The sequence below is a fragment of the Paenibacillus sp. 2003 genome, from assembly GCF_031455635.1.
GTDB classification, from domain to species: domain Bacteria; phylum Bacillota; class Bacilli; order Paenibacillales; family Paenibacillaceae; genus Paenibacillus; species Paenibacillus amylolyticus_B.
Genome location: NZ_JAVDTB010000002.1, coordinates 1 through 57,671, shown reverse-complemented (window position 1 = coordinate 57,671; position 57,671 = coordinate 1). Strand labels below are relative to the sequence as shown.

Below are 57,671 nucleotides of genomic sequence, written 5' to 3'. Positions count from 1 at the left end.
AACACAAAGGCAATGAGAATTGACCCCTGACGGGAATCGAAATGTCGAGTTGAAGGAGGCTGGCAAGCATGAGTCAAGCACATGGTGAGATGCTGCAAACGGTTGTGTCTGAATCTAATCTGGGCGATTACACGGAGGCGAGAAGCCGGTTCGATTGGGAATCGGTGGAAAGGCACTTTACGTGGCACGCCAGCGGAAAAGTAAACATGGCGCATGAAGCGATTGATCGTCATGTACAGGAAGGAAGGGGCGGAAAAACCGCTTTATTGTATAGCGATGCTTCACGTGAAGAGTCCTATACTTTCGCTGATCTGAGTGAACAGTCGAGTCGGTTCGGGAACGTTCTCCGCAAATATGGCATAGCCAAAGGGGAACGGGTGTTTATTTTTATGCCTCGAAGTCCTGAGCTGTATTTTAGTCTCCTGGGTATATTGAAAGCTGGAGCCATCGCGGGCCCTTTGTTCGAAGCTTTTATGGAAACGGCTGTGAAGGATCGGCTGGAGGATAGCGGAGCAGTAGCACTCGTCACAACTCCAGAATTACTGAAACGGATCAAACGTTCCGAGTTGCCCGAACTCAAACATATATTTATTGTGGGTGGGGGCGCGCAAACTGAAGAAGGACTCATCGATTTTGATGCAGAGATGTCTGCCGCTTCGGATGAGATGGAAGTAGAGTGGCTGAATCGTGAGGATGGTTTGCTTATTCATTATACCTCAGGCTCTACGGGGAAACCCAAAGGGGTATACCATGTTCAAAATGCCATGATTCAGCACTATTATACAGGTAAGGTTGTTCTGGATTTACGTGAGGATGATGTGTACTGGTGCACTGCTGACCCTGGCTGGGTGACAGGCACTTCTTACGGTATCTTTGCTCCATGGCTCAACGGAGTAACCAATGTGATACGGGGTGGTCGTTTCAGTCCTCAAGATTGGTACAGCACCATCCAGAAGAACAAAGTCACGATCTGGTACAGTGCACCAACGGCCTTCCGTATGCTGATGGGAGCGGGAGAAGAGACCATCGCCCAGTTTGATCTGAGCAGTCTGCGTCATGTCATGTCTGTCGGTGAACCGCTCAATCCGGAGGTTGTTCGTTGGGGATGGAAAGCCTACGGTCAGCGAATTCATGATACATGGTGGATGACGGAAACAGGTGCACAGCTGATCTGTAACTACCCCGGAATGCCGATCAAGCCTGGCTCCATGGGACGTCCGTTGCCTGGAATCGAAGCAGCCATTATTGATGATCGCGGGCAGGAATTGCCACCGTACAGCATGGGTAATCTGGCCATACGGGCACCTTGGCCATCCATGATGGCGAAGATCTGGAATAACCCTGTGAAATACGAGGAGTACTTCAGGCTTACGGGCTGGTATGTATCCGGTGACTCCGCTTATATGGATGAAGAAGGATATTTCTGGTTCCAGGGACGGATTGATGATGTGATTAATTCGTCAGGCGAGCGTATCGGCCCCTTTGAGGTGGAGAGCAAGCTCGTGGAGCATCCTGCGGTAGCAGAGGCGGGTGTAATCGGTAAGCCGGATGTGACACGTGGGGAGATCATCAAGGCCTTTGTGGCACTTCGTGAAGGATATGAGGCGACACCGGAGCTGAAAGAAGAGATCTATCGTTTTGTCAAAGAGGGCCTGTCTGCCCACGCTGCTCCGCGTGAGATTGAGTTTAAGGATAAACTGCCCAAGACACGTTCCGGCAAGATCATGCGCCGTGTCCTGAAAGCCTGGGAGCTTGATCTGCCAACAGGAGATCTATCCACCATTGAAGACTAACGTGACAGTGCCAGGATCATCAATGTGTCGGTATCGATGGTAATACAAATGACTATGGGGAGAGTTGATACTTTACGAAGCCAAATACGGTGACTCTACCCATTAAAATGGATTGTAAAAGCCTGCTTTATGCCAATGGCATGAAAGCAGGCTTTTTGGCTGCTGTAAATACAAATAAAAAGCCGCACACTCAGATACAGTCTGAGGATGCGGCTTGTTTTGGAAAGCTATGTCTGAATCAGGGTTGAAAATGTATGGCTGCAGAAGGTTCGGATTCACCTGCACTATTGCTGGCAGATACCTTGAACCATCCACTGGTCGACGCGGGTACTCCATAATCCATCGTATTTCCCGCTGTTGTTCCAATTTTGGTGTAAGGAGCCGAGCCTGTTTCACTGTAATATACAGCATAACTATCTGCGTTTGGAGTTGACGCCCATTGAATGCGCAGTCCTTGAGAGAGGGCAGATACGCTGACTTGACCAGGTGTGCCTGGGGCTGTCGTTGTTGTATTATCGGTCTGCGTTTCTCCCGGCGTAATGACTGTGCCTGGAACTTCAATTGGCTCATTAATCTCTTCTTCCACAGGAGGAGCTACACCAGCACTATTTACTGTAGCGCTAGGAGCAGATTCTCTGCCGGCAACATCCACTGCGGTCACATAGAAGGCGAAGTTGCCGCCTTGTGCTGCATATGCAGAGAATGATCTCGATTCACCAGTCAGGACAACTTGACCCTGGTTCTGGAATCCTCCACCGTTTACAGAACGATACAGACGATAACCCACGACATCATTTTCAGGTGTGGCATTAAATGTAATGACAGCTCTGTCACCCGAGGTTGAGATGCGTACGTTGCCTGGTGCATCAGGTGCTTTACCGTTATCTGTTCTTGGATCAATCTGTGTTGGCATGTCTGCATCAGCATCTTCAGGAAGGTAATACGCAAGTGACTCATGTCGACTCATACGTGAGAATGCATTTTGCAATTCTTTGATGAGATCCGAGATTGGTTTTTTACGTTTGATTACTGTTTTTTCCTTCAACATGTCCGAAGGTGTTCCGTCACGCGGAATATAGTTTACACCATTGTAAGTAATGTACCTGGCTTTGGCTACACCGTCATCGCTATCCTTCGGAACAAACTTGCTGTTGAAAATATCCGTAACAAATTTGTCAGTCATGGATGTTGGCAACTTGCCACTGTATGCAGACACCGTGCGCGTTTCGATGCCAGATGGTTTTTTGAACGAATCTGTGACGAACAGATCTTTTTGCGTATCGATCACTTCGTTCAGTATTTTCGACCACAGTTGCTGCGCACGTTTTCTCTGTGATTTACTTTCCAGCGTATTCACCGGCTGTTTGTATCCAACCCACACGCCAAGTGTGACATCTGGTGTATAACCTTCAAACCAGACATCTGCGTAGTTTTGAGTGGAACCCGTTTTACCTACGATTGGCACACTCTTGGAATATTTGTAATTTTCACGTACTTTATCTGCCGTTCCCTCTGTAATAACGGTCCGCAGCATATCGGTCATCAGGTATGCTGTCTGCTCCGAGAAGGCTTGGACAGGTTCAGTATCGTGTTTATAAACGATGTTGCCTTTGGAATCTACAATTTTGCTAATCATGTAAGAATCGTTATATACGCCCTTATTGGCGATAGCGCCATAGGCACTGGTTAATTCTTCAACGGTTACACCGTATTGGAGACCTCCGAGAACACCTGTCTGAGCCTGATAGTCTTCCTTCTGAATGGTGGTAATCCCCAGTTTCTTGGCGAAGGTCCAAGCTTTCTCGATCCCTACTTCTTCATTAAACAACTTCAGAGCCGGTATATTTAGAGAATAATTCAGTGCTCTGCGGGCAGTGACCAGTCCCTGATACCGATTGTTGGCATTCTTGGCAATGTGGTAGCCGCTCGGACCATTTTTGAGAATGATCGGTGAGTCATCAATAATAGAAGCAGGCTGGACAAGACCCTCATCCAGAGCTGGCAGATAAGCTGCAATAGGTTTCATCGTTGAACCTGGCTGACGTATCATCTGCGTTGCATAGTTCATCTGTTCATCCTGGAAATCCCGACCCTCGATCATGCCCAGAATAGCACCGGTTTTGTGATTAATCAGCATGGCAGCAGTTTGTTCTTTTCCTTTGACAGGATCATCTGCTGAGAAATTGCTGTCATCTTCCGCAATGGTACGCATCGTTTTGTAGATACTTTTGTTGATGGTCGTGTATATACGATATCCACCTGTCCGCAGTTGCGTCTGAGCTTCCTCTAATAATGCACTGCTTTCCTTCTGAGGTGTGGCTGCATCCGCAGCTTTGTCTGTAGATTCAGCTGTGTCGGAATTCAACTGTTTCATCAAAATCTGTGCAGCTTGTCGTTCCGTTTCCATCATAAGATATGGATAAGTGTTGTAAGCCTTGATGGTCTTCGGAGCGAGTGAACTTTTGATATCAAAAGCAAGAGCTTTGTCATACTCGGACTGATTGATTTTGCCCAGTTCAAGCATACGGCGCAGTACCAGATGCTGACGGTTGATTGCGCGGTCAAAATTCTCCTCTACAAAATCACCTTTACCGTTAAAAGCGGAGTAAGAGGAGGGGAGTTGTGGCAATCCAGCAAGATAAGCAGCTTGAGCGATGTTGATTTTTTCTAGATCGTTAATATTGAACAATCCTTTGGCGGCCGCTTTGATTCCGTAAACGTTGTATCCGCTGGAACCATTACCAAAAGGAACTTTGTTCAGATAGGCTGTCATGATCTCGTCTTTGGTCAGGAAACGTTCGAGTCGGAGTGAGAGCAAAATTTCTTTCACTTTCCGATCTTCCGTGCGATCCAGATTCAAAAACACACGACGCGCCAATTGCTGAGTCAGTGTACTACCGCCGGTTTGTACTGATTCTTTCAGCACTTTTTGTTTCACGGCACGTAGTGTTCCGCTCATGTCTACACCTTTATGTTCGTAAAAATGATTGTCTTCAATCGAAATGACAGCATCAATAACCTTTTGTGGGATCTGGTCTGTAGTGACCGGACGCCTGTCTTCTTCCGTACGTAATTGACCGATCGGACTGCCGTCGGCAAAGTAAGCAAAGCCTGTAATGGAGTTTTCGCTGACTTTTTGTTCAATCAGGGCCCTTGAACGGACAGGCTCGTCTTTCACAATGGAACTGACGTATCCCATCAAAGCACCGCCTACAAATAGTGCCCCCATAAATCCAAGGACAACCATCCATTTGACGAAACTTCCCAGTCTGCGGGCAAAACTGCGTTTGCGTACAGGCTGTTCATCGGGCTTTTTCTTATTAACATCAACCATTCAGTGTCTTCCTCCTTTTAACAGCACTTATTATAGCATAAAAAGGCGGGTTTGCATGCCTGAGAAATACAAGTAATGGTCGAAATTTGCCATTCTGCCATGCATTATGCTATATATCATGCGATATTGAAGCACATTTCATGAGTTGTAAGCCAAAATAAGCAGGCCACCTCCATGCTGAGGTGCATAGGGTGACCTGAATGATTTGTCGTATTGGAGGTCTTCTACATTAGGTTTTGAAGCGTTGAATCAGTTCTAATAATTCCTGAGTAAGATTCGCTAGTGAGGCAGATGCCGCCGTAATCTCTTCCATGGATGCGAGTTGTTCTTCAGAGGCAGAGGCAACACGAGTTGCGTGATCTGCTGTCTCATGACCAATGGTTTTGAGTTGCACTAACGTGGCATCAACCTGCTGTGATCCAGCTGACATCTGCTGCGCAATGGCTGAGACATGTTCAATCTGCTCATTAACATCTGAAATCTGTGATGAAATGGAGAGGAATAGTTCACCACTCTCATTAATCACTTCCGCTATGTGGCTTACCTCGGCATTCCCCTGTTCCATATTTTCAACGAGAGAAAGGACCTCTTGCTGAACGCTATGAATCAACGCTGCAATCTGCGCTGCTGATATTCTGGATTGTTCAGCCAGATTACGAATCTCGGAAGCAACAACACCAAAGCCGCGCCCGTGTTCACCTGCTCGTGATGCTTCAATGGAAGCATTAAGGGCAAGAAGATTAGTTTGACGGCTAACTTCCGTGATCATGCCTGTAATATGGCCAATCTCTTCAGAACGTTGACGGAAATTCTCCAGTGCGGTCATGGATGTCTGCACAGAAGAGGTGGCACTATCGACCATACGCATGGCGGACTGAATCTTATCGGTTCCGACAGTTGTTCGCTCAGCCACAGCTCGCGATGAATCCGATACATCGGAGGCGGCCTTTGCAATTCTTCCGATCCCTGCAGATATTTCATTCATGGAACGGGAGGACTCTTGCAGCTCCTGCACCTGTTTACCTGCTTTATCTGCAACTTCGACTCCTGTTAATGCAATCAGTTCGGCTGCTTTACCTGTTTCTTCGGCACCTGCGGTCAATTGTTGAGAAGTGGAGCCGACAGATAAAGCATGTTCGGATATAACCGATATGGTATGTCGCAGTGTATCCATCATCTGATTCATATGACCCGCCATGACGCCAAATTCATCTTTGGATCGTACAGGTAACTTTTGTGTCAAATCCCCGCCAGCGAGCTGTCCAGCGACAATATTGACTTGACTCAACTGCCTTACAATGGAGACGATAGTGTAGGTAACCACACCTGCAAGCAGAAGTACTGCCAGTGCCGCAATCAGTATGGACCAGTTCAAGCTGTCATAGAAAGGTTGAAGGATATGGCTCTTTGGCAGCGCCGACACAAGGTACCAGTTTGAATCCGTTCCTTGTAACCTGGCGGGCTCGGCAATAAACAGTTCTTCCCCTACTTCAGGGTCTGTAGCGTAAAACTGGGACTCGCCAGATTGTATACGCTGAATGACTGTCTTCATTTCAGATGGAATTACGGCTCCTTCATTAGCCAGTTCCGGTTTGGAGCCATGTGCAGCAATCTGTCCTTCGCTAGTAATAAGCATGGCATACCCTTGATCCGGATTAAGTGATGCTATATTTTGCTGAAAACGATCAATGGTAAAGTCGGCCCCCACAATGCCCAGAAAATTTTTGTTTTCATCTAATAGAGGGAGGACAATCGAAACGAGCAGTGTTTCTTTACCACCAACCGTATAGGTAACAGGCTCGGACCAATAGATGGATTTGGTTTTCTTTGGCTGCTGATAGTAAGTACTGGTTTCACCGCTTCCCTCATAAGTAGGCATAGGCTCAAAATGCATGGAGTTGCCATCACGTATAACGTATGGAACGAATCGCCCCGTAGCATCATCATATTCTTTTTTGTTGATGTGCTCCGTATCGTTTCCATCAAAGGCATTTGGTTCCCAGCCCGTGTAAAAGCCAAAAACTTTCTCGTCCTTTTTCAGATATTGTTCAAGGAGTCTGACGATTTCTTCACGGTTGAGTGATCCGTTCTGAGCGGCATCCAATAAGGTGGTACTCATGGTGTCCAACGTGTTTTTAACCTGATTAATGTCAGTCATAAACTCATTCGTAGCCCGGTTTGCTGCCTGTCCAGCAACGGTTTCGCCGTACTGCAGGCTTTTGTCGTAAATGGATTTGGTATTAAATGCAATCAGGGCTCCAATACAACAGAGTAATACGATCCCGAGTAAAAGTCCAAGCTTAACAGCGAGCTTGCGATTGCGAAAAAAATGCATGTTTAATCCCCCTCGATGTCATTCTTGTGATGTATATATGGATGTGTGCTTCTCCTGAAGGGAGTCTATATTTTATATCGTTATTTACGTTCCTATAATGAAGATAATTAAAAAAAAGCATAGAAAAACAGCTGCCGAGAAAATCTCGACAGCTGTTTGGATTGAAACTTTAATGTGATTGCAACGATTAACGGTTGTAGAACTCGACGATTTGTTTTTCATCGATGTCTTGGGACAATTCAGCACGCTCAGGCAAGCGGATGAATTTACCTTCTACAGCTGCTTCGTTGTATTCAACGTATGCTGGAAGATGCGAACGGCCTTCCAAAGCTTCTTTAACGGAAGAAAGAGCGCGGCTCTTCTCACGCAAGCCGATTACATCACCAGTGCTTACTTGGTAAGAAGCGATATCGACTTTTTTGCCGTTTACAGTTACGTGACCGTGTGCTACCAACTGACGCGCTCCAGCGCGGGAGTTAGCAAACCCAAGGCGGTAAACGAGGTTGTCAAGGCGGCACTCAAGCAAGAACATGAAGTTCTCACCGGCAATACCTTGCATTTTTTGAGCTTTAGAGAACAGTGTGCGGAATTGCTTCTCGCCCAAACCGTACATGTGGCGCAATTTTTGTTTTTCTTGCAATTGCATACCGTAGTTGCTCATTTTTCTGCGTTGGTTAGCTCCGTGCTGACCTGGAGGGAAAGGGCGTTTCAATTCTTTGCCTGTTCCGCTAAGGGAAATGCCGAGGCGACGGCTCAATTTAAATTTAGGACCAGTGTAACGTGCCATGTTTAAAGTAGCTCCTTTTTAGTTAAAGTTCATATTAGGGCTCTGTTTGCGCTCCAATTTGTTGATGCGGGCTTGGCCTCGCATAGAACGATCAGGAAAGTTCAGCCGCTGTCCTGAAAGCAACAAAAAGAATGAGGGTGACACAACCGGTAATGCCCAAATTTAAAGACCCATTAGTAGTCTTCATCAACAATTTATATTACAGTTTAAGAGAAACAAAGTCAAGCGTAGAATAAAAGCAAAAAAACGTCTAAATTTGTCGATAGGTCATTGGGCCTAAAATAATGGGACAATTTTCTGAAATATGGATGCAAAAAAGCTTTAAACAGAGTAAAATAGATTGTATCTTAACTTTAAATCATCTTTATGTAATAAGGTTATCGCAACGAATTTGCAGGTTTGCGATAACGTCTGCAGATTAATGCATCCTGGTGGATGCAAAAACGGTGCAAAGGAGCGCCTGACATGTTAGAACATCTAAGAAGTTTACCTGCCAGCTTGAATTCACGAAGTTCGGGCGATTCCGCATCTTTTGCCGCTCCTCATTCTCATGAAGAGCATGTGTTGTGGATGCAAAAAATGGATATCACACCTTTTGATTTTTCATATTTGGGCAGCTTGCTAGAGCAGGCATACAGTGACTGGAACTCCAGAGTGGGTTCAAGGCTGGCCAGAACATCAACCTTTTACAGCGTGTGGAACACCGAAGGCGATTGCATAGGATACGATAGCGATCATGAAGCTGATCCGGGCGTAAATGCACGCAGGCTGGTATTGGAATGTTTGGATAAGAGGCAGGTCCTGTCCCTTAAAGGGACAAGCGAACACGGAGAATATCTTATAATAACACATCCCTTATTCTCTAGAACAAACAAGGATATGTTTGCCGTATTCACTGCTGTGATCTATGAATCCAATGGATATGAAACGTCTGAAGCTGTGGTTCAATCTGAGGCATTGCATTATCGCACCTGCTTTTACCGAAGATTTGAATACATATTTATGACGGACCTGTTACATGCTCATGAACAAACAGCCCGTGAGGAACACCGGAGGTCCATCCTCTTTCAGATTGTTCAGCGAATGCATGACAAAATGGATGTCGAGGCTATATTGGATGAGGTATTTGACAGTATGGACTACTTGTACCCGGCGACTTATATCAAATTGTATATGTCTCAGGATCAGAGCAACTCTGATCCACGGATTAAACCGTTGCTTGTCCACGAGCGAGGAGAAGATATTTGTGTGCGTTCATTTATGGAAGGTAAGCTGATTGTTGCTCGCTCACATGATGCAGAGAACCGCATTGTAGATGTAGGGATTCCGCTGAAAGGCAAACAAGGCATATACGGTGTTTTCCATATCGAAATGAATGAAGAGATTATGGAAGAATCGGACTTGCAATTGATTACGATGATGGTAGACACTGCAGGAACGGCCTTTGAGAACGCCAAGTTGCATGAACAATCCAATATGTTAATTCAGGAACTTCGTTTAATTAATGATCTTACACAGCGGTTGAACAAGAGTCTGCATCTTTCGGAGATTTATCAACTATCCGAGCAAGAGTTAAAGGAAATATTCCAGGCTGAAACGTGTTGCATTCTTCAACTCAATGACAGTACAAATGACTTCGAAGTTATGTCATCTAACGTGAAAGATGTTTTTCACCAATCCTTTTCTGTAGACTACGGTATCGCAGGCTTGATCTATCGAACAGAGGAACCGCTTATTATAGTCAATTATGCGCAATATGATAAAGTGTCCTCCTTTTTCATGGAAGATACGGGATCCATGTCACTTATTGCATCACCGATCAGAGTTAATGGTGAAGTGAAGGGTGCCATTTTGTTGGGACATAGTAGAGAGCATTACTTTTCATATGATAACTATCGGCTCTTGCAGATGTTATCCATTCATATCGGGCTTGCCCTGTCAAATGCCACGCTGCATGCCGAGGTTCGGCGCTTGGCTAATCTGGATATGTTGACAGGTCTGTATGTGAGGCATTATCTGGATAGTGTGATTCACGAGCGACAGGCTCATGAATTCTGTGGCTCCCTCATAGTGGTGGATATTGATCAGTTCAAACAGGTGAATGACACATTCGGACACCAGACGGGGGATCAAGTATTGAAGCAAGTGAGTGAGATCGTCACCAGCTCTGTTCGCTCGGAGGATGTATGTGCCAGATGGGGTGGAGAAGAACTGGCGATTTATATGCCACAGGTGAGTGTAAGGCAGGCGTTAGATTATGCGGAAGTGATTCGAAAGAGAGTCGCAGAAGAGACCAGACCGCCCGTTACGGTATCCAGTGGCATCGCAGAGTGGAATTGGATGGATGAAAAGGTCAGTGTAGAGTCCTTGTTTTATCGGGCTGATATGGCTTTGTACAGCGCCAAGAATGGTGGTCGGAACAGAATCGTTGTAGAGGAACAGGATGTAACACGTTAAGAGAGAACAATTCCAATTGCGGAGTCGTTCTCTTTTTTTTGTGCATTGCAGATCAAGTTGTGTATAGAAGGAAGTATAAGCGTATACGGGCGGGGCAATCTATGGAGAAAGTTCACGGAAGGGTGAAGATAGACATGTTTAACCGCCATTCGTTACGTACATTATGGTTATTTGTGAGCATCGTGATTATTGGTGTTCCGGGTTGTGGATTAATCCAGCGAGATCAAACGCCTGAAGAGGTTTTTTCCTTGGCTTTATCGGGGATAGCGGGAAAAGAAACGTTGAGTTTTGAAGGAGAGGCAGGACTTCGACGGGAGAACAGTGGGCTGTTCGAGAATCAGTTCAAGTTTGAAGGCAAGCTGGAGAATCATGATCGTCTGACCCTTCAGACCCGATTACCTGGAGAAGTAACTGCTGTGGGCACAGGCATTCAAACAACTGCCGTAAAAAATAATGGACAGCCCAGTGGGTTTAGCGCCTCTTTCGAGCGGAAACAAGGGCAATGGATGGCATTGTCAGCGCAGCATGAGCCGCTGCGTGGGTCTCTTTCTCGTTTTAACCCAATTGCCCAATTGGAGAAGATCGATGGGATGCACAAAACCATTCAATCGGAGTATGGCGCTGGTCGTCGAACCAGAACATTACGGATTGAACTTGCACCGGAAGACGCCAAATCATGGGCTGTAACCCAGCTAAACGACGAGATGAACGCCATTCGGGAAGAATATATGCATAAGGCAGCTTCGGTGAAAGGGGCGCGTAAGGAGAAGCTTGAGAAGGATCTGGAGAAAGTTTGGAAACAGGGTGAAACAACGATGCAACAGATGATGAAACAAGCGAGCGTGCAGACGGTATATCATCTCACGGTAGATCGGAAGAGCAGTCTGCCTCTTCGTTTATCCTCTGAAAGTCAGATGAGTTACACGGACAACAACCGTAAAAGTAACAAAGAAGCCCTTGTCACCGATGTAAACTTCAAGTCATATCAATAAACGAAGTGAGGGACTGCCTGCTGACGGGATGACTGTTCGCGTGCTACAATAGTATCGTAATTTACCGTTGTTCAATTTAAGTATGGCAGATGACAGGAGGATTTTACCAAGATGAAGGACCCAAGAATTCAAAAGCTTGCAGCAAACCTGGTGGGCTATTCAGTAGATGTACAGCCTGGTGAAAATGTATTGGTTGAGATGATTGGATCGGAACGTGATCTGATTAACGCCATTATTGAAGAAGTAGGCAAAAAAGGTGGTAACGTCTTTGTACAGTTGACTGATAAAACCGTACAGCGTGCGATGCTGAAAAATGCCACAGAAGAAATGATGAAAACGTGGGCAGAGATTGATCTGAACCGGATGAAACAGATGGATTGTTATATCGGTATTCGTGCTGGAGAAAATGTGAATGATCTGTCCGATGTGCCGGAAGAAAAAATGAAAATGTACAATTCATTGTACTCCCACCCGGTACATAGTGAACAACGTGTCAAACATACGAAATGGGTTGTACTTCGTTACCCTAACGCAAGTATGGCGCAACTCGCCAATACAAGTACAGAAGCGTTCGAAGATTTCTACTTCGACGTATGTAACCTGGATTACGCCAAAATGGACAAAGCGCAGGACTCGCTTGCTAACCTGATGAAGCGGACGGACAAAGTTCGTATCACCGGACCAGGAACAGAACTGAGCTTCTCCATTAAAGATATCGGTGCAGAGAAATGTTCTGGCCAAAAAAATATTCCGGATGGCGAAGTGTACAGTGCCCCTGTGCGTAATTCCGTGAACGGAACAATTAGTTATAACACGCCAACGCTGTATAACGGAGTGACATTTGAAAATATCAAGTTCACGTTCGAGAATGGAAAAATCATTGAAGCGACAAGCAACGATACAGAGCGTTTGAATGAAATCCTGAATTCGGATGAGGGTGCTCGTCATATCGGTGAATTCGCGATTGGATTTAACCCGCATATTCTGCATCCGATGAAAGATATCCTGTTCGATGAAAAAATCGCAGGCAGCTTGCACTTTACACCGGGTCAGGCATACGAAGAAACGGACAATGGCAACCGCTCGTCCATCCACTGGGATCTGGTGTTGATCCAGCGTCCGGATTATGGCGGCGGGGAGATTTATTTTGATGATGTGCTGATTCGTAAAGACGGTATTTTTGTTATTCCTGAGCTGGAATGCCTGAATCCGGACCGTTTGAAATAGGAACAGGATTTTGCTGTTGCTAGGAAAGCGGATTCACGGTATCATGTAGTGGTAATTAATAGATGATACCAATAGTAAAAAGACGGAGGGATTCCTATGTCGAGTAATAACGCGGCTGTAGTGGAAATTGCTCAAACAGCAGGCAAGTTTACTTCTTCAATCGTGCTTCATTCGGAGAACAAGTATATCGATGTGAAAAGTATTCTCGGATTGTTTACAACGCTGATCAGCACGCACAGCTATGAACTGCATGTTCATGGTCCGGATGCAGTTGAAGCAAAAGCAGCCATGTCAGAAGTATTTGCCAAGCATGGACTGAATGTAAGCATCGCATCTGAGTAATAGCTCTCAAGAAGCACCTCTGCCTTTTTAGGCAGGGGTGTTTTTTGGCATGGAATGATCTGAATACTCGTCTGGACGTGACTTGAACAGGTGGATTATGCTTCAACAGAAGGCTTAACTTTGCGGGCTTATTTTGGTCAGGTTCTTGTATTAGCTCTTCATTTCGTCTAATATTAGAGGTAGAACGTCTTTACGCGATTTTTGGGACATAGGGGGGAAAAATGCATGACTTCATCTGATCTGCAGGACCAGCTGAATTTGAAAGCGATCAGTCTTCTTCAAGAAGATGCAGATAAAATACAGAAGCTTATTGAAGTACAGATGGAGAATCTGGCTACCCGCTACTGCCCTCTCTATGAGGAAGTATTGGATACACAGATGTATGGGTTCTCCAAGGAAGTTGATTTTGCTGTTCGTGCAGGGCTCCTTCCAGAAGGTGCAGGTAAGCAGCTGGTTAGCGCGCTTGAGCGGAATTTGGCAATTCTATATGAAGCCTTGAACAAGAAGAATGAGCAATAGCCTGCATATGCGCGGGTCAGAATAGAAGGCATGCAGGCGTTTATGCATGCTTTTTTTGTGCGTCTGAACGGGATTGGGATGCAAGCCAGCCGGGAGGCGTATACAAGCAAAGAGACAGCACCGAATGTAAATTCGGGCTGCCTCTTGTGGCTTGTTTATATGCTACCTGAGGGAAGGGTTATACCAGGAAGAAGGATACACCGAGTATGATATATACCACGAGCAAGAGTAAACCTTCGTACCAATTCGTTGAACCATCTTGGGTAATGGACTTCGCAATAAATACGGATACGCCGATGGCGACCAGTTCAATCGTTGTAAATACGATATCCATGGTTCTGCCTGTGAAGTAGCTGACAAAAATCAGTACAGGAGCGACGAAGAGCGCGATCTGCAAGCTGCTGCCAACCGCAATCTCGACGGCTGCTCCGATTTTATTTTTCATGGCAAGCATGATGGCTGCACTGTGTTCGGCCGCATTACCGATGATGGCCACAAGGAATGCACCGACAAACAGTTCGCTAAGTCCAAATTCCGAAGTGAAGACTTCGAGCGTGCCCACCAGCCATTCACTGACAAAGGCAACCATGACTGTTGCGAGCACCAGATAGAGAATTGATTTTTTCTTGGACCATGCCGGAGCATGCTCATGCGGTAGCTCTTCATCGCGATCCTCAGTAACGTCTGCAAGGTAGTTCTTATGCGTTACCATGGAGAATAGCAACCACGCAATATACGCGAGAATGAGCAATCCGGCCACGATGAGACTAAGTGTATTGGTGTCTTTCTGTGTAATGGAATGTGTATTGAGAAAGACTGCCGGAATAAACAGGGCAATGATGGCAACAATCATCAGGGAACCATTCAGACCTGCGAGTGAAACATTATAATTCTGAATTTTGAACTTGAGTCCTCCGGCAAAAATACTTAACCCGAGCACTAACAACAGATTTCCGATGATGGAGCCTGTCAGACTTGCTTTGACCATGTCGAACAGTCCCTCTTTAACGAGGAAAATGGCGATGATCAATTCGGCAGCATTGCCGAACGTGGCATTCAAGAATCCACCCAGCCGCTGTCCGGCGTAGTGAGCCACATTTTCGGTGGCTTTGCCTAAAAAACCGGCCACAAAAATAACCGAAATGGCTGATATCACGAACTGTAGAATCGAATCCCATTTCAAGTAGTGGGCGATGGCACTGAGTGCAAAGAACGCAATCAGCAAAATGGATGAAATCCGGTTTCTCACAACAAACACCTCGGTTATAAATTATTTTGTTTTGAATTGCATTGTAAATCGCTTATGAGATTATTTTCATATTTCAATATAACCAAATGGTGGTAGGTTGTAAACGCATCTTTTTGAGTTTAATTTGCTTTTTGGGGTGGAAAGGATTTAAAATACGAGTAACGAAGTGAAGGAGGATGTGGCATGGCAGAACAACTTCAACTGGAGAGCGGAAACATCCGGATTGCCGATGACGTGGTTGCAAAAATTGCCGGAATGGCTGCAATGGAAACACCCGGAATTGCCGCAATGTCTGGAGGATTGTCAGAGGGCTGGGCGAAGCGACTCAGCGGTAAAAACGTACAGAAAGGCGTGAGCGTTGAGGTCGGCCAGCTGGAAGCAGCCATTGACCTGCGCATCATCGTCCTGTACGAAACCCCGATTCATGAAGTTTCCCGTATGCTCCAGCAGAATGTAAGAGAAGCGGTAGAGACCATGACCGGATTACGCGTGGTTGAAGTCAATGTAAAGGTAGAAGGCGTATCTTTCAAAGGCGACGATCTGTAGAAATCGCAATCCGCAATGGAGAACAGAGCCATATTGACCTGTTCTTCATCTTGATAGACAGAATTGTACCGAGTACACAGAAAAAGGCTGCGCATCCATTAGGTGCACAGCCTTTTTTGTGTTGTTTTTTATCGAATCCGACGGATGGACTCCCGTGAACGAAGAGCAGGTGAGGTACGAGTCTGTGTCTGTACAGTCACGGACTTCGTTTTCTCTTCCTTGATCACGTCCAGATTGTTGGTGCGTGAGATACTAAGCAGAATGCCCATGGCAACCATCATCACAAAGAGTGAGGTACCTCCATAACTGATAAACGGAAGTGTGACACCCGTTACCGGAATGGTCTGAGTTACACCACCGATGTTGATAAATGCCTGAATCGCGATTAGTCCCATGATACCTATGCCGACCAATGTTCCGAATGGATCCGGACAGCGGAGAGAGACAATAATTCCTCGCCAGATGAAGTACAGGTAAACAAGCAAGAATAATGCACTTCCGATGAATCCGAGTTCTTCCCCAATTACGGAGAAAATAAAGTCATTATACGCATTTGGCAAATAGTGCAGCTTCATTGTACCTTGTCCAATCCCGGAACCTGTCATGCCGCCATCACCAATGGCAACAAGCGAACGGTAGAGGTTAAGACTTCCGCCATTAATATCGGATAATGGATCAAGAAAAGCCTGAATCCGTCCGATCTTGTAGTTCTGCTCCGCAGTGACTGCTGTTGTAGCAGTCGTTGTGTCGGAAGGAGACATGGAAGAAAACAGAGAATTCGCTCCAAACGCCAGTGCCCCACCGAGTACAACCAAGAGAATCGAACCCAGGATATGTTTCATACTGGCTCCACCGGCATAGATCAAGAGACCACAGGTGGACACCAGAATGAAGGTGGTGCCGAAGTCTGGTTGCAGCATAATCAGCCCTGCGATGAATCCAACGATGAACAAGACGGGAAAATACCCTGTCTTGAAAACCCTGAATTTCTCACCTTTTTTGGTAATAAGAGCAGAGAGATAGAGAATGATAGCAATTTTAGCGAATTCCGCAGGCTGAAGACTGAAACCAAAAATGTGAATCCAGCTTCGTGCACCGTTCAATACCGCGCCTGTGACCAACACAATTACTAGCATTACCGTAGTAAGCAGGAAAAAGGGTGCATAAAGCTTTTTGTACTTGTTGAAGCGGATATTCATGGCAAAAAACATGCCAAATAGACCGATAATCGCCCACATAAGTTGTTTTTTCGTGAAGTAAAGGGCATCATTGTTAAATCTTTCGCTTGCGATTGCAATGCTGGAACTGGAGCTGAATACCATCACCAGTCCAAAGCCCACCAACAATAAAGTGAGGATTAGCAGTTGAAAATCCGGCGTGCCTCTCTTCGTTTTCGTTTGGGCCGTTTGTTGTTTCATCGTTTGGCCCAGCCTATGCTTCCAGCAGTTCTTTAAGCTGCTGTAATTTTTCGGCTGCCAGCTTCACGACTGGTTGCGGAACGGAAGAGTCATAATCCAGGCCGTGAGGGAAAGTGGCTTTGCCAAGGTATACTGCTTCAACAGCAAGAACGGTATCCGGTTTTTCCAATTTGCCTTCCACAGCGCGGGTATTAATGCGTACAAAGTATTCTGAGTTGGTTTGTTCATCTTCAATTTTGTAGTCATATGTAGCACGGTAATATTCCCATTGCCACCGGACAAATCCGACTTTCTCGGCGCTCTCATCCAGGTATGCCAAGTCGCTCTTCAAGCCATCCAAGCCTGTATTCTCAAAAATCATAAGCGTTTGATCCTCCTCATAAGCTTCCGAGTATAATTTCTCGAGTATTTCTCTAGTTCATGATAGTATGTTTCCCCTTCCCGTGCAAGCTTTCCAAGGGTGTTTCGTATCGGTTTTCTTCCAATTCTGCTACAATATACAGCAATAGGTTTGAAGAGGAAGGTTCGGGCTTGATTCAAGTCCCGTTCAAGATTGAAAGGGTGGAGAGACATGACTAATAATATATGGTGGGAAGATCTGCAGATCCACATGGTGGAATGGCGGCGTCACCTTCATCGCAATCCTGAGATTTCCTTTCATGAGGAGAAGACATCCTCTTTTGTAGCGGATATGTTGGAGAGCTATGGCGTTGAAGTGAGGCGTCATGTTGGCGGCCACGGGGTCATCGGTACAATTCGTGGGGACAAGCCGGGGCCTGTCGTCATGCTGCGAGCTGATATGGACGCACTTCCAATTCAGGATGAAAAGAATGTCGAGTATGCATCACAACAAGCAGGAGCGATGCATGCATGCGGCCACGATGGTCATATCTCCATCTTGCTCGGTACGGCATTGTATTTCAGCCGTCACAAGCAGGAGATCCAAGGAGAGATTCGTTTTTTGTTCCAGCCAGCAGAAGAACTGCTTCCGGGCGGCGCAGTTCAGGTCATTGCGGATGGTGCGCTTGAAGGTGTCGATGTCATATATGGCATTCATCTTTGGACCCCGCTGCCTGTAGGTGTTGTTGCCAGTAAAGCAGGACCGATGATGGCGGCGGCGGACGATTTTTACATTGAGATCAAAGGCAAAGGTGGACATGGCGGGATGCCACAATCCACGATAGATAGTCTTATCGCGGGTTCTGCGCTTGTGATGCAGCTTCAGACCGTTGTCAGTCGTTCGGTGGATCCATTGCAACCCGCGGTGCTGACCATTGGTACAATGCAGGCGGGCTCGGCTCAGAATGTAATTGCAGAGCAATGCAAAATGAGCGGTACGGTAAGAACGTTTGATGAAGAGACCCGAAACGGGATGAAAGAGCGTGTGCTTACCATGGTAGCCCAGACAGGGGCAGCTTATGGGGCAGAGACGCAAGTGAAATATATTATGGGATATCCGCCTGTGGTTAATGATGAACAGGAGACAGCACGTTTCTTCAGAGAAGCTACAGAATTATTTGGGGCAGAACGAGTGAAAGCTTCCCCAATGCTGATGCCAGCGGAAGATTTTGCTTATTATCTGCAGAAGGTTCCAGGGTGCTTTATGTTTGTTGGAGCAGGTAACCCGGATAAAAATGCGATCTATCCGCATCACCATCCGATGTTTGATTTTGATGAAGACGCGATGCAGACGGCCGTGAGATTATTTATTGCCATGGCTAAGGGTTACACAGCCGAATGACTTTAGATGCAGTTGGGCATCCTGTTCATACCAAGGTATGGGCAGGATGTTTTTTTTGTGGATTTTTAGAGGTTGTTCAAAAAGTCCATTTTTCGGTACTGAAAATTTGACTTTTTGAACTCGAAATTATAGAGGTTCATTTTCGGAAGCTGCCGGAACTGGACTTTTTTTGTGAGGAGGAAGGCTCCACATGGAAGGAACAGAACATATGTTAAGGACAGATGCTTGTATTGTTCAGCGAGATTTTACAGTTTTGCTGGAAGTTGGTCACCCCGGATTCGAAAGAGCAAGAGAGCAACTTGGGATGTATTCAGAACTGGTTAAGACACCGGCAGCGTTTCATACCTACCGAATCACTCCGTTATCGCTCTGGAATGCTGCTGCGCTGGGATGGAATGCAGAACAAGTCATCGCAAGTCTGGAGCTGGTATCCCGCTGGAACGTGCCTGCTGCACTCATACAGGATGTTCGGAGAATCATGGATCAGTATGGCAAATTAAAGCTGCATTCCGAAGCAGATCACACCAGAATGTGCCTTTACAGTGAGGATGAGCGGTTGCTGGATGAATTAAGTGGATTGAAAACGATAGCTGCCTTTCGTATGGAACGCAAGGACGCTCATGAACTTTTGCTCCCAGGAGAACAGCGAGGGTTATTAAAAAGGGAATTAACACGATTGGGTTACCCCGTACTTGATTACGTGGGGTATCGGGAGGGAACCAAGCTTTCATTCCAATGGCGAACCAATGATACAGGGGACCACTCTGAGCGATTTGCGCTGCGTTCTTACCAGAGAGAGGCTGTGGATGCATTCGAAGGAAGTGAGGGCATGGGAGGAAGTGGTTTACTCGTACTTCCTTGCGGGGCAGGCAAAACGGTCATTGGCATGGCCGTGCTGGAGCGGCTTCAATGTGAATGCCTTATTTTGACGTCCAATACAACGTCTGTGCGACAGTGGATTCAAGAAATTCAAGACAAAACCACAATTACCAGCGAACAGATTGGTGAGTATTCAGGTCAGAAAAAACAGGTGAAACCTGTGACTGTAGCTACATATCAGATTCTTACACACCGGAAATCAAAGGATGCTGATTTTACCCACATCAAACTGCTCAGTGAGCGGCAATGGGGGCTGATCATATATGATGAAGTACATTTGCTCCCAGCACCAGTGTTTCGTGCAACTGCGGATATTCAAGCTACCCGAAGACTGGGATTAACGGCTACATTGGTTCGAGAGGATGGCTGTGAACAGGATGTGTTTTCGTTGATTGGTCCGAAGCTCTATGATATGCCATGGAAACAATTGGAGCAGCAAGGGTGGATTGCCGATGTACAATGTCAGGAGATACGCATCCCGTTCTCCCCGGAACTAAGATCAAATTATCTGCAAGCTGAGGTTAAGCATCAATTTCGATTGGCTGCCGAGAATCCGGCGAAGGTACGTGTAGTCAAGCGGTTGCTGGAACGTCATCGGGATTTGCCTGCACTTGTGATTGGTCAATATCTGGATCAACTTGAGTTGATTGCCCGGGAAATTGAAGCACCTCTAATCTCGGGAACCATGTCACAGCAAGAGCGAATCAAATGGTTTGCCGCTTTTCGACGTGGAGAGATTAAAACGATTGTGGTATCCAAGGTTGCCAATTTTGCTGTGGATCTGCCCGATGCTGCTGTTGCGCTTGAGATATCCGGGAGTTTCGGGTCAAGGCAGGAAGAGGCACAGCGTTTGGGGAGAATTCTGAGACCGAAAGCGGGAGAAAACAAAGCCTATTTCTATGCGCTGGTATCAGAGGATAGTAAGGAACAGGAGTTTGCATTAAACCGTCAGATGTTCTTGGTGGAGCAGGGATATGAATATGCCATCGTTCATGAGAACGAATAGTCCATTTATACTCGCGAAAAGAGGAGGGATTGGGATATGTCTTCATTTGAACCAATAGATGAGCCTGTGGTACTGAACCTTGATTCTTGGTCAAAGCTTGCTTTGGTGGAACAAAAAGTACTTGGTGCAATTTTTCACAAACATGCGGGTCAGCCTTTTTCCTCCCTCCTGCGTCGAGAACAGTGGGCCATCGAAGGACTAAGTGTCGCAGAAGCCAAATCTTCATTTGCCAACCTTCGGCAGCAAAAATGGATCGAATCTGTGCATAAGAGTTGGGGGGAGCGATTATTCTATATTCCTGCTTCGCTGATGGAGACATTGACGATTGCTTACGCACAAAGAGTGGGTATAACCGTTAAGCAGATGGCACAGCATGCTCATGTATTACAGGAAGGAAAGCCGGATATTGCTGCGGAGCTGCTTCATCTGATCGCGTGGATCAAAAGAGAAGGACTTCCTTTGACAGGTAAGGGCACTATACATAAGAAAAGTGTTCAAAAATTAAGTGTGATCACGGTATTATCTTCGACAGACTTTGATGGTCTGAGCATCCGATATGAGCATTCGGATTTGTATCCGACCCACGTAGCTATCCTTCTCGATCTACTGCTCAGTCTGAATCTGGTTCAGAAGTCAGATGATCGAATTCAGATTGTAGATCATCGATTACAAAAATGGTTGAAGCTCTCGTGGAGACAGATGCATCGGGAAATATATCAAGCGTGTATGGAAAGATACGGAGAAGCTGAACCCGCGTTGCAGCATTTCTGTTATCAATTGGCAGTGCTTGCTCCCGAAAAGAACATATGGTGCCATATAGAGAATTCGGAATTGAAACCACGAGTCAGGGGCTGGCTCTGCGCACTGGCTGGCTGGGGTTATGGTGAAGTAGGAGAAGATCAGTCGGGAGAGCTGGCATTCCGCTGGTTGATCGAACCACAGAGCCTGTTAAATCGGGAACAAAAGATGATAAATGAGACGGAGCCGTGTGGATTTTACATGCAGCCTGATTTCGAAATGTTGGTGCCGCCGGAAGCAGGGCCTGACGTGATCTGGATGCTGGAGCAATGCGCAGAACGGGTGACGCGTGATCGAATGTCGATCTACCGCATGACAAGAGAACGATTCATTTCGGTCATAGCCAGAGGGTATGAATTACCTGAAGTGATAGAGTTTCTGGATCAATATGCTCTGACAGGTATACCGGAGAATGTACGTGTTGCGTTAGAAGATTGGGCAAAGGAGACGGATGCTGCACCGTTAACTTTAGATCAGCACATGGAGGTAATGGATGTAAGTACAGGCTCCGCAGATGATTCGAAGTTATTAGAAAAAGATGTGTTGAGCGGTGTATATTCTTCTTTCTACACACCGGATAATCAAGGTCTGGTTGATGTCCCTGCTTCTCTGCATGGGTTGGAGCGTGATCATTCTGTCATTGAGAAGAAGTTCTCTCTGTTGGGGTTTGAGGAGATACCGGAGACCTGGTACAAGGAGTGGCGTCGATATCATAGTTCAACCGCCCGACAGATTGCTGCCAAAGCCATTGAATGGCAGACCAAGCTGGGGATACAACAGGAAAATCGTACGCAATACCTCATTCCACATCAGGTAGAGGGTCATGAACAATGGACTTTAAGCGGTTGGTGCATGCTGGATTCAAGTGAAAATACATCAGAGACGGAATGGCGTACATTCTCCCCGTCGGAGTGGGATACAATGCGTCTTATCCTGCCAGATGATGTCATAACCTGACTATATCACGTGAATATCAGGTTGAAAGGCGAATTTTCGAGTTCCCCCTATTTCTAATTGCAGGAAAAACTCTTCTTAACTATTCATGGATATGCTATGATGAGGTAGTCTACGTTAAGTAGAACTTTATATATAGATAGGATGAATATTTCATGAGCGTAGCGGAAATGAACACGGTCGATATGGCCCAAGTGTTAACGGGCGCATATGAACTGGGCGACATGATTAACCAATCTGCCGAAGTATCGGATTATTTATATTGGAAGCAGCAAGTCGAGACTACCCCTGAGATTCAGATGGGGATTCGGAAGCTGAATGCCAAGAAGGAATTGTTTGAAGAAACACAGCGTTTCGGTCATTTTCACCCGGATTATCATGCAGCAAAAGACCAGGTGAAGGCTCTGGAACAGGAGTTGGAAAATTTCGAGGCGGTAATCCGCTTCAAACAGGCAGAGAAGTCCCTGGATGATATGTTATTCCAGATGTCAGAGACCATTGCATTCGCAGTGTCAACAACCATTAAAGTACCGAGCAATGACCCGAATCCGAAGGGCGGCTGCGGTAGTGGCGGCAAGTGTGGTTGCAGTTAAGTAATCATTATAGAAGGGCGGGGAACGATGATGTTTGCGGAAAGGACAGGATTCATTATTTGGGTCAGTGATTTGAAGGCTGCCCGTAATCTCGAAAAATATGGCACCGTGCATTATATCTCCCGCCGTATGCATTATGTGGTCATGTATGTTAATGCAGAACGGGCAGAAGATACGATGAAAAATGTGAAGCGACTTTCCTATGTGCGCAAGATCGAACGCTCGTATCGTAATGAGATCAAAACCGAGTATGCCAGCAAAACGATGGACAAAACGAGCTTTTACGGAATATAGACGAGAAACTGGAGGGACCCTTTGGGGTCGCTCTTTTCTTGAATTATACACAAATTGGCTATTGTGAAAAAAAGTTAAACTTACGCCTTGAGGTTGCGGGACTAATGTTGTAATATATTTGGTAATAAATAGATAGAAAGTCCTATCTGGTGGAGAGTGATTCCCATGCGTGATAAGGTGATGCAACGTTGGAGCACCTACGAGCCGTTTTTCGTGGCTCTTGGAGACAAGAAAGTGGCCGACATCGTCATTACCCATCATGCCAAGATGCGGTATGCAGACCGTATTGAGCCTGCACGTAGTGATGATGACCATATTGCGGCGTGGTTATGGGAGTGTCTGAAGCAGGACCGTATAACACCATACTACCGTAATGAACAGGACGTCTACCTGATTGATGAGGATCTGGTGGTGGTCGCCGAATTTTCCGAACTTGAAGGAGAATATGATATTGCGGGCAACCCGCTGCACAAAATGATTGTAGTTACGTTTCTGGGACGTATGTCGGAGACCATTGAGTTGAGGGACCTGAAATCATATTATTCATGGTTAAGACATTCAAGAAGAATGACGTTGGTCAAAAATAGCCGCAAGCATAAGTAAGCCTGAGTAGATTCAATATGTTGAAATCATAGATTCAAGTATTATCGCATGCAGACAAGCTGCATGCTTTTTTTGTTGCCAAGCGGGAAATCGGCTACAATGTAGAGAGTGTAATCGAAGAGGGGCGAAGATATGAATTTTCACCAATTGCATATTTTTTATACGGTAGCAGAGAAGGGGAGTTTCTCGGCTGCTGCACAAGCATTACATATGACTCAACCGGCAGTAACGATGCAGATTCAATCATTGGAGGACTATTTTGGCACCAAGTTACTGCATCGTTCCACCAAAAAAATAGAATTATCCGAGGCTGGCCGGACTTTATTACCTCATGCGAAACGGAGTGTAGAGCTGGTCAGACAGACGGACGAAGCGATGTCGGCGTTTACCCAGATGTTACAAGGCCGACTCCAGCTGGGAGCCAGTTTAACGATCGGGGAATATGTGCTTCCGCGCATGCTCGGACCATTTGCACTTCAATATCCGGATATTTCCATCGTCATGAAAGTGATGAATACAACGCAAATTATGGATGATATATTGAAGCACCAGCTTAATTTTGGTCTGATTGAAGCGCCAGTGCACCACCCGGACATGATTGTAGAGCCTGTCATGCAGGACGAGCTGAAACTGATTGTACCTGCCGGGCATGATTTGGCTAAGCGTAGCAAAGTTAATATTGAGGATGTAATGAATTATCCTTTTGTGCTGCGTGAGAAGGGCTCGGGTACTCGTCAGGTGATGGAAGACCAATTGCAAAAGAAAAAGATTGATCCACAGGATATGAATGTTGTAATGGAACTTGGCAGTACAGGAGCGGTAAAATCGGCCGTGGAGGCAGGGGTAGGCATTACGATGTTATCTCCTTCTTCGGTGCAGCATGAACTGGCTCTGGGACTTGTTCATATTGTGGATATCCGCGGACTCGAATTCAAAAGGCAGTTCTATGCCATCCATCTAAAATCGTCCTTGTTGCCCCTGTCAGCAGTCGCTTTCCTGAATTATCTGCGTCAGCAGGAGCAGCCTGAGTCGGTACATAAGACGGGGAAGGCATAATAGTTGGCAACATCAATGATAGATAAGATTGAATCATAATCAATTTTACACAAAGGAGCTGTTGTTCATGAATCAGCGCCAAGGACGCTGTGATCTTCATACGCATAGTCAGGCATCCGATGGAATGCAGCCACCTGCTGATAATGTGAAGCTTGCCAAACAAAAAGGGCTATCTGCGGTTGCCCTAACGGACCATGATACAGTAGCTGGTGTAGCGGAAGCACAACAAGCGGGAAAAGAGTACGATATTGATGTTGTTGCCGGAGTGGAGATCAGCACTCGGGCTGGTGGGAAAGATATTCATGTGCTCGGGTATTATGTGAATACAGAGGATGAGCAGTTCCTGCAACGGTTGCGCGGATTACGAGAAGCGCGAGATGAGCGGAATCATCTGATTATCGCCAAGCTCCAAGAACTCGGGCTTGATATAAGCTGGCAGGAGGTACTGGATGAGCTGGGACGACCGTTAGAGCCGGATGAGAGTATTGGCAGACCTCATATGGCTGATGTGCTGGTGAAGAAGGGATACGCTGTTGACATGCGGGATGCATTCGATCGGTATCTTGCTGAAGGCAAGCCAGGCTTTGTATCTGTACCCCGCGTTGCACCAGAGGATGCGTGCGAGTGGATCAGAGCCGCAGATGGAGCCGCTGTGATTGCCCATCCGGGTCTCTATAATGATGATGAATTGGTGCGACGTATCATCGAAGACTCTCATCCAGATGGCATTGAGGTGTTTCATTCGGACCATGGCCCGGAAGAGGAACGCAGGTATGGTGAGCTGGCCAAGGAATACGCCCTCATTGAAACAGGTGGATCTGATTATCATGGCAAACGGCAAGGTGTTGTTTTCCACGGGGATCTTGGTAGCAAGACGGTGACGGTTGATGTGTTGGAAAGGCTGAAGGCAGCTGCTTCACAGCAAAAGGGAGAGTAAGCGAGACGTTGCAACGCTCTCTCTGGCTATGAGGGTGTTTTTGCTTATTGAGTACATTTTAGGATCAAAGGAGTATAGGACATGGAAACATGGTAGGCTCGACCTTCATGTATTCATGTCCCTTTTTTGTGTTAAAAATAGTCTATGTAATGGAATAGTTTACCCAAGCGCCACGTGTAGCCCCGAGACGTTCGAATAATTGCTGTGCTCGCTCATTGGTCACTGCTGTGATCCAAGACATATATGCGCATCCATGGTCACGCGTATATTGCTGACAGTGTGCAAATAATTTGGCTTCTGCTTCGCCCTCTCTGAATGTTCCCGTAACAAACAGGTCATTCATGATGGCGACACGCTCTGCTTTCATCGTGCTATAAGTAAAGAACAGGGTGGAAAATCCGATAAGCTTCCCGTTCTCTTCTGCCACGAATTGAGCACCGATCTGCTGATTAAGCAGGTTGTTGATCAAAAGCTGGATGGATTGATCACCAGGCCAGGGGTTGTTGTAGAATCCCACCACATAGTCATGCATTAATGCCATCAGGGGTTTCAGATCATCAGGTTGAGTTTCTCTGATATGTAGGGTCATGGTACACTTCCTTAAAAGTAATTTTTATTTCTTAGAATTGAATTATTATACATATAGATGAATTAATATTCAATAAGAATGCTAAATAAGCTGAGCTTCACATATCATTCAAACAAGTAATGCAACCACAAAAATCCCCTGAACCGTTAATGGTCAGGGGATTTTGTTTCTGTCTTTGTTACTGTTACATCTATATAAGTGGAACTAATCATTTACACGATAACGGAGAGGACAGAAAAAACCTGAAAAAGCGAAGCGTTCGCCTTTATCCCCGGATTTTCCCCTTTGGAAAAAGGGAATCGAAAAATCTGGGGATAACAGCGATTGGAAGGTTGTTCTGTCATCGCAGTGTCAGTGTAAATAATCTTTAGTTCAACTTATATAGCCTTATCCATTTTTAATCGTGGACGGCAGACTTTTGATCAATTCATCATTTGGCGTGACAAACAATGTCTTCTGATGATCATAGATCACAAAACCTGGCTTCGCACCACTTGGTTTGCGCACATGACGGATAAACGTGTAATCCACAGGCACACTGCTGGACTCCTTGGCTTGGCTGAAATAGGCAGCAAGCTGTGCTGCTTCTTCCAATGTAGCTTCACCAAAGTCCGTACTGCGAATAACGACATGTGAACCTGGAATGTCTTTGGTATGCAACCAGGTGTCGTTGGAAGAAGCGAGACGGTTGGTCACGTACTCATTCTGCAGGTTGTTTTTGCCCACAAGAATATCAATCCCCTCGGAGGAGGTGAACTGGTGTACGGTTGGACGGTCACTTTTCTTCTTCTTTTTACCTTTTTTATTGCGGTCACGAAGGTATCCTTGTTGCACAAGCTCGTCCCGTATTTCCTCAATATCGTTCATGGATGCAATGGATAGCTGCTGTAACAGGTTATCGAGATAGTCAATCTCGTCTTTGGTTTTGCCAAGCTGCTCATGAATCACAGCCAGACTGTTCTTGTATTTGTTATAACGCTTGAAATAACGTTGTGCGTTGTCAGACGGTGTGAGCAGTGGATCAAGCTGAATGGTAATGTTGGCTTGGTCTTCATCGTAGAAGTTCACAAGCTCCACGCTCTTGTCCCCTTTGTGGACCTGATGCAGGGAGGCAAACAGCAACTCGCCCCATAGTCTGAACTTGTCCGCATCGTCTGCTTCCAGCAGGTCTTTGTTCAGGTTGTCCAGCTTTTTGATGTTTTTACTTCGCTCATTCTGCAGAAAACGGAGCAGATCACTTACTCTCTGTTTTACCGTGTCCCGTTCAGCCTTGTCACCGTAGTAATCCTCCATGCACTTGCTCATCGTGTCATAGGTTTTCTCCAACTCCTGAATGCTCTGAAGATGAACGGCCGAGAAAATCATTTTGCCTTTGGCGTTTGTTCCGGTTACAGGCGTGTAGATATGATCTCTGACAGGCCCCATCACGGCTTCAAAAGCGTTCCAGAGTGCACCAGCCTCAACTCGGCTTTCACCCTCAACCACAGCCTGAGTGCTCAATGTGCCTTCAGAAGCAATCCCGCGGTCAGCAATCTCTCCCGCAATTAACGGGCTAAGACCGCTAAAGGAGTTCACAAGCCAGCGTGATGCCTCTTCCTCAGCGGAATGATAGCTGTCCTCGAATGCTGTACGACTCACTTCGAGCGGATTACTTTTATGTTGCTCGGGTGGGGCAGTATATGAGAATCCAGGCATGATTACCCGGTAGCTGCTAATGGAAGGAGTCACATGATGAATGCCATCCAGAATCGTTCCAGTAACGGGATCAAGCAAAATAATGTTACTGTGACGCCCCATCAATTCAATGATGATCCGTTTAACCGAAACATCCCCCAATTCGTCACGCTGGCGCACATTAATGTGGATGATACGTTCCATGCCAATCTGACGGATCTCCTCGATGATTGCACCTTCACAGTGCTTGCGGAGCAGCATGCAGAACATGGGTGCTTCCGTAGGGTTAAGGAATGTCTTTTCCGTAAAATGCACACGGGGATAGGTTGGGCTTGCCGAAACAAGCAATTTACTATTACCGCGCTGAGCACGCAGGGTGAGAACTACGTCATGACCATTCGGCTGATGGATTTTGCTAATACGTCCACCAATGCAGCCTTGCAGTTCATGAACAATGGCCCGTGTTACAATGCCGTCCAATGCCATTTTTTCCACTTCCTCTCTCTATCAGCACCTGCATTTATCATGCCAAATGCTTCATCTATATAACTGAAACGTGCAACCAGATATGTAAAAAAACAAGGACTGGATGCAGATTCTTCGTTGCTTACCTGTTGAACACTGAACATGGTACTGCGCAGAACATCGCAGACTTTTATTTTAGCCTATTCTGTCCATCAGGGAAAGGATTCACCTTCCGGGTGCTAATCACAGACCTGTCCGAATACATATAGAGCAGGTAGTTTGTCCGGCATAGTGTACAGCCTGTCGACCAGCACGCCGGTGAAGCATGTGAGCTTATTTAGCAGATGAAATACAGACTGGGAGGGAAACTTGAAGCATGGAACATACCAAGTGGCATCAACTTAGTGATGAAGAGCTTCGTAACACTCTTGGCGTCAGCCCGCAGGAAGGATTGACGGATGAAGCTGTAGCAGAGAAGAGGAAAGTGGTCGGTTCGAATGAGCTGAGCGAGGGAAAACGCATTTCTCCAATTACATTGCTCTTGAATCAGTTCAAGGATTTTATGGTGCTGGTGTTGATGGGAGCAACGTTGGTATCCGGATTGCTGGGTGAGTATCTGGATGCGGTAACGATTGTGGCTATTATCGTACTGAATGCGATTCTGGGGTTTGTACAGGAATTCCGGGCTGAACGATCACTTCGTGCATTAAAACAGTTGTCTGCACCTCTTGCCAAAGTGCTTCGTTCAGGCCAGGAAGTACACCTTGCCGCCAAACAACTTGTACCCGGAGATATTGTCATGGTGGAGAGTGGGGACCGCATACCCGCTGATGTGCGCTGGTTGCAAACAAACAGTCTGGATGTCGAGGAGTCGGGCCTTACCGGGGAATCGGTTCCTGTAAGCAAACATTGCCTTCCGATTGCCGATGAGGATGTTCCGCTGGGTGATCAGAAGAATATTGGTTTTATGGGTACCATGGTCACTCGTGGTACAGCCAAAGGTGTGGTTATCCGTACGGGGATGGAGACGGAGATGGGCAAAATCGCCGATCTGATCCAGAATACGGAGGAGCAAGAAACACCGCTACAGCACAGGCTGGAACAACTGGGCAAAATTCTGATTTTTGTAGCGTTGGGACTAACTGTCATGGTGGTCGTCGCAGGGATATTGCACGGACAACCAGCCGTTGGCATGTTTCTGGCAGGGGTCAGCCTCGCGGTGGCTGCCATACCGGAGGGTCTGCCGGCTATTGTAACCATTGCACTTGCACTAGGCGTGCAGCGTATGATCAAACGTAAAGCCATTGTACGCAAACTGCCTTCCGTCGAAACTCTGGGCTGTGCATCCGTAATCTGTTCGGATAAGACAGGCACGCTCACTCAGAACAAGATGACGGTAACGGATGTGTGGCTGGAGGGACGTAACATCAAGGTTACCGGGGATGGTTATGCACCTGAAGGACAGATGCTGGAGAACGGTCGAACGGTAGAACTGAAGAGTGACCAGTCGCTACGCAGAATGCTCCAGATCAGCGCGCTTTGCAACAATGCCAGTATTGTCGAGAGTGTTGCAAGCGAGGTGGGGAGCAAGAAAAAGGGCAAGGATACCAAAAAGGACGGCAAGAAAAACACAAAAAAAGGTGATCTCCAAGAAGAAACCGTTCAACGAGACAATGTATTCTGGGAGCTGAAAGGTGATCCGACGGAAGGGGCACTGGTCACACTGGCCTCCAAAATGGGGCTTACTCCTGCCGGACTCAAAGAGTTGTATGCCCGCCAGCAGGAATTCCCGTTTGATTCGGAGCGAAAACGCATGTCGGTTCTGGTTCATCATCAGGGGGGCCGAATGATCTACACCAAAGGTGCACCGGATGTGTTAATCGGACACTGTAGTTATATTTTGTGGGAAGGTAAGGTCGTGCCTTTCACTGGAACACTGCGACAGAAAGTGATGGCAGCTAACGAGAGCATGGCTGGAGCAGCACTGCGTGTCCTCGGAATGGCCTATCGTGAAGTTCGGCCGGAAGAAAAAGTGGCTGACGAACACGCCGCCGAGAGTCAGCTTGTCTTCGTAGGACTTGCAGGTATGATTGATCCGCCGCGTCGTGAAGTGCGAGATGCGATTGCCACATGCCGCAAGGCGGGGATACGAACTGTCATGATCACAGGTGACCATGGAACAACGGCAGAAGCCATTGCTCATCAACTCGGGATTCTTCCACGTGGAGGTGCCTCCTTAAGTGGCCAACAACTGGCAGGCATGACAGACGAGCAACTTGATAAACAGGTAGAGGGCATATATGTGTTCTCAAGAGTGTCTCCTGAACACAAGCTTCGCATCGTGAAATCGTTACAGCGCAAAGGGCATGTCGTCGCGATGACGGGTGATGGAGTCAATGATGCTCCAGCCATTAAAGCAGCAGACATCGGGATCGCGATGGGCATTACGGGTACAGATGTCACGAAGGAAGCTTCGGCGCTGATTCTGAGTGATGATAACTTCTCAACGATTGTGGCTGCCATTGAAGAAGGCCGTAATATTTATGAGAACATTCGAAAGTTTATCCGTTATTTGCTGGCATCAAACGTGGGCGAAATATTGACAATGTTCTTTGCAATGATGATGGGCCTGCCGCTACCACTCGTACCTATTCAGATTCTGTGGGTTAACCTGGTAACAGATGGTTTGCCTGCAATGGCGCTCGGGGTAGATCAGCCTGAGAAAGATTTGATGGAACACAAACCCCGTGGAGCCAAGGAAAACATTTTTGCCCGCAGATTGGGTTGGAAAATCGTCAGCCGGGGTGTATTGATTGGATTATGTACACTCGGAGCGTTCTGGCTTACCCTTCAGGCTGCACCGGATAATCCGGGTCAACTGATCAAGGCACAGTCTGTGGCTTTTGCTACACTCGTTTTGGCGCAGCTTATTCATGTCTTTGATTGCCGTAGTTCGCGGTCCATCTTCCACCGGAATCCTTTACAGAACAAATATCTGGTTCTTGCCGTGATTTCATCGGTTGTACTGATGCTGGTTGTGATGTACGTTGAACCGCTGCAGCCGATCTTTAAAACCGTACCACTTGGCTTGCGTGAATGGGCGATCTGTATCGTTGCTGCGGGCATTCCAACGTTCCTTATGGGCGCAGGCAGCGTGTGGGGTGGTCGTCGTAACCGCCGCCGTATGGGTGGTTCTGGCCGCTTCGTACCGAAAAGTACAAAGTTTTCGGCATAAAATCAATACCTTTTCCTGACCTATTTCGTTATGCTATCCTCAAAATGATTCGAAGCGGAAGCTTTGGCATTTTGCAGGATAGCTTTTTTGTGTAAATGTTGAATATGAATTTCTATGGTAATCCTGTAGAAGAGCAAGAATATAGCTTTGGCAGCAGACTGCCAAAAGGAGTGGGCAAGATTATGGAATTTACGAAAATGCATGGACTTGGTAACGATTTTATCGTTGTATTTGGTGAAAAGGAGCTTCCGGCAGATGCAGCAGAATTGGCTGTGAAATGGTGCAACCGTTTCTTTGGCATCGGTGCGGACGGCCTGGTTTATATACTGCCTTCGGAGAAGGCGGACTTTCAGATGCGCATCATGAATTCGGACGGTTCGGAAGCAGAGCAGTGCGGTAATGCCATCCGCTGTGTATCCAAATATGTATACGATCATGGTCACGTGAACCAGGAGCAGATCACCATTGAAACGATTGGTGCAGGGGTACAACCTGTGAGTCTCAACATTCGTGATGGTAAAGTGGAAACGGTTCGTGTCGATATGGGTGAGCCGATCCTGAACGGTCTTCAAGTGCCTACAACGGTGGATGCCAACCCAGTGGTTGATCACTACATTGAAGCAAATGGACATGCGTTCAAATTCACTGCCGTATCCATGGGTAACCCACATGCAGTTATCTATGTTGATGATGCTGTTAATTTTGATCTCACAACTTGGGGCCCACTTCTTGAAGTACATCCCATGTTCCCAAAAAAAATCAATGTGGAATTCGCCACAGTTCGTGACCGTGGATATGTGGACATGCGTGTATGGGAACGCGGAGCGGGCCCAACACTTGCTTGTGGAACCGGAGCTTGTGCAACACTGGTATCCTCTGTCCTGAATGGACATACAGATCGTACAGCAGTCATCAGCCTCAAGGGTGGGGATCTCCACATTGAGTGGAATGAAGCTGACAATCATGTGTACATGACTGGACCGGCTGAAGTTGTTTTTAAGGGAATTACATCATAATAAGAGAACGGTGTAACCCAAGAGGCCTGCGGGCCTCTTTTTTTGTTTAAGGACAGTGCGTGTCTCCTGTACAGAGACATATTGGGTGTTATGTGGAAAGAAAGTCCTTATGAGCTGGATACTCATCAAAAACCTGTGTTTTTCTTCGTTTTTTAGCGTTTTTTGTGTTACATTAGTATGTAAATGATCACAGCTAGGCGGGGGGAAATGGGATGAAGGCGGATTTGCGCAAAGTTATGCAGGAACGGGTTCTCGTTGGAGATGGGGCCATGGGAACATTTCTGTACCAAATGGGGTTCCCGGTGGGGATTTCATATGAAGAATTAAACTTGATTTCACCTGAAGTGGTGGCGGATGTACATCGCCGTTATCGGGATGCAGGTACAGAAATATTTGAAACAAATACGTATTCTGCCAATTACGACAAGTTGTCCAAGTTCGGTCTGGAGTCCAAGGTGGAGGACGTGAACCGTGCCGGCGTACGCATTGCCAAAGAGGTAGCTGGAGATACCGGTTATGTGCTTGGTGCAGTTGGTTCCATTCGAGGTGGCAAGCGGACGAACGTGTCAACGAGTGAACTGAAACGCTTTTATCAACAACAGATCTCTGCACTACTTGATGAAGGCGTGGATGGCATTTTGCTTGAGACCTTCTATGATATAGAAGAGATGGATATTGCCCTTTTGCAAGCGCGCAAGCTGAGTGATTTGCCTGTAATTGGACAGTTCGCTGTAGAGGATGTAGGACATACACTGGACGGATATACGATGCCTGAAGCCTTCCGGATTATGCGGGAGCAGGGCGCGGACGTCATTGGTTTTAACTGTCGCTCAGGTCCAAACGGGATTATGCGTGCCATGGAAACCGTCTCCGGACGTATTGGTATTCCAATGTCTGTTTATCCAAATGCGGGTGCAGCAGATTATGTAGATGGTCAGTTCCGTTATGGTGCAACTCCGGAGTACTTTGGTCAGACGGCAGTGCAATTTGCCGAACTGGGCGCTCGTATTATCGGCGGTTGCTGTGGTACGACACCTGATCATATTACCGCTATGAAAGAGGCGCTTGCTGACTATATACCTTCGCCTATTTTGGAGCCTGATCCGTCAGAATCCAAACCGCGTATTGTGCTGCATGAACATGTGGATGAGCGTTCCGGACGTGGAGGTCAGCCTACGATTGTCGATCTGGTCAAGCAGCGTCATACGGTCATTGTTGAACTTGACCCGCCGCGTGACTTGGACATTGCCAAGTTCATGAAAGGTGCCGAGACTCTGAAAGCAGCAGGAGCAGATGCCCTGACACTGGCCGATAATTCACTCGCGGTTACACGGATGAGCAACATGGCGCTGGGTCACCTCGTGCAGGATCGCACGGGTCTCCGTCCATTGGTGCATATTGCCTGCCGTGACCGGAATCTGATTGGAACGCAGTCACACATGATGGGGTTTGATGCTCTGGGGATTAATCATGTACTGGCTGTAACAGGTGATCCAGCAAGGTTTGGAGATCTGCCGGGTTCAAGCTCGGTGTACGATCTGACTTCTTTTGAAATCATCCGCATGATCAAACAGTTGAACGATGGTGTGGCTTTCTCAGGTAAACCGCTGAAGCAAAAAGCTGGCTTTGTCATTGGAGCAGCATTTAATCCTAATGTGAAATATTTGGAGAAAGCTGTACAACGTCTGGAGAAGAAAATTGCCTCTGGCGCTGATTACATCATGACACAACCGATCTATGATCCTGAGTTGATTGTAGCAATGCACGAAGCGACCAAACATCTGGATGTACCCATTTTTATAGGTGTAATGCCGCTGGCGAGTGGACGGAATGCAGAGTATCTGCACAACGAGGTTCCCGGAATTCAGCTTTCGGATGAAGTGCGTTCCCGTATGGCAGGTCTGGAAGGCGAAGAGGGCCGTGCGATGGGGGTAAAAATTGCCAAAGAATTGCTGGACGTAGCAACAGCGCATTTCAAAGGGATCTATCTTATGACACCGTTTATGTTCTACGGCATGACGGCCGAACTGACTCAATACGTATGGGAGAAGTCGGAGCATCAATGTCCTACTTGTTTCAACCCTAATAATCAATTACAATAGTAAAACGGATGTGATGCCGATGTCATTCAGTATGACCGGATACGGTCAATCCGCCTTTCATTTTGGCGGCTATAAGGTACAATTAGAGATCAAATCTGTTAATCATCGTTATTGCGAAGTGATGATGCGTCTGCCAAGAGAGTGGACGTATTATGAAGACGGTTTGAGGAAGATCGTACAGAGTCGTTTGAAACGTGGGCGGATTGATGTTTATGTAATGAAAGAAAAAGAGGAAGACCAGGCTCTTCCCGCTGTTCTGAATGAACAGACGGTCAGGGCCTATCTGCAGGCTGCAGAGCAACTGGAGACCCAATATGGAATGCAAGGCAAACCAAGTATTGTGGATATGCTTGGGCTGCCGGACGTCATGGTTCATTCGGATGGGACAAGTTCCATTTCCGAAGAGCAGAAGGACGAATGGGAGCGAGTTCTGCAGGAAGGATTGAAAGAGGCTCTGTCCAGCCTTGAACAGATGCGCGCTCGCGAGGGTCTTCATCTGGCCAGCGATCTGGAACGGAGGATTACCCGTCTGGAGTCACTGCATACCGAGATGCTTGATCTTGCACCGACTGTGGTAAGTGATTACCGCAACAAGCTAAGACAGAGGCTTACGGAAATGCAGGAAGAAGGCTCTTTCCCTTTTGATGAGCATAAATTGGGTATGGAAATTGCAATGTTTGCCGATCGTTCTAACATAGAAGAGGAGCTTACGCGTCTACAGAGTCACTTTGGACAGAGCAGGGAACTGCTGAAGAGTGATGAGCCCGTAGGTCGTAAGTTGGACTTTCTAATTCAAGAGATGAATCGGGAAGTCAATACGATTGGATCAAAAGCCAACCATTTGGCTCTGGTGAATCGTGTTGTCGAGATGAAGGCAGAGCTGGAGAAGATTCGTGAGCAAGCTGCGAATATCGAATGAACGGCCACATTTCGGCAAAAGAGTCGCATGTATAGGGGGAAGAACCTGATTATGGCAATCAAACTCATTAACATTGGATTCGGTAACATCGTATCGGCGAACCGGATTATATCCATCGTGAGTCCGGAATCGGCGCCGATCAAGAGAATTATACAAGAGGCAAGAGATCGTCACATGCTGATTGATGCAACGTACGGAAGACGTACTCGTGCCGTAATTATTACGGATAGCGATCATGTCATTTTGTCTGCAGTTCAGCCTGAGACGGTCGCCCATCGTCTTTCTTCGAAAGATGATGATAACGACGAATAAAATGGAGTGTAATATGTCTAAGGGATTACTGGTAGTGTTGTCCGGCCCATCTGGGGTCGGGAAGGGTACTGTATGCAGCGCTTTGCGCAAACGGGTGCCGGAATTGATCTATTCCGTATCGGCGACAACCCGTCAGCCTCGTCTTGGTGAAGAACATGGTGTGAACTATTTCTTCAGAAGTCATGAAGAGTTCCAGAACATGATTGCTGAAGATCAATTGTTGGAACATGCGGAGTATGTTGGTAATTATTATGGAACACCGCGTGATTTTGTAGAGAAAACGATTAACGAAGGCCGCGACATCATTCTGGAAATTGAGGTTCAAGGCGCGTTAAAAGTGAAAGAGAAATTCCCGGAAGGGATCTTTGTTTTCCTGCTTCCTCCTTCATTGGACGAGCTGAAAGATCGCATTCAGGGCCGTGGTACCGAAAGCCAAGCGACCATTGATCACCGGATGTCCGTGGCGGTTGATGAGATCAGTCTGCTGGAGCAGTATGATTACGCTGTTGTTAATGATGAAATTGATTTGGCGTGCAAGAGAATAGAAAGCATCATAATCGCCGAACATTGTAAGATCAATAAATAATCCCTTTTGCCGCTGCAGAATGCGATATAAGTGGGGCAGTTGTCATATCATATACTGAAGCACTCCTTCTCGGAATGCCCGGGTGTGAAGACATGCCACATCAGTTCTGTCAGGCGGCAACTTGCGATTATACTAATGCGAAGAGGTGTTTGTTAATATGCTGTATCCTTCTATTGATGAAATGATGAACAAAGTCGACAGCAAGTATTCCCTTGTTGTTGCTGCTTCCCGCCGGGCTAGACAGCTACGTGAAGGTGAAAAAACGGATTTAAGAGGTGCGAGATCCCATAAACAAGTTGGTGTTGCACTGGAAGAAATCTATGGAGACCTGCTCGTTGTCATCAAAGGACAGGACGAAGAAGAAGAGTAAGCCGCCTGCGGCTGCTCTTCAACTGCATACGGCGCAAGCCGGATTAATTGACAACCGCGAGGTTGTTATTTTTTTACGAATAAGCATATTTCAATGAACTCATTGTTTAGACGTCGTATAAATATCGGGGGAAATAAACATGTTGAACGGTAAAAAAATCGTGCTCGGTGTGACAGGCGGCATAGCCGCATACAAAGCAGCAACATTATGCAGCAGACTGGTGCAAAAGGGTGCGGATGTTCATGTCATTATGACAGCTTCCGCTACACAGTTTATTACCGAATTGACGCTGCAAACGTTAACCCGAAACACCGTATATACCGATACATTTGATGAGCGTGAACCAGCAGTCGTATCTCATATTCATCTGGCGGATCTGGCGGATCTTGTTCTGGTTGCTCCGGCAACTGCCAATGTGATTGCCAAGATGGCACATGGCATGGCAGATGATATGCTCTCAACAACTCTTCTTGCCACGACAGCCCCTGTTATGATTGCTCCAGCGATGAATGTACATATGTATGATCATCCAGCTGTAAAGCATAATATGAACCTACTTGTTGAACGAGGCGCTATGATGATCGAACCAGGTGAAGGCCTGCTTGCGTGTGGATATGTGGGCAAGGGACGTCTGGAAGAACCGGAGAGCATTGTGGATGTGGTGGAACGTTTCTTTGAACAGCGCGAGTCTACAGACATTAGCCGGCAGGGACAAGCTCCATTGTTACATGGCAAGAAGGTTGTTGTTACGGCTGGAGGTACGATTGAGCGCATTGACCCAGTACGATACATTACGAATGATTCATCTGGCAAAATGGGATTTGCCATAGCCGCAGCTGCGCGTGATCTGGGGGCAGATGTGAAATTGGTTATGGGCAGTACCCAAGCCAAGCCACCGGAGAACGTTGAGTTGATCCCTGTACAGTCTGCACAGGATATGTATGAAGCGGTAACACGCGAGTGGGACGATGCTGATATCGTGGTTAAGGCTGCGGCAGTTGCCGATTATCGTCCAAAGGAAGTTTACACCGAGAAGATCAAGAAGAAAGGCGACACGCTGTCGCTAGAACTTGTTAAAAATATAGATATTCTTGAAACGCTGGGCCAACAGAAAACCCATCAGTTTTTGATTGGTTTTGCTGCGGAGACTCAGTCCGTTGAGATGTATGCACGTGAGAAATTGGAACGGAAAAACTGTGATCTGATCGTAGCCAATGATGTAACCCGCACGGGTGCAGGATTTGGAACAGACACCAACGCGGTACATATCTATGACCGGGAAGGTTTGGTGGAGGAGCTTCAAGTGATGGCCAAGGACGATGTGGCTCATCGGTTGCTCCGGATTGCGGCGGAGCGCATTGCCGGGAGGAATTAGGATATGGAGATTGCCAAGGTCATAGTCGATGTTCCCGTGAAGGAAACAGACCGGCCGTTTGATTACCTGGTACCTGAATCGATGAGGGAATGGATCGAGATTGGCAGCCGGGTGGGTGTACCTTTTGGTCATCGGACGGTACAGGGATTCGTGATTGATCTTGTGCCGCGTACCGGAGAGGAAACATTCAAGCTTAAGCAGATTCAGGAGTTGCTGGACATTGTTCCCCCGTTGTCAAAGGATTTGGTTGAGTTGGCCGAATGGATGAGTGGACGTTATGCCAGTAACCGGATTTTGTCATTGCAGGTCATGGTGCCGACGGCATTGAAAGGGAAAGCAGAGAGATACATCTCGCTGGGAGATGCACTTGATGGACAGATGGCGGGTGCACAACCGGATGATGAGGTGTTATTTGTTTGGGGAGAAGAGTCTACGACCGAGAAAGTACAGCAGGATATCATCCGTTTTGTCAAAAGTCGGGGTCAGGTACCGCTACAACAACTGAGTCGAAAATATCCCAATCATGCTGCACTAATTAAGAAATTATTGCTTGGTGGCGTGCTGCTGGAAAGTCAGGCCATCAAGGACAAGTTAAATAAAAAAACAATGAAGTCCGTTGATCTGGCTGTAGATATTGCTGCTGCTCAGGAAGCACTTGCTTCATTCCCGGCGAAAGCACAGCGACAGAAGGAGATTCTGGCTTTTTTGCTGGAAATGAAAGAACTGCTGCCCATGCCGATGAAAGAAGTGTTATCTACACTACAGGTATCGGCCGCAACCATTAAAGGGCTTGAGGAAAAGGGACTGATCGTCACCGAGGACGTTGAGGTCTTCCGTGACCCTTATCAGGGCAGGACGTTCAAAGCGACTGAACCGCTGGTTCTGACCGATGAACAAAAACTTGTCTACGACAATATCAATGGCCGATTGCAGGAACAACGCCATGGGGTATTTTTGTTACATGGTGTTACCGGAAGTGGCAAGACGGAAGTCTACCTTCAAACCATTCAACAATGCATCGAACAGGATCGGCAGGCTATCGTACTGGTGCCCGAGATTGCACTCACACCACAGATGGTAGAACGTTTTAAAGGGCGATTCGGCGACCAAGTTGCTGTTATGCACAGTCGTCTGTCTGGTGGTGAACGTTATGATGAATGGCGCAAGATTCGTGAGGGTCAGGTGAAGGTTGCGATTGGGGCGCGTTCAGCCGTATTTGCTCCATTCAGTCGGCTTGGGTTAATCATTATGGATGAGGAGCACGAGACTTCCTATAAACAGGAGGAAACTCCGAAATATCATGCCCGTGATGTAGCCGTAAAAAGAGCACAGCAGCACCAGGCCGTGGTTGTTCTGGGTTCAGCGACACCTTCGCTGGAAAGTTATTACGCGGCACGCTCGCAGAGTAATGATGATTTTGCACCACTCTTACTGGAGATGCCAACACGGGCACTGGGTAACAAGTTACCTGAAGTGCGGATCGTTGATATGCGTGAAGAGTTGAAGGATGGCAATCGCTCCATGTTCAGCAGGGCTTTACACAAAGGGTTGGAGGAGCGCTTGGAGCGTGGTGAACAGACGGTGCTTCTGCTGAATCGCCGTGGATATTCGACCTTTGTTATGTGCCGAAGTTGTGGATATGTGGCAGGTTGTCCCGAATGTGATATTTCATTAACGTATCATCAGCGCTCGAATAATCTCCGTTGTCATTACTGCGGGTATGCGGAAGCGGCTCCGGAAGTGTGTCCGGATTGTGGAAGCGAGCACATTCGATACTTTGGTACAGGTACACAGCGAGTCGAGGAAGAGCTTGCCAAGCTCTTTCCGGGTATTCGGGTCATTCGGATGGATGTGGATACAACAACGGAAAAAGGGGCGCACGAGAAGCTGCTGAAACAGTTTCGTGAGAAAAAGGCGGATGTATTGCTGGGCACCCAGATGGTTGCGAAGGGACTTGATTTCCCGGATGTAACCCTGGTTGGCGTAATAACAGCGGATTCAGCGTTGAATTTACCTGATTTCCGTGCTGCGGAAAAAACGTTTCAGTTATTAACACAGGTAGCTGGCCGAGCTGGTCGGCACCAATTGCCTGGTGAAGTGTTTGTTCAGTCCTATACGCCGGAACACTACTCCATTGGCCATGCGAGTCAGCATGACTACGTGTCGTTTGTACGTGAGGAATTGCTGCACCGTCGCAATTTGCAATATCCGCCTTACTGTCGCCTGATTCTGGTGACCTTTTCGCATGAGCAGCTTCCGGTATTGATTCGTCTTGCCGAGAACTACACGCGAATACTAAAAGAGAAGGCTAATGCAGCCGGATGGCTCGGCAGTCTGGATCGATTCAGCAATGATGCCTTTGATGTACTAGGGCCGGTAGCGTCTCCGATTCCTCGGATCAAGAATAGATACAGATTCCAATGTATGATAAAATGGCGGGGGGATGTAGACGCCATAGGACTCGCTCTGGCAACGGCCCGGCGCATGGATGATGATGTTCAGGCGCAGAAATTGCTTATTAGTCTGGATGTAGACCCGCAGATGTTAATGTAAGCATTTTGCAGCAATGCGGATGTAAACAAGCGGTATAAACATAGATTAAAATGAATACCCCAAAAATACAGATATCGTCCTGAAATTATGATGAGGATTAGGAAGGTGCTTACAACATGTCGATTCGCATTATCGTGCAAGAGCCAGATGAAGTGCTCCACAAGAGAGCCAAAGAAGTAACCAAAATTACACCAAACGTACAAAAATTGCTGGATGATATGGCTGATACCATGTACGATGCGGAAGGTGTAGGTCTTGCTGCGCCGCAGGTTGGTATTTTGAAACGTCTGATTGTTATCGACGCAGGTGATGAGCAAGGGCTGATCAAGATGATTAACCCGGAGATCATTGCAAGTGAGGGAGAGCAATTCGGACCTGAAGGTTGTCTGAGTATCCCTGGAATTAATGGTGATGTTCGCCGTTTCGAGACCGTTACGGTTAAAGGTCTGGATCGTGAAGGCAAAGAGCTGATCATTACGGGTAGTGGCTTGCTGTCCCGTGCATTCCAGCATGAGATTGATCATCTGGATGGCGTACTCTTTACGGATGTCGCCGAGAAAGTGTATGAAATTGCAGCCGATCAAACGGGACCGCGTCGTAATTAAGGAGTGATCGATTTGAATATTGTTTTTATGGGAACACCTGAATTTGCAGTTCCTTCTCTCGATATGCTGATTGCAGAGGGGTACAATGTGGTGGGTGTGGTGACTCAGCCTGATAAACCACAGGGACGCAAAAAAGTACTTACGCCAACACCGGTTAAGGCCGCGGCAGAACGCCATGGTCTGCCGGTGTTTCAACCTGTTAAATTGCGTGATCCGGAAGCCGTAGCCCGCTTGGCTGAATGGAAGCCGGATCTGATCGTGACCGCGGCTTTTGGACAGATTCTGCCCAAAGCCGTGCTGGATATGCCTCTTCGTGGTTGTGTGAACGTGCATGGATCTCTTTTGCCGAAATATCGCGGAGGAGCCCCGATCCAACGTTCCATTATTAACGGGGAATCCGTGACAGGAGTCACATTGATGTATATGGCTGAAGGCCTGGACACCGGAGATATGATCTCGCGTGTGGAACTGCCAATTACGGATGAAGATACATCAGGATCGATGTTTGATAAATTAAGTGAGGCTGGTTCCAAACTGCTTCAGGCAGAAATGCCACGATTGATTGCAGGCGAGACAACGGCGGTCCCCCAGGATGATGCTGAGGCTTCGTATGCTCGTAATCTGACTCGGGATGACGAGAAAATGGACTGGAGTCGTACTTCACGCGAACTGTTCAATCAGATTCGTGGTCTTGTGCCGTTCTCCGGTGCATTTACGATGTGGGATGATCAGGTCTTTAAAATTTGGGCTGCGGCTAATCCCAATCAGGTGGACCTGGCGACTTCTTCGGATGCTGGACAAGCAGAGCCGGGAACGGTGCTGCAATTAAACAAGGCAGGGATTGAAGTCCGCACAGGAAATGGGTCTCTCTGGTTGACTGAAGTGCAGCCTGCAGGCAAAAAGGTGATGCAGGCCGCTGACTTTGCTCGCGGGGGTACACTGAAACCTGGAACGGTGCTGCGATGAGCGGTAACATACCAGGTCGTTCGTCAGGAAAAGGCCAGAAAGCTAATGGAAATTCATCCGGACGTGAAGGAAACCGTCGTCCGAATTCGGGTAAATCGGGTGGTGCATCTCGCTCCCAGCAACCCAAAACATCTGCTCGTACATTGGCAGTCAAGGTTCTGAGTGCTGTTGAGCAAGATGGAGCATACAGTAATCTAGAGTTGAACCGCCGTCTGAAAGAGGCGGATTTAAGCCCAGCAGATGCTGGACTAGCTACCGAATTGGTGTATGGAACAATCGCCAGATTAAATACACTTGATTATTTTCTGGAACGTTACGTCGCCAAAGGAGTATCCAAACTGCAACCATGGGTTCGTAGCCTGCTGCGAATCAGCGTATATCAGATGATATACCTGGATCGTATTCCGGAGCATGCCGTGGTGAGCGAAGCGGTTAATCTGGCGAAGAAACTGGGCCATCAGGGAATCTCGGGTATGGTGAATGGAGTGCTCCGCAATATGATCCGCAATCGGGATGAACTTCGTATTCCAGAACATCTGCCCGTTGCCGAACGTATTTCACTGGAGCATTCCCACCCGTTATGGATGGTTGAACGCTGGATTGCCCAGTACGGCGAAGAGACGGCGGAAGCGATCTGTCGTGCGAATAATGAGCCGCCAGCGGTGAGTGTCCGGGTCAACACAACAATGACCACACGGGAGAAACTGATGCATGAGATGACTAGTACAGGTGCAGTCGTTGAAGCTTCTCAGCTGAGTTCCGATGGAATTCTTGTACGTAGTGGCGGAAACATGGCTCTAACGTCCTGGTATCGGGACGGGTTGTTCTCTGTGCAGGACGAAAGTTCCATGCTTGTCGCTGAAGCAGTTACGCCAGAGGTAGACCAACTTGTATTGGATTGCTGCGCAGCTCCAGGTGGTAAAACAGCTCACATGGCGGAGAAAATGCAGGATCGCGGTCGTATTGTCGCGAATGATGTACATGCTCATAAGCGCCAGTTGATCCTGGATCAGGCGGAGCGTCTCGGTCTGAGCTGCATCGATGCTGTAACTGGAGATGCTCTTGATCTGAACGAGCGTTATCCGGAAGCGTCGTTTGACCGCATTTTGCTGGATGCACCATGTTCAGGTCTGGGTGTTATTCGCCGCAAGCCTGATGTGAAATGGACCAAAACCGTAAAAGATATCGGAGATATCGCAGGCTTGCAACGTGAATTGCTTGATCAGGTTGCGCCGTTGTTAAAACCAGGTGGTATTCTGGTGTATAGCACGTGTACGATTGAGCCTGCTGAGAATGAGGATATGGTTGCAGACTTCTTGAATCGACATCCGGAATATAGTCCAGCAGAAACATCCGTCTGGTCTGAATCGGAGACAGCGAACTTGAAGGTTGTGAACGGTGGTATTCAGATTTTGCCACAATACGCTCACAGTGACGGATTTTTCATCGCACGGTTGACAAAAACAGTGGAATAACAGTTTAATAGAGCACGGAAGTATGACCGCCGAGGGGAACTTCGGCGGATTTCTTTGTGATGAGACTTCGATATAATTGTCAGAGAATGTGATGACAGGGTGCGACGGCGGCATTGAGATGTTATAATGCATGAAGTACAGATATCAAGGGTATACATGGATGTAACGTGGTCTTTGTGATAGAATAGGACGAATGGAACGAAAAGAAGGAAGCCAACGAAAAGAAAAGAAGGAATAGGTGTTGACAACAAAATGAAACCTTTTATATATGATTATTCTCTGGAACAACTGCAGCAATGGGCTGTGGAGAATGGGGAGCCGGCGTTTCGCGGTGGCCAAATCTTTGACTGGATTTATGTAAAACGCGTGAATGATTTCAGTGAAATGACCAATCTGTCCAAGCCATTGCGTGAAAAACTGACAGAGCAATTTGAATTTGTAACGCTTAAGGAAATTACCAAGTTTGAATCCAAGGATGGAACGGTTAAATTCCTCTTTGGTCTGCATGATGACCATGCCATTGAGACAGTAATCATGAAGCATAACTACGGGAACAGCATCTGTGTAACCACACAGGTTGGTTGTCGTATTGGTTGTACGTTCTGTGCATCCACATTGGGTGGTCTCAAGCGTAACCTTACGGCTGGGGAGATTGTTGCCCAGGTTGTGCAGGCTCAGAAAATTTTGGATGAACGGGGCGAGCGTGTCAGCAGCATCGTGATCATGGGTTCGGGTGAACCTTTCGAAAACTATGAAGCTACGATGACTTTCCTGCGCATTATGATTCATGAAAAAGGGCTGAACATCGGTCAGCGTCACATCACGGTATCCACGAGCGGTATCGTTCCGAACATCTACAAGTTTGCGGATGAAGATACACAGATTAACCTCGCCATTTCGATCCATGCACCAAATGATGCACTGCGTTCGAAATTGATGCCGGTTAACCGTCGTTTTCCTTTTGAAGACGTGATGGAGTCCCTTCGTTATTATCTGGCCAAAACAGGTCGGAGAATTACGTTCGAGTATGCACTTATTGGTGGGGTAAACGATCAGCCAGAGCATGCAGCAGAACTGGCAAGTGTGCTTAAGAACATGTTATGCCACGTGAATCTGATTCCGGTTAACCATGTACCTGAACGCAAATACGTAAGAACATCGAGAAGTGACATTTTCAATTTTCAGAAGATTCTCTCGGAACAGGGTGTTAATGTAACCATTCGTCGTGAACAGGGACATGATATTGCTGCCGCTTGCGGTCAGCTTCGTGCAAAGCATATGGAGTTGAGGTGAGAACGTTTTGATCAAAACAGTTCATGTGAGCCATATCGGACGAGTGCGTTCGGTGAATGAAGATTCAGCCTGGATTCGTAATCTCGATACAGGATATATTCTGGGTATAGTTGCCGATGGCATGGGTGGACATCTTGCAGGGGATACGGCAAGCCGCTTGGCAGTAGAGACGTTGGTACAAGATCTGGGAACACTGGAACCAGGTCTGTCACATGCGTCTCTGTCTGCGGCTCTCAGCGATGCTATTTTGCATGCCAACGAAGTTATCTTCCGCACGGCATCAACAGATGACAAGTATCACAACATGGGAACAACGGTGGTTGCGGCTTTATTGAACGATACGGAAGGTGTTATTGGACACATCGGTGATAGCAGAGCCTACAAAATTGCGAACAAAGCTGTGATTCAGCTAACCGAGGACCATACACTGGTGAATGAATTGTTCAAAAATGGTCAGATTAGCAAAGAGGATGTGTCCCATCATCCACGTCGCAACGTACTAACTCGTGCGCTTGGAACAGATGCCGAGGTGAAGGTAGATCTGGATACCGTCAAGCTGGAGGAAGGCGAAGTTCTTCTCCTGTGCAGTGATGGTCTCAGTAACCTGGTCAGCAATGAGCAGATTATTCAGGTTGCCGGCAATCTGGAACTGGCATTGGAAGATCGTGCAGACCGACTGCTTCAGTTGGCTTTACTTGCTGGGGGAGACGACAACATCACGGTTGCTTTGTTCGAGTTGCAGAGGGAAGGTTCCGTGGATACGGAAACGGGGTGTGAGTCATGATTGGGCACCAGCTAGGCGGACGCTATGAAGTGATTGAGCGTGTCGGCGGTGGCGGCATGGCTCTTGTGTACAAAGCCCAGGATCTTCTGTTGAACCGGAATGTAGCGATCAAAGTCCTTAGACAACAGTTTGTTCATGACGAAGAGTTTATTCGCCGTTTCCGCAGGGAAGCACAGTCGGCAGCATCGCTGTCTCATCCGAATGTAGTTAGCATTTATGACGTGGGGCAGGAAGATGACGTTCATTATATTGTGATGGAGTACGTGGAAGGCAAAAACCTGAATGAAATTATCAAAGAACGTGCCCCTCTGCAGGTGGACGAATCGGTGCGAATCGCTTCCCAGATTGCAGATGCTCTTGATCATGCACATCATAATCAAATCATTCATCGGGATATCAAACCCCACAATATATTAATTGGCCGGAATGGCCGCGTGAAAGTCACGGATTTCGGGATTGCCCGTGCCGTTACATCTACAACGATTACGCAGACCGGTTCCGTAGTTGGTTCTGTACATTACTTCTCACCAGAGCATGCCAAAGGCATCGTTACTGGTGAAAAATCGGACTTATATTCTCTTGGGATCGTACTTTACCAAATGCTTACCGGGCAACTTCCGTTTCTGGGTGAAAGTCCTATCAGTGTGGCATTGAAGCATTTGCAGGAAGAGTTCGATGAACCACGCAAATTCAATCCATTGATTCCGCAAAGTGTGGAAAATGTCATCTTAAAATCCATGCGTAAGAATCCGCAGGAACGTTATCAGTCGGCCAAGGAAATGCAGACCGATCTTGAAACTTGCCTGATGCCGGAGAGACGTAATGAAACGAAGATTGATTTTCCGGATGAGGATGATATAGACCAAACTCGTGTGATGCCAGCCATCAAGCCTGAACCGCGCGGAGTTACATCGACAGGTGCGGTGCCAGTGATGGAGTCTGACGAAGAAACTGGCAGGGGTAAAGCGAAAGCTAAGAACTGGAAAAAACCAGCACTACTCATTTCATTAACCGTTCTTATTCTAATCGCCATGGTGGGCGTTGTATGGTATGTCAAGGGTATGCTGGTTGTACCTGAAGTTACCGTGCCTAACGTGATCACCCAGACGGAAGAAAAGGCTCGCGAAATGCTTGAGGAGAAAGGACTCGTCGTCAGTGATGAGGTCATCCGTCTCTATCAGGAAGGGGTCGAACCTGGTATTGTCTTTGACCAGAGCAGAAAAGAAGGCGATGTCGTCAAAGAAGGTTCTGAGGTCCAGATCAGTGTAGGTGCAGAAAAAGAACTGGTGAAGATGATTGATGTCAAACAGGGGACTTATGATGAGGCTGTCAAGAAGCTGACTGCGCTTGGCATCAAGGAAGATCAGATTCAGCGGAAAGATGACTTCTCCAATGATGTGACTTCAGGTTCTGTTATTTCCCAGACACCGGGTGTGAATGAGGAATTTGATCCTGCTTTAGTTCAGATTGAGTTAATCGTAAGTAAAGGTACTGAGACGGTCAAAATGCCTGACCTGAAGAACCTTACCCGCAGTGAAGCCGAAGAAAAACTGAAATCTGCTGGACTTGTGCTTGCTCAGGTGCAGGAAGAATCAAGTTATACGGTGGACCAGGGGAAAGTGACGCAGCAGTGGCCTGTGGAAGCTGGCACAGAGGTTAGTCCTGGCGATAAGATTACAATCTTTATCAGTACAGGGTATCCGCCCGAAGCGCTGGAATATCCTTTTAATATCAATGTTTCACCCAAAGAAGAGGGCAAAAACAGTAAAATCCGTATCACATATGAAGACGCACGCGGCAAGAATCAGGAATGGGGAACACGCACCGTGAACTCAACCCAGACCTTGACCATTCCGCTTGTGCTGGCTCCAAATGAAAATGGGGCTGTGTCCGTATATCGTGATGGGCAGTTCCTGGATACGTATCTTGTCTCTTACAGTGAAGCCAAAAACGGAACAGTAAACGTACCTTCCATTGACCCGGAACAAAGCACTGAGACGCCGCCAGAAAATGAGCCTGATCCAGGTGAAGGTAGCGTTGATGAAGGCAGTGTTGATCCCAATCAGGAAGGTGAACCTGAATCCACACCGGCAGACGGTGAGGGTGACAGCGTAGATGAGGACACTTCTGCCATGAATAATGGTAAGGGGCACGGCAAGGAAAAAGAGAAGAAAAAGGAAGTCATTAACGCATCAAGCCGTCCATAAGGGCGGCTTATGCTGGCGTCTGGAGTAAATGTACCACCATCTAAAGGAGGGCGTCGGAGCTATGCCAGAAGGTATCATCGTTAAAGCGCTAAGCGGTTACTATTATGTCATGCCAGTGGAAGACAACGGGGTTCCTTCGGTTGAAGGTTCCGCCGTTCAATGTCGAGCCAGAGGTATCTTCAGAAAGCGGGGAACTTCACCGCTTGTAGGTGACCGGGTCAGCTACATGTTGACTGAGAACGGAGAAGGAACAGTTGATGAAATTCGGAAGCGTGAAACGGAACTTATCCGCCCTCCTGTAGCCAATGTAAGTTTGGCTGTTCTCGTATTCTCTGTGAAGGAACCGGATATGAACCTGAACCTGTTGGACAAGTTCCTTGTTCACATCGAGCAGGCGGGGCTGGATGCACTCATAGTGTTGACCAAACTGGATTTGGCTGATCCAGCCAAAGACACTGTTGCTGAAGTGAAAGCATTGTATGAACAGGTTGGTTATGAAGTGATCTCCACAAGTTCACGTACCGGTGAAGGCAGTGAATTGCTCAGAGACCGTCTGGCTGGTAAGATCAGCGTATTCTCCGGACAATCCGGTGTAGGCAAGTCTTCAATGTTAAATGCATTGATGCCGGGCCTGACGCTGGAGACCAATGCGATCAGCATGCGTCTAGGACGAGGGAAACACACCACCAGGCATGTGGAGCTTATTCCGTTGGATAATGGTGGATTTGTTGCAGATACGCCAGGATTCAGCCAACTGGACTTTCTGGAGATCGGTGTGGAGGAACTCTCCACGTGTTTCCGGGAATTCGCCCAGTTTGCAGATCAATGCAAATTCCGAGGTTGTACTCATACACATGAACCAGGCTGTCGTGTGCTTGCGGCCAAGGAGGAAGGTCTGATCTCCGAAAGCCGATATCAGCACTATGTGCTGTTCCTGACCGAAATGAAAGATAAGAAGCGGAGGTATTAACATGATTAAAATTGCCCCATCGATATTATCAGCTGATTTTGCCCGCCTTGGTGCGGAAGTTGCAGAAGCTCAAGCTGCAGGAGGAGACTGGATTCATGTTGACGTTATGGACGGTCATTTCGTCCCTAATATTACGCTTGGACCTGCGATTGTGAAGGCAATCGCTCCACATACAAGCTTGCCGCTCGATGTGCATTTGATGATTGAGAATCCGGAGCGTTATGTTGAGGAATTTGCCAAAGCGGGTGCAGCGGTAATTACCGTTCATGCTGAGGCTTGTGTGCATTTGCACCGCGTTATTCATCTGATTAAGGAGCAAGGAGTGAAGGCAGGAGTTGCCCTAAATCCGGGAACGCCAGCGTCTGCCATTCTCGAAGTTCTGGATGATGTGGACATGGTTCTTGTCATGACGGTCAATCCTGGATTTGGCGGACAGGCATTTATCTCGGGTACCATGAACAAAATCAAGCAGATTCGTACCTGGTTGAACGAAAAGGGACGCCATGATGTACATATCGAAGTAGATGGCGGAATTGCTGCCGATACAGCCTCGCTTGTGGTGGAAGCTGGAGCAGATGTGCTCGTTGCCGGGAGTGCCGTATTTGGCCGTGAGGATCGCGCTGCCGCGATTACTGAAATTCGCCGTAGCTACGGAGGCTGATCCATGACCCTCAAGGAGACACTGTGGACGATGGCTGCGAGTCTCGTGACGGGACTTGTGCTTGCTTTGTTTGCGGTTATTCAATCCCCGTTTAATGCTATTACGTCATTAATCGGGGTAGGCGTTGTTATTATGTATTTCCGCAAATTTGATCGTACCGGGCATCGGGTTACTTTTGTCATATTCAGCATACTGTATTATGTACTGAGTGTTTTCATGATCGCTGTCTATCAATATATTCCTGCCCAAACGTAAATGACCTGATCTTCGGGCTTGTCATTGTGGAATAGGGATCGAAGGTTCCGCATAAATATGGTTACATGAGCAGGTTTCTCATGTAGCCTTTTTTGTCGTGTTTGAGGTAAAGAAGGCCTGAAGCATAGGATACGGCGGACGCATGAGCATGATGGGGAGGGTGAATTATGAAATTTTACACATTCAAACTGCCGAAGTTTTTGGGAGGGTTTGTAAAGGCGATTCTTAATACGTTTCAAAAGAACTGATCCGATTGATAAGGTAACAGGGAATACCGCCGCTTTGGCTCAGTCTTATCTGGAATTCGTACCTGCGAAGCGCCATGCGGCGGCCATTCACATGTTAATGAGCGTATTCAAGAATCCCTCTTTTTGAATACCAAAAAAGCACCTGCAAGGAACAAGGTGCTTTTTGCTTACCCGATTTATAGTAGCTTTGCGTGATTATACGCGAGTCACTTTACCGGCTTTCAGTGCACGGGTGCTTACGTATACACGTTTTGGTTTGCCGTCAACGAGAATGCGGACCTTCTGAACGTTTACGCCCCAAGTACGACGGTTACGGTTGTTAGCGTGGGATACGTGGTTACCGGTGCCCGGTTTCTTACCTGTCACATAACATTTGCGAGACATAGATTACACCTCCTATCCTAAAATAACCAGTTGCCTTCAGAAACGAAAAGTCATTCCATAAGGACTAAATTGTTCTTCCTGATCATAAAGATCAAGTTTCAGTAGCTAATGGCGTTGTTTAAGCCGGCATGAACCGGATCATTTCCATTACTTAACCTGCATAAAACAATACTTGAATATAATATCATAATTAAAAAAGCTTCGTCAACTGATCCAAAAACTTTATTTATTTCTCCTGTCTAATATAGTACAATGTTGAGTAGTCCATAATACAGTGGTGAACAGGCTGTTGCCGCGAGGAAGTCGGAGAATAAACCGTACTTAGAGGTCGGTGGTCTGCTTTTTGGCAACGCTGTGAGCTGCGGCATTCCATCATTGGCACCAGTCTCCATGCGGCATTCATGCCGGCTCTTGATACCGGTGCATATCCGTATGCCCCGAAGTTAGGGGTGCAGAGAGTGCAGGATATTGGTAGCCCGGCCGCCCAGACCGTTAATCCGGCTGACATGTTGTATTGTATGCCTGTGCCGGACAAGGTATGGACGAAGAATAACGCAGTCCGCGTTAGCGCATGAACAGACCAGACACATCTTGGTGCAAGGTGTTCGTGTATCAAGCTAGGAAGGGGAATTCTCACTTGAGTATACGTTCTTTAAATGGAACAGATTTCACCGCAATGGTACTTGCCGGAGCGGAACAACTTGGACAGCATGCAGAGCACGTCAATTCCCTGAATGTTTTCCCTGTGCCGGATGGTGACACGGGAACGAACATGAATTTGACAATGAGTGCAGGAGTCGCAGAGATTAAAAGAAAAAGTTCTGCCTCCATCGGCGAAGCTGCCGGTATTCTATCGAAAGGCCTGCTTATGGGCGCACGGGGGAATTCAGGAGTTATTCTGTCGCAATTGTTCCGTGGTTTTAGCCGTTCAGCTGCTCCCTATGAGGAACTGAATACGCTCCAATTTGCAGCAGCCCTGCAGAACGGTGTTGACGCAGCTTACAAAGCAGTCGTAAAACCCGTTGAAGGGACCATTCTTACCGTAGCCAAGGAAGCGGCAAAACATGCCAATTACTACGCAAGACGGACGAATGATATTACTGAATTAATGAATGAAGTTTTGTTAAAAGCAAAAGAAGCACTGGCAATGACTCCGGAATTACTGCCTGTACTGAAACAGGTTGGTGTTGTGGATTCAGGTGGTCAGGGGCTTGTATATATCTACGAGGGCTTTATGGAAGTATTGCTGCAAAGTGACGGAGGGAGTCGTACTTCACTGAACAAAGAAGTAACCCCATCCGTGGCAGCATCTACTTTGAAACCGGCTGCACCGACAGAAGTGGATATCAAGAAGCCTGCACAGCAGCAGGTGATTGCACCGGAGATGCCATTGTCTGCTCAGGCGAGACTGGAAACGGAAGATATTGAATTCCTGTATGATATGGAATTCTTCATTAATCGTGAGCTTGGAGAGAACGCAGGAGTGGCATTTGATGACGAAGCATTCCGGAAAGCGTTGTCAGTTAATGGGGATTCGATCATTATCATTGCCGACGATGAAGTCATCAAAGTTCATGTCCATTCCAAGACACCAGGCGAGGTATTAAACCTGGCGCTGCATTATGGTGAGATTACACAGATTCATATTCTCAATATGCGTGAACAGCATCGGGATCTCCTGACAGCAGGCATGGACATTGCTCCATCACCTGAATTGTTTGCAGAGATTCCACCTGAGGCAGCGCGCAGTATGGAAGAGGCTGTGCTTCCTGCAGATGAGATGGCACCGTATGGTTTTATTGCGGTATCCTCCGGTGACGGTATTGCAGAGATTTTCCAAAGTCTTGGCGTTGATGTTGTTCTGTCTGGTGGACAGACGATGAATCCGAGTACTGAGGATTTTGTAAAAGCGGTTCGTTCCATTGCTGCGGAGCAGGTATTTATACTCCCGAATAACTCGAATATTGTACTGGCTGCGGAGCAGGCTCGTGAACTGCTTGAAGATGAGCGCCGGATTACAGTTATTCCAAGCAAGACCATTCCACAGGGGATGGCTGCTGCCTTTGCTTTCCAGGAAGATGAGTCTGCGGAAACAAACCGTGATCAAATGTTGGAGGCCATCAGCCGGGTACAGTCCGGTCAAGTGACTCATGCAGTTCGTGATACGCAATATGATGAATTGGATATTAAGGCGGGGCACTATATCGGTATTCATAACTCCAAAATTGTAGCGACGGATGAAACCATGCTTCAAGCATGTGAAGGTCTGCTCAAACAGATGATGGAGAGTGGAGATGAAGTGGTGACGATCCTTGAAGGGGACGAAGCGGACCCTGAGGTTACTGCTGCCCTCGCTGCATGGCTTGAAGAACAGTATCCTGATGCTGAGGTAGAGGTACATCGTGGAGGACAGCCTGTGTATTATTATTTGTTCTCCGTAGAGTCCTAATAAAGGTTGTTCAAAACGTCTCTTGTTGAGTTTTTGAACAGGTACCAATAGCACTCTGGCGAAGAGGAGGAGAGTCATGAGCCACAAGGTTGCGGTAGTAACAGACAGTACGGCGGATATTCCCGAAGAACTCATTCGCAAATACGGGATTCATATTGTTCCGCTGCGTGTACTGTTCGGGGAAGAGACCTATGCAGATGGTATTGATCTGACTTCGGAACAGTTCTACGAAAAGTTGAAGAAGGTATCTGTGTTGCCTACAACTTCACAGCCATCTCCAACCGATTTCATGAATGTGTACCAATCACTTCTTGATGAGAACCCGGAACGCCCAATTGTATCGATCCACCTGTCATCCGGCATGAGTGGTACCTACCAATCGGCCATGCTTGGCAAGTCTTTGCTGGAGCGTGAGGGTGACATCACCGTGCTGGATTCGAAGTCAGCATCGTATGGATACGGTCTAATGGTAGTACAGGCTGCTGAACTTGCCGAACAGGGCAAGTCAGCAGTCGAGATCACTGCTGCCATTGAAGGGATGCAACAATCTCGCAAATTGTTCTTTCTCGTGGATACCCTTGAGTATCTGCAAAAAGGCGGTCGGATTGGCAAAGCTTCAGCCATCTTGGGAACGTTGCTTAACATTAAGCCGATCCTGTCTATTGATGAAGAAGGCGTTATCTACGCAGTTGAGAAAGTCAGAGGTCATAAAAAAGCAATGGCACGCATTATTGAGCTGTTCCAGAAGGATCTTGCAGGCAAACGGGTTAACCTGGCGGTAGGTCATACCGCTGACCCGGGATCAGCGATCGCTTGTGCAGAACAGCTGCGGGGTCATTTTACACTGAATGAAGTGATCTATACCAATATTGGAGCCGTAATAGGCAGTCATGTTGGACCTGGTGTCATTGCGATCTTTATGTGGCCTGTTCCGGAATGAGGGATTAGACATGAAATTGGAAGAAATATCAGTTAAGCAAATTAATGGCGTGAGTGCTCTCAAAGAGGGAGAGCTTCACGCCTTTGGCATCTCTACTGTTAAAGACCTGCTTGAGTACTATCCTTTCCGTTACGAGGATTATCGTCTGCGTTCACTTAGTGAAGTGAAGGATGGGGACAAGATTACGGTCCAGGGGCAGGTAATGGGTATTCCTGTATTACAACGATACGGTAAAAAGTCCCGTCTTACCTGTAAGATCATGACGGAAGAGTGGATGATTACAGCCACCTGGTTCAATCGCCATTTCCTCAAAGAACAACTTACCCCCAATCGGGAGATTGTGATTACGGGAAAATGGGAACAAAAACGCATGCAGATGACAGTGACTGACTCGGAGTTCCCTGATAAAGGCGATGGGCGTTCAGGTACATTGCAACCTGTATATTCTGTAACTGGCAAGCTGACGCAACAATGGATGCGGAAAACGATCAATCAAGGGTTAATCCAATTCGGAGATATGATTCCTGAGATTCTGCCTCATTCCTTGATGAAGAAATACAGCTTGATGCCACGTAAGCAGGCGATTGCGGGGATTCATCGTCCACAGGACAACCGGGAAGGTCAGCAGGCCAGACAGCGGATGGTGTATGAGGAGCTGTTTCTGTTCCAGTTGAAAATGCAGGCGTATCGCGCGCTCAACCGGAATCGCATGGATGGTGTTGTGCATACTACGGACAATACGACGATTCGTGAGTTTGTACGCAGTTTACCTTTTGAATTAACAGATGCTCAGAAAAAGGTGGAGCTTGAAATTCTGCATGATATGCGTTCGCCCTATGCAATGAATCGGTTATTGCAGGGTGATGTAGGATCGGGTAAAACGGTTATTGCGGCAATTGCACTATACACGACTGTTCGATCTGGGTTCCAAGGGGCTCTGATGGTGCCTACGGAGATTCTGGCAGAGCAACATACGCGCTCTCTGCAAAAGCTGTTTGAACCGTTTGGGGTAACCGTAGGGCTGTTAACGGGCAGTGTAAATGGACGCAAACGTAAAGATCTGATCGCCTCGTTGCAAATGGGCATGATTGATATTGTGGTGGGTACACACGCCCTGATTCAGGAAGATGTTTTCTTCCGTGATCTGGGCCTTGTGGTGACGGACGAGCAGCATCGCTTCGGAGTGAATCAGCGCAGCGTTTTAAGACGCAAAGGATATAACCCGGATGTGTTAACGATGACGGCAACGCCAATTCCACGGACACTTGCGATTACGGCTTTTGGAGATATTGAAGTATCCACGATCTCGGAACGTCCGAAGGGACGGATTCCCATCTCTACGTATTGGGTTAAGCACGATATGATGGAGCGGGTGCTAGGGTTTATCTCCAGAGAAGTGGATCAGGGGCGTCAGGCCTATCTGATCTGTCCACTCATTGAAGAGTCGGAGAAGCTGGATGTGCAGAATGCCATTGATCTGCATGTGCAGATGCAGCAGAATTTTCCGAAATATCGTGTAGGTCTGCTGCATGGACGGATGACAGCCGCGGAGAAAGAAGAGATGATGCGAGACTTCTACAGCAATGATATTCAGTTGCTTGTCTCCACCACCGTTGTCGAGGTTGGGGTCGATGTGCCAAATGCAACGTTGATGGTCATTATGGACGCGGACCGCTTCGGTCTATCCCAGCTGCATCAGCTTCGTGGTCGGGTCGGTCGTGGTGCACATGCTTCCTATTGTGTACTCATTGCTGATCCCAAAACGGAGGTTGGAACGGAGCGCATGAAGGTCATGACGGAAACGGAGGATGGATTCGAGGTATCCCGGCGGGACCTGGATCTCCGAGGTCCGGGTGATTTCTTTGGTACCAAACAGAGCGGACTACCCGAGTTCCGTCTTGCCGATATGGTTGCCGATTTTGCTGTGCTCGAACAAGCTAGAGATGACGTGACCCACTTAATTGAGGATGCGACCTTCTGGACGTCTATGGACTACGCACCTTTGCGTGATTTCCTACAGCAACAGCAAGTATTCAAGGGTGATCTGATTGACTAATGTTTGCCATGATAGCGGGTTTTTCGTATTACCTTTGTAAAAAAAGACAAGTGTACAAGCCCTCCCGACATATGAATAAGAAGTGAGTTCATTCTTTTGGGAGGTGCTATACGTTTTGGGTTATCAACAATATGGAATTAGTCCGCAGCTGGTGGAGCGGATCAAATTAAAGATGAAAAATCCCGCTGTCAAAGAGCGTATCAAAAAGTTGATTGATGGCGTGACCAAGTCTGATCTGCAAGATAAGGCCAAGGTCAGAAGGTTGGTCAAGTCTTCAGCTGTCATTATGAATGAGAATTTCTCTCCGGCGCAGGAGGAGCAGTTTGTTGCGTTTGTACTCGCGCAGAAGATTGATCCGAACAATACGTTTCATTTGATTAAGCTGTGGGGGATGTTTAGGTAGGGATTCGATGTAACGTTGGGTGAACTAAAATGAACTACAGGGTGTTACACGTGACCACTACGAGTGCAGTACCATCTTCCGATCGCTGTTATCCCCGGATTTTTTTGATTCCCTTTTCTAAAGGGTAAAATCCGGGGATAAAGGCGCACGCTTCGCTTCTTCAGATTGGTTCTGCACTCTCCGTTACTGTTTAACTGGGAGTTCAGTTTATAAAACCAAATTACATGAATGATTGTTTGGTAATTTAGGAAGGGGTGTTCCATTAAGTCATGTAGATGACATGATGGAACACCCCTTTTTTGAGCTCACGATGATGGAGGTTTTAGTTGGGCTTCAAATGGAATGATTATGTAGTTTTATTTGCTGCCCTCTTACTTTGATCAGGAGAAGAGCTGATGATGATTAAAGTTATGATTAAAACTACAATGATAATGCTATTGGAAGGGAATTCTTTGAGTATGTAGTCTTGCACAAGTAAGACCAGGATTGAAATAAATAAAATCATTTGCAGGACAAGTCTTGTTGAGCGATCAGGATTGTTGGATCGTCTGGAGACAGCATATAGGGTAAGACATATTAGGCTAAAAAGCAGAAATGAACCTAGGAGTATAATGGCAAGCATGCATGAACACCTTTCTGTATTAATTCTCACTTAATAATTGGAATAACATGACAACTAATTATAACATAGGTTTTTCTGGAATCAGATATTTTCATAAAAGTTAAGGGATGAACTATAGTGTGAATGGTGTAATATAGTTGATGTATTTTCACAGGATGGACTTTGCTTTCCTCCGGGGGGAGCGGTAAACTGTTGCATACGAGCATACGAGCATACGAGCATACGAGCATACGAGCATACGAGCATACGAGCATACGAGCATACGAGCATACGAGCATACGAGCATACGAGCATACG

Annotated in this window: 47 protein-coding genes; 38 read left to right on the top strand and 9 right to left on the bottom strand. The window is 47.1% G+C overall.

The window, feature by feature from the left end; all coding sequences use genetic code 11:
* Positions 1-68 precede the first annotated feature (68 nt).
* Positions 69-1,793 (top strand): acetate--CoA ligase, encoded by a 1,725-nt coding sequence (acsA, locus tag J2X75_RS12285; protein WP_307534452.1) that lies wholly within the window; start codon positions 69-71, stop codon positions 1,791-1,793.
* A 238-nt stretch (positions 1,794-2,031) separates the two neighbouring features.
* Here acsA and J2X75_RS12280 read toward each other — a convergent pair whose 3' ends face one another.
* The 3 genes from J2X75_RS12280 to rpsD form a co-directional block, all read right to left on the bottom strand.
* A complete protein-coding gene (locus J2X75_RS12280; RefSeq protein WP_310336885.1) occupies positions 2,032-5,127 on the bottom strand; it encodes a transglycosylase domain-containing protein in 3,096 nt (1,031 codons plus the stop codon).
* Positions 5,128-5,356: 229 nt separating this feature from the next.
* Complete coding sequence (locus J2X75_RS12275) at positions 5,357-7,462, bottom strand: methyl-accepting chemotaxis protein (protein ID WP_310336882.1); 2,106 nt, start codon at positions 7,460-7,462, stop codon at positions 5,357-5,359.
* 187 nt (positions 7,463-7,649) lie between these two features.
* Entirely contained in the window at positions 7,650-8,249 is a 600-nt protein-coding gene (gene rpsD / locus J2X75_RS12270; protein WP_062835377.1) for a 30S ribosomal protein S4, read from the bottom strand.
* A 465-nt stretch (positions 8,250-8,714) separates the two neighbouring features.
* On the opposite strand from rpsD, the gene J2X75_RS12265 reads away from it, so the two are divergent.
* The 5 genes from J2X75_RS12265 to J2X75_RS12245 all read left to right on the top strand — a co-directional run bounded on the left by J2X75_RS12265 (position 8,715) and on the right by J2X75_RS12245 (position 13,786).
* Positions 8,715-10,706 (top strand): sensor domain-containing diguanylate cyclase, encoded by a 1,992-nt coding sequence (locus J2X75_RS12265; protein WP_310336878.1) that lies wholly within the window; start codon positions 8,715-8,717, stop codon positions 10,704-10,706.
* Between the two features lie 101 nt (positions 10,707-10,807).
* Positions 10,808-11,698: a hypothetical protein gene (locus J2X75_RS12260; protein WP_310336876.1), complete on the top strand. Its 891-nt coding sequence runs from the start codon at positions 10,808-10,810 to the stop codon at positions 11,696-11,698.
* A 111-nt stretch (positions 11,699-11,809) separates the two neighbouring features.
* Positions 11,810-12,925, top strand: coding sequence for an aminopeptidase (locus tag J2X75_RS12255; RefSeq protein WP_076211404.1), 1,116 nt, complete (start codon positions 11,810-11,812; stop codon positions 12,923-12,925).
* Positions 12,926-13,021: 96 nt separating this feature from the next.
* Positions 13,022-13,267, top strand: coding sequence for an HPr family phosphocarrier protein (locus J2X75_RS12250; protein ID WP_036614658.1), 246 nt, complete (start codon positions 13,022-13,024; stop codon positions 13,265-13,267).
* Between the two features lie 225 nt (positions 13,268-13,492).
* Positions 13,493-13,786 (top strand): Fpa/YlaN family protein, encoded by a 294-nt coding sequence (locus tag J2X75_RS12245; protein WP_017687426.1) that lies wholly within the window; start codon positions 13,493-13,495, stop codon positions 13,784-13,786.
* A 178-nt stretch (positions 13,787-13,964) separates the two neighbouring features.
* Here J2X75_RS12245 and cax read toward each other — a convergent pair whose 3' ends face one another.
* Positions 13,965-15,035: a calcium/proton exchanger gene (gene cax / locus J2X75_RS12240; protein ID WP_036674882.1), complete on the bottom strand. Its 1,071-nt coding sequence runs from the start codon at positions 15,033-15,035 to the stop codon at positions 13,965-13,967.
* Between the two features lie 183 nt (positions 15,036-15,218).
* On the opposite strand from cax, the gene J2X75_RS12235 reads away from it, so the two are divergent.
* The gene (locus tag J2X75_RS12235; RefSeq protein WP_017687428.1) at positions 15,219-15,581 is read left to right on the top strand and encodes an Asp23/Gls24 family envelope stress response protein; all 363 of its coding nucleotides are present in this window, start codon (positions 15,219-15,221) and stop codon (positions 15,579-15,581) included.
* A 128-nt stretch (positions 15,582-15,709) separates the two neighbouring features.
* On the opposite strand, the gene ftsW is transcribed toward J2X75_RS12235, so the two are convergent.
* The gene (gene ftsW, locus J2X75_RS12230) at positions 15,710-16,999 is read right to left on the bottom strand and encodes a putative lipid II flippase FtsW (RefSeq protein ID WP_310336866.1); all 1,290 of its coding nucleotides are present in this window, start codon (positions 16,997-16,999) and stop codon (positions 15,710-15,712) included.
* Between the two features lie 13 nt (positions 17,000-17,012).
* Complete coding sequence (locus J2X75_RS12225; RefSeq protein ID WP_074095774.1) at positions 17,013-17,360, bottom strand: YugN family protein; 348 nt, start codon at positions 17,358-17,360, stop codon at positions 17,013-17,015.
* A gap of 210 nt (positions 17,361-17,570) precedes the next feature.
* Here J2X75_RS12225 and J2X75_RS12220 point away from each other — a divergent pair, with 210 nt between their 5' ends.
* From J2X75_RS12220 to J2X75_RS12185, 8 genes are all read left to right on the top strand, one after another.
* On the top strand, positions 17,571-18,740 hold the full coding sequence (locus J2X75_RS12220) for a M20 family metallopeptidase (RefSeq protein ID WP_310336861.1): 1,170 nt from the start codon (positions 17,571-17,573) through the stop codon (positions 18,738-18,740).
* 190 nt (positions 18,741-18,930) lie between these two features.
* Complete coding sequence (locus J2X75_RS12215; protein ID WP_310336859.1) at positions 18,931-20,625, top strand: DNA repair helicase XPB; 1,695 nt, start codon at positions 18,931-18,933, stop codon at positions 20,623-20,625.
* A gap of 36 nt (positions 20,626-20,661) precedes the next feature.
* Entirely contained in the window at positions 20,662-22,380 is a 1,719-nt protein-coding gene (locus tag J2X75_RS12210; RefSeq protein ID WP_310336855.1) for a helicase-associated domain-containing protein, read from the top strand.
* 152 nt (positions 22,381-22,532) lie between these two features.
* On the top strand, positions 22,533-22,970 hold the full coding sequence (locus J2X75_RS12205) for a YlbF/YmcA family competence regulator (protein ID WP_036614642.1): 438 nt from the start codon (positions 22,533-22,535) through the stop codon (positions 22,968-22,970).
* A 30-nt stretch (positions 22,971-23,000) separates the two neighbouring features.
* Positions 23,001-23,264, top strand: coding sequence for a YlbG family protein (locus J2X75_RS12200; RefSeq protein WP_095290540.1), 264 nt, complete (start codon positions 23,001-23,003; stop codon positions 23,262-23,264).
* A 165-nt stretch (positions 23,265-23,429) separates the two neighbouring features.
* Positions 23,430-23,867 (top strand): hypothetical protein, encoded by a 438-nt coding sequence (locus J2X75_RS12195; RefSeq protein ID WP_017687436.1) that lies wholly within the window; start codon positions 23,430-23,432, stop codon positions 23,865-23,867.
* Between the two features lie 132 nt (positions 23,868-23,999).
* The gene (locus J2X75_RS12190) at positions 24,000-24,923 is read left to right on the top strand and encodes a selenium metabolism-associated LysR family transcriptional regulator (RefSeq protein WP_076211396.1); all 924 of its coding nucleotides are present in this window, start codon (positions 24,000-24,002) and stop codon (positions 24,921-24,923) included.
* A gap of 67 nt (positions 24,924-24,990) precedes the next feature.
* Positions 24,991-25,860: a PHP domain-containing protein gene (locus tag J2X75_RS12185; RefSeq protein WP_310336846.1), complete on the top strand. Its 870-nt coding sequence runs from the start codon at positions 24,991-24,993 to the stop codon at positions 25,858-25,860.
* A 142-nt stretch (positions 25,861-26,002) separates the two neighbouring features.
* Here the strand turns inward: J2X75_RS12185 and J2X75_RS12180 are convergent, their stop codons facing one another.
* Positions 26,003-26,449: a GNAT family N-acetyltransferase gene (locus tag J2X75_RS12180; RefSeq protein ID WP_310336843.1), complete on the bottom strand. Its 447-nt coding sequence runs from the start codon at positions 26,447-26,449 to the stop codon at positions 26,003-26,005.
* 387 nt (positions 26,450-26,836) lie between these two features.
* Entirely contained in the window at positions 26,837-28,609 is a 1,773-nt protein-coding gene (locus J2X75_RS12175) for an Rqc2 family fibronectin-binding protein (RefSeq protein WP_310336840.1), read from the bottom strand.
* A gap of 355 nt (positions 28,610-28,964) precedes the next feature.
* Here J2X75_RS12175 and J2X75_RS12170 point away from each other — a divergent pair, with 355 nt between their 5' ends.
* From J2X75_RS12170 to spoVM, 19 genes are all read left to right on the top strand, one after another.
* On the top strand, positions 28,965-31,823 hold the full coding sequence (locus J2X75_RS12170; protein ID WP_310336836.1) for a cation-translocating P-type ATPase: 2,859 nt from the start codon (positions 28,965-28,967) through the stop codon (positions 31,821-31,823).
* Positions 31,824-32,005: 182 nt separating this feature from the next.
* Positions 32,006-32,839: a diaminopimelate epimerase gene (gene dapF / locus J2X75_RS12165; protein WP_036614947.1), complete on the top strand. Its 834-nt coding sequence runs from the start codon at positions 32,006-32,008 to the stop codon at positions 32,837-32,839.
* A gap of 212 nt (positions 32,840-33,051) precedes the next feature.
* Positions 33,052-34,941: a bifunctional homocysteine S-methyltransferase/methylenetetrahydrofolate reductase gene (locus J2X75_RS12160; protein WP_150364286.1), complete on the top strand. Its 1,890-nt coding sequence runs from the start codon at positions 33,052-33,054 to the stop codon at positions 34,939-34,941.
* A gap of 19 nt (positions 34,942-34,960) precedes the next feature.
* Positions 34,961-35,860 (top strand): YicC/YloC family endoribonuclease, encoded by a 900-nt coding sequence (locus J2X75_RS12155; protein WP_091014305.1) that lies wholly within the window; start codon positions 34,961-34,963, stop codon positions 35,858-35,860.
* A gap of 51 nt (positions 35,861-35,911) precedes the next feature.
* A complete protein-coding gene (remA, locus tag J2X75_RS12150; RefSeq protein WP_006209218.1) occupies positions 35,912-36,172 on the top strand; it encodes an extracellular matrix/biofilm regulator RemA in 261 nt (86 codons plus the stop codon).
* A gap of 13 nt (positions 36,173-36,185) precedes the next feature.
* Positions 36,186-36,758, top strand: a complete 573-nt coding sequence (gene gmk / locus J2X75_RS12145) for a guanylate kinase (protein ID WP_017687445.1) — start codon at positions 36,186-36,188, stop codon at positions 36,756-36,758.
* A 157-nt stretch (positions 36,759-36,915) separates the two neighbouring features.
* The gene (gene rpoZ, locus J2X75_RS12140) at positions 36,916-37,128 is read left to right on the top strand and encodes a DNA-directed RNA polymerase subunit omega (protein ID WP_036614619.1); all 213 of its coding nucleotides are present in this window, start codon (positions 36,916-36,918) and stop codon (positions 37,126-37,128) included.
* Between the two features lie 139 nt (positions 37,129-37,267).
* Complete coding sequence (coaBC, locus tag J2X75_RS12135; protein ID WP_105599620.1) at positions 37,268-38,503, top strand: bifunctional phosphopantothenoylcysteine decarboxylase/phosphopantothenate--cysteine ligase CoaBC; 1,236 nt, start codon at positions 37,268-37,270, stop codon at positions 38,501-38,503.
* Positions 38,504-38,506: 3 nt separating this feature from the next.
* Complete coding sequence (priA, locus tag J2X75_RS12130; protein WP_105599619.1) at positions 38,507-41,056, top strand: primosomal protein N'; 2,550 nt, start codon at positions 38,507-38,509, stop codon at positions 41,054-41,056.
* 116 nt (positions 41,057-41,172) lie between these two features.
* A complete protein-coding gene (def, locus tag J2X75_RS12125; RefSeq protein ID WP_017687449.1) occupies positions 41,173-41,661 on the top strand; it encodes a peptide deformylase in 489 nt (162 codons plus the stop codon).
* 12 nt (positions 41,662-41,673) lie between these two features.
* Entirely contained in the window at positions 41,674-42,627 is a 954-nt protein-coding gene (gene fmt, locus J2X75_RS12120) for a methionyl-tRNA formyltransferase (protein WP_091014311.1), read from the top strand.
* Entirely contained in the window at positions 42,624-44,102 is a 1,479-nt protein-coding gene (gene rsmB / locus J2X75_RS12115; protein ID WP_310336823.1) for a 16S rRNA (cytosine(967)-C(5))-methyltransferase RsmB, read from the top strand. The genes fmt and rsmB overlap by 4 nt, the downstream gene beginning before the upstream one ends.
* 252 nt (positions 44,103-44,354) lie before the next feature.
* Complete coding sequence (gene rlmN, locus J2X75_RS12110) at positions 44,355-45,395, top strand: dual-specificity RNA methyltransferase RlmN (protein WP_036614609.1); 1,041 nt, start codon at positions 44,355-44,357, stop codon at positions 45,393-45,395.
* Positions 45,396-45,402: 7 nt separating this feature from the next.
* Complete coding sequence (locus J2X75_RS12105; RefSeq protein ID WP_091028658.1) at positions 45,403-46,179, top strand: Stp1/IreP family PP2C-type Ser/Thr phosphatase; 777 nt, start codon at positions 45,403-45,405, stop codon at positions 46,177-46,179.
* Positions 46,176-48,386 carry a Stk1 family PASTA domain-containing Ser/Thr kinase gene (pknB, locus tag J2X75_RS12100; RefSeq protein ID WP_105599611.1) on the top strand — a complete coding sequence of 737 codons (2,211 nt, stop codon included), beginning with the start codon at positions 46,176-46,178 and terminating at the stop codon, positions 48,384-48,386. The genes J2X75_RS12105 and pknB overlap by 4 nt, the downstream gene beginning before the upstream one ends.
* 61 nt (positions 48,387-48,447) lie before the next feature.
* Positions 48,448-49,356 carry a ribosome small subunit-dependent GTPase A gene (gene rsgA, locus J2X75_RS12095; protein WP_017687455.1) on the top strand — a complete coding sequence of 303 codons (909 nt, stop codon included), beginning with the start codon at positions 48,448-48,450 and terminating at the stop codon, positions 49,354-49,356.
* Position 49,357: 1 nt separating this feature from the next.
* A complete protein-coding gene (gene rpe / locus J2X75_RS12090) occupies positions 49,358-50,017 on the top strand; it encodes a ribulose-phosphate 3-epimerase (protein ID WP_105599609.1) in 660 nt (219 codons plus the stop codon).
* 3 nt (positions 50,018-50,020) lie between these two features.
* On the top strand, positions 50,021-50,272 hold the full coding sequence (locus J2X75_RS12085; RefSeq protein WP_091014322.1) for a hypothetical protein: 252 nt from the start codon (positions 50,021-50,023) through the stop codon (positions 50,270-50,272).
* A gap of 167 nt (positions 50,273-50,439) precedes the next feature.
* Complete coding sequence (gene spoVM / locus J2X75_RS12080) at positions 50,440-50,520, top strand: stage V sporulation protein SpoVM (protein ID WP_019424875.1); 81 nt, start codon at positions 50,440-50,442, stop codon at positions 50,518-50,520.
* A gap of 195 nt (positions 50,521-50,715) precedes the next feature.
* On the opposite strand, the gene rpmB is transcribed toward spoVM, so the two are convergent.
* On the bottom strand, positions 50,716-50,904 hold the full coding sequence (gene rpmB, locus J2X75_RS12075) for a 50S ribosomal protein L28 (RefSeq protein ID WP_017687459.1): 189 nt from the start codon (positions 50,902-50,904) through the stop codon (positions 50,716-50,718).
* Positions 50,905-51,541: 637 nt separating this feature from the next.
* Here rpmB and J2X75_RS12070 point away from each other — a divergent pair.
* From J2X75_RS12070 to J2X75_RS12055, 4 genes are all read left to right on the top strand, one after another.
* Entirely contained in the window at positions 51,542-53,353 is a 1,812-nt protein-coding gene (locus J2X75_RS12070) for a DAK2 domain-containing protein (protein ID WP_310336808.1), read from the top strand.
* 76 nt (positions 53,354-53,429) lie between these two features.
* Positions 53,430-54,293: a DegV family protein gene (locus tag J2X75_RS12065; protein WP_310336805.1), complete on the top strand. Its 864-nt coding sequence runs from the start codon at positions 53,430-53,432 to the stop codon at positions 54,291-54,293.
* 10 nt (positions 54,294-54,303) lie between these two features.
* Positions 54,304-56,349 (top strand): ATP-dependent DNA helicase RecG, encoded by a 2,046-nt coding sequence (gene recG, locus J2X75_RS12060; RefSeq protein WP_310336802.1) that lies wholly within the window; start codon positions 54,304-54,306, stop codon positions 56,347-56,349.
* Positions 56,350-56,464: 115 nt separating this feature from the next.
* Positions 56,465-56,752, top strand: a complete 288-nt coding sequence (locus J2X75_RS12055; protein WP_036614589.1) for a stage VI sporulation protein F — start codon at positions 56,465-56,467, stop codon at positions 56,750-56,752.
* Positions 56,753-57,671: the final 919 nt, after the last annotated feature.

Bases quoted from the DNA above. Each gene is read 5' to 3' on its own strand.
- acsA (WP_307534452.1), top strand. From the start codon at position 69: ATGAGTCAAGCACATGGTGAGATGCTGCAAACGGTTGTGTCTGAATCT.
- J2X75_RS12280 (WP_310336885.1), bottom strand. From the start codon at position 5,127: ATGGTTGATGTTAATAAGAAAAAGCCCGATGAACAGCCTGTACGCAAA.
- J2X75_RS12275 (WP_310336882.1), bottom strand. From the start codon at position 7,462: ATGCATTTTTTTCGCAATCGCAAGCTCGCTGTTAAGCTTGGACTTTTA.
- rpsD (WP_062835377.1), bottom strand. From the start codon at position 8,249: ATGGCACGTTACACTGGTCCTAAATTTAAATTGAGCCGTCGCCTCGGC.
- J2X75_RS12265 (WP_310336878.1), top strand. From the start codon at position 8,715: ATGTTAGAACATCTAAGAAGTTTACCTGCCAGCTTGAATTCACGAAGT.
- J2X75_RS12260 (WP_310336876.1), top strand. From the start codon at position 10,808: ATGGAGAAAGTTCACGGAAGGGTGAAGATAGACATGTTTAACCGCCAT.
- J2X75_RS12255 (WP_076211404.1), top strand. From the start codon at position 11,810: ATGAAGGACCCAAGAATTCAAAAGCTTGCAGCAAACCTGGTGGGCTAT.
- J2X75_RS12250 (WP_036614658.1), top strand. From the start codon at position 13,022: ATGTCGAGTAATAACGCGGCTGTAGTGGAAATTGCTCAAACAGCAGGC.
- J2X75_RS12245 (WP_017687426.1), top strand. From the start codon at position 13,493: ATGACTTCATCTGATCTGCAGGACCAGCTGAATTTGAAAGCGATCAGT.
- J2X75_RS12235 (WP_017687428.1), top strand. From the start codon at position 15,219: ATGGCAGAACAACTTCAACTGGAGAGCGGAAACATCCGGATTGCCGAT.
- ftsW (WP_310336866.1), bottom strand. From the start codon at position 16,999: ATGAAACAACAAACGGCCCAAACGAAAACGAAGAGAGGCACGCCGGAT.
- J2X75_RS12225 (WP_074095774.1), bottom strand. From the start codon at position 17,360: ATGATTTTTGAGAATACAGGCTTGGATGGCTTGAAGAGCGACTTGGCA.
- J2X75_RS12220 (WP_310336861.1), top strand. From the start codon at position 17,571: ATGACTAATAATATATGGTGGGAAGATCTGCAGATCCACATGGTGGAA.
- J2X75_RS12215 (WP_310336859.1), top strand. From the start codon at position 18,931: ATGGAAGGAACAGAACATATGTTAAGGACAGATGCTTGTATTGTTCAG.
- J2X75_RS12210 (WP_310336855.1), top strand. From the start codon at position 20,662: ATGTCTTCATTTGAACCAATAGATGAGCCTGTGGTACTGAACCTTGAT.
- J2X75_RS12205 (WP_036614642.1), top strand. From the start codon at position 22,533: ATGAGCGTAGCGGAAATGAACACGGTCGATATGGCCCAAGTGTTAACG.
- J2X75_RS12200 (WP_095290540.1), top strand. From the start codon at position 23,001: ATGTTTGCGGAAAGGACAGGATTCATTATTTGGGTCAGTGATTTGAAG.
- J2X75_RS12195 (WP_017687436.1), top strand. From the start codon at position 23,430: ATGCGTGATAAGGTGATGCAACGTTGGAGCACCTACGAGCCGTTTTTC.
- J2X75_RS12190 (WP_076211396.1), top strand. From the start codon at position 24,000: ATGAATTTTCACCAATTGCATATTTTTTATACGGTAGCAGAGAAGGGG.
- J2X75_RS12185 (WP_310336846.1), top strand. From the start codon at position 24,991: ATGAATCAGCGCCAAGGACGCTGTGATCTTCATACGCATAGTCAGGCA.
- J2X75_RS12180 (WP_310336843.1), bottom strand. From the start codon at position 26,449: ATGACCCTACATATCAGAGAAACTCAACCTGATGATCTGAAACCCCTG.
- J2X75_RS12175 (WP_310336840.1), bottom strand. From the start codon at position 28,609: ATGGCATTGGACGGCATTGTAACACGGGCCATTGTTCATGAACTGCAA.
- J2X75_RS12170 (WP_310336836.1), top strand. From the start codon at position 28,965: ATGGAACATACCAAGTGGCATCAACTTAGTGATGAAGAGCTTCGTAAC.
- dapF (WP_036614947.1), top strand. From the start codon at position 32,006: ATGGAATTTACGAAAATGCATGGACTTGGTAACGATTTTATCGTTGTA.
- J2X75_RS12160 (WP_150364286.1), top strand. From the start codon at position 33,052: ATGAAGGCGGATTTGCGCAAAGTTATGCAGGAACGGGTTCTCGTTGGA.
- J2X75_RS12155 (WP_091014305.1), top strand. From the start codon at position 34,961: ATGTCATTCAGTATGACCGGATACGGTCAATCCGCCTTTCATTTTGGC.
- remA (WP_006209218.1), top strand. From the start codon at position 35,912: ATGGCAATCAAACTCATTAACATTGGATTCGGTAACATCGTATCGGCG.
- gmk (WP_017687445.1), top strand. From the start codon at position 36,186: ATGTCTAAGGGATTACTGGTAGTGTTGTCCGGCCCATCTGGGGTCGGG.
- rpoZ (WP_036614619.1), top strand. From the start codon at position 36,916: ATGCTGTATCCTTCTATTGATGAAATGATGAACAAAGTCGACAGCAAG.
- coaBC (WP_105599620.1), top strand. From the start codon at position 37,268: ATGTTGAACGGTAAAAAAATCGTGCTCGGTGTGACAGGCGGCATAGCC.
- priA (WP_105599619.1), top strand. From the start codon at position 38,507: ATGGAGATTGCCAAGGTCATAGTCGATGTTCCCGTGAAGGAAACAGAC.
- def (WP_017687449.1), top strand. From the start codon at position 41,173: ATGTCGATTCGCATTATCGTGCAAGAGCCAGATGAAGTGCTCCACAAG.
- rsmB (WP_310336823.1), top strand. From the start codon at position 42,624: ATGAGCGGTAACATACCAGGTCGTTCGTCAGGAAAAGGCCAGAAAGCT.
- rlmN (WP_036614609.1), top strand. From the start codon at position 44,355: ATGAAACCTTTTATATATGATTATTCTCTGGAACAACTGCAGCAATGG.
- pknB (WP_105599611.1), top strand. From the start codon at position 46,176: ATGATTGGGCACCAGCTAGGCGGACGCTATGAAGTGATTGAGCGTGTC.
- rsgA (WP_017687455.1), top strand. From the start codon at position 48,448: ATGCCAGAAGGTATCATCGTTAAAGCGCTAAGCGGTTACTATTATGTC.
- rpe (WP_105599609.1), top strand. From the start codon at position 49,358: ATGATTAAAATTGCCCCATCGATATTATCAGCTGATTTTGCCCGCCTT.
- J2X75_RS12085 (WP_091014322.1), top strand. From the start codon at position 50,021: ATGACCCTCAAGGAGACACTGTGGACGATGGCTGCGAGTCTCGTGACG.
- spoVM (WP_019424875.1), top strand. From the start codon at position 50,440: ATGAAATTTTACACATTCAAACTGCCGAAGTTTTTGGGAGGGTTTGTA.
- rpmB (WP_017687459.1), bottom strand. From the start codon at position 50,904: ATGTCTCGCAAATGTTATGTGACAGGTAAGAAACCGGGCACCGGTAAC.
- J2X75_RS12065 (WP_310336805.1), top strand. From the start codon at position 53,430: ATGAGCCACAAGGTTGCGGTAGTAACAGACAGTACGGCGGATATTCCC.
- recG (WP_310336802.1), top strand. From the start codon at position 54,304: ATGAAATTGGAAGAAATATCAGTTAAGCAAATTAATGGCGTGAGTGCT.